Source organism: Paenibacillus montaniterrae, from assembly GCF_018403185.1.
Classification (GTDB): domain Bacteria; phylum Bacillota; class Bacilli; order Paenibacillales; family Paenibacillaceae; genus Pristimantibacillus; species Pristimantibacillus montaniterrae.
Genome location: NZ_BOSE01000001.1, coordinates 1 through 54,993, shown reverse-complemented (window position 1 = coordinate 54,993; position 54,993 = coordinate 1). Strand labels below are relative to the sequence as shown.

69 protein-coding genes (1 of these 69 only partly in view) are annotated in these 54,993 nt (G+C 45.7%); 11 read left to right on the top strand and 58 right to left on the bottom strand.

Going from position 1 to position 54,993, the window contains the following annotated elements; translation table 11 throughout:
- Positions 1 to 29: the start of a shikimate kinase gene (locus KJS52_RS00345; protein WP_213512615.1), read on the bottom strand. The gene continues 508 nt to the left of window position 1, outside the view; the window shows 29 of its 537 coding nt (coding positions 1-29); the start codon lies at positions 27 to 29; its stop codon lies off the left edge, out of view.
- Positions 30 to 114: 85 nt separating this feature from the next.
- On the opposite strand from KJS52_RS00345, the gene KJS52_RS00340 reads away from it, so the two are divergent.
- Complete coding sequence (locus KJS52_RS00340; protein WP_213512613.1) at positions 115 to 414, top strand: hypothetical protein; 300 nt, start codon at positions 115 to 117, stop codon at positions 412 to 414.
- Positions 415 to 419: 5 nt separating this feature from the next.
- Here the strand turns inward: KJS52_RS00340 and gnd are convergent, their stop codons facing one another.
- Complete coding sequence (gene gnd / locus KJS52_RS00335; RefSeq protein ID WP_213512611.1) at positions 420 to 1,838, bottom strand: NADP-dependent phosphogluconate dehydrogenase; 1,419 nt, start codon at positions 1,836 to 1,838, stop codon at positions 420 to 422.
- Between the two features lie 226 nt (positions 1,839 to 2,064).
- On the bottom strand, positions 2,065 to 2,661 hold the full coding sequence (locus KJS52_RS00330) for a YkzI domain-containing protein (protein WP_213512609.1): 597 nt from the start codon (positions 2,659 to 2,661) through the stop codon (positions 2,065 to 2,067).
- A gap of 257 nt (positions 2,662 to 2,918) precedes the next feature.
- On the opposite strand from KJS52_RS00330, the gene KJS52_RS00325 reads away from it, so the two are divergent.
- The gene (locus KJS52_RS00325; RefSeq protein ID WP_213512607.1) at positions 2,919 to 3,569 is read left to right on the top strand and encodes a YktB family protein; all 651 of its coding nucleotides are present in this window, start codon (positions 2,919 to 2,921) and stop codon (positions 3,567 to 3,569) included.
- 110 nt (positions 3,570 to 3,679) lie between these two features.
- On the opposite strand, the gene KJS52_RS00320 is transcribed toward KJS52_RS00325, so the two are convergent.
- The gene (locus KJS52_RS00320) at positions 3,680 to 4,855 is read right to left on the bottom strand and encodes an MFS transporter (RefSeq protein WP_213512606.1); all 1,176 of its coding nucleotides are present in this window, start codon (positions 4,853 to 4,855) and stop codon (positions 3,680 to 3,682) included.
- 187 nt (positions 4,856 to 5,042) lie between these two features.
- On the opposite strand from KJS52_RS00320, the gene KJS52_RS00315 reads away from it, so the two are divergent.
- Positions 5,043 to 6,512 carry an aminotransferase class I/II-fold pyridoxal phosphate-dependent enzyme gene (locus tag KJS52_RS00315; protein ID WP_213512604.1) on the top strand — a complete coding sequence of 490 codons (1,470 nt, stop codon included), beginning with the start codon at positions 5,043 to 5,045 and terminating at the stop codon, positions 6,510 to 6,512.
- A 101-nt stretch (positions 6,513 to 6,613) separates the two neighbouring features.
- A complete protein-coding gene (locus tag KJS52_RS00310; protein ID WP_213512602.1) occupies positions 6,614 to 7,645 on the top strand; it encodes a hypothetical protein in 1,032 nt (343 codons plus the stop codon).
- 104 nt (positions 7,646 to 7,749) lie between these two features.
- Here the strand turns inward: KJS52_RS00310 and KJS52_RS00305 are convergent, their stop codons facing one another.
- Both KJS52_RS00305 and KJS52_RS00300 read right to left on the bottom strand, forming a co-directional pair.
- Positions 7,750 to 8,073: a DUF1292 domain-containing protein gene (locus KJS52_RS00305; RefSeq protein WP_213512601.1), complete on the bottom strand. Its 324-nt coding sequence runs from the start codon at positions 8,071 to 8,073 to the stop codon at positions 7,750 to 7,752.
- Between the two features lie 67 nt (positions 8,074 to 8,140).
- Complete coding sequence (locus KJS52_RS00300) at positions 8,141 to 8,710, bottom strand: stalk domain-containing protein (RefSeq protein WP_213512599.1); 570 nt, start codon at positions 8,708 to 8,710, stop codon at positions 8,141 to 8,143.
- Between the two features lie 252 nt (positions 8,711 to 8,962).
- On the opposite strand from KJS52_RS00300, the gene KJS52_RS00295 reads away from it, so the two are divergent.
- Entirely contained in the window at positions 8,963 to 9,733 is a 771-nt protein-coding gene (locus KJS52_RS00295) for an MBL fold metallo-hydrolase (protein WP_213512596.1), read from the top strand.
- Positions 9,734 to 9,745: 12 nt separating this feature from the next.
- Positions 9,746 to 9,973, top strand: a complete 228-nt coding sequence (locus KJS52_RS00290) for a DUF3892 domain-containing protein (protein WP_213512594.1) — start codon at positions 9,746 to 9,748, stop codon at positions 9,971 to 9,973.
- Positions 9,974 to 10,048: 75 nt separating this feature from the next.
- On the opposite strand, the gene KJS52_RS00285 is transcribed toward KJS52_RS00290, so the two are convergent.
- From KJS52_RS00285 to KJS52_RS00275, 3 genes are all read right to left on the bottom strand, one after another.
- Positions 10,049 to 11,491 (bottom strand): nicotinate phosphoribosyltransferase, encoded by a 1,443-nt coding sequence (locus KJS52_RS00285; RefSeq protein ID WP_213512592.1) that lies wholly within the window; start codon positions 11,489 to 11,491, stop codon positions 10,049 to 10,051.
- Positions 11,492 to 11,640: 149 nt separating this feature from the next.
- Positions 11,641 to 12,564 carry an S-layer homology domain-containing protein gene (locus KJS52_RS00280; RefSeq protein WP_213512590.1) on the bottom strand — a complete coding sequence of 308 codons (924 nt, stop codon included), beginning with the start codon at positions 12,562 to 12,564 and terminating at the stop codon, positions 11,641 to 11,643.
- A gap of 187 nt (positions 12,565 to 12,751) precedes the next feature.
- Positions 12,752 to 13,519, bottom strand: a complete 768-nt coding sequence (locus KJS52_RS00275; protein ID WP_213512588.1) for a polysaccharide deacetylase family protein — start codon at positions 13,517 to 13,519, stop codon at positions 12,752 to 12,754.
- A gap of 116 nt (positions 13,520 to 13,635) precedes the next feature.
- Between KJS52_RS00275 and KJS52_RS00270 the strand changes: the two genes are divergently transcribed.
- A complete protein-coding gene (locus KJS52_RS00270; protein ID WP_213512586.1) occupies positions 13,636 to 13,875 on the top strand; it encodes a translation initiation factor 2 in 240 nt (79 codons plus the stop codon).
- Here KJS52_RS00270 and KJS52_RS00265 read toward each other — a convergent pair.
- A complete protein-coding gene (locus tag KJS52_RS00265; RefSeq protein ID WP_213512584.1) occupies positions 13,867 to 14,382 on the bottom strand; it encodes a DUF3189 family protein in 516 nt (171 codons plus the stop codon). The genes KJS52_RS00270 and KJS52_RS00265 overlap by 9 nt on opposite strands.
- A gap of 228 nt (positions 14,383 to 14,610) precedes the next feature.
- Positions 14,611 to 15,435, bottom strand: a complete 825-nt coding sequence (locus KJS52_RS27600; RefSeq protein ID WP_281425527.1) for a collagen-like domain-containing protein — start codon at positions 15,433 to 15,435, stop codon at positions 14,611 to 14,613.
- An 877-nt stretch (positions 15,436 to 16,312) separates the two neighbouring features.
- On the opposite strand from KJS52_RS27600, the gene KJS52_RS00255 reads away from it, so the two are divergent.
- Positions 16,313 to 17,122, top strand: coding sequence for an Ntn hydrolase family protein (locus KJS52_RS00255; RefSeq protein WP_213512582.1), 810 nt, complete (start codon positions 16,313 to 16,315; stop codon positions 17,120 to 17,122).
- Positions 17,123 to 17,137: 15 nt separating this feature from the next.
- Positions 17,138 to 17,320 carry a hypothetical protein gene (locus KJS52_RS00250; RefSeq protein WP_213512581.1) on the top strand — a complete coding sequence of 61 codons (183 nt, stop codon included), beginning with the start codon at positions 17,138 to 17,140 and terminating at the stop codon, positions 17,318 to 17,320.
- 45 nt (positions 17,321 to 17,365) lie between these two features.
- Here the strand turns inward: KJS52_RS00250 and KJS52_RS00245 are convergent, their stop codons facing one another.
- The 35 genes from KJS52_RS00245 to KJS52_RS27240 form a co-directional block, all read right to left on the bottom strand.
- Positions 17,366 to 18,079, bottom strand: a complete 714-nt coding sequence (locus tag KJS52_RS00245) for a peptidoglycan recognition protein family protein (RefSeq protein ID WP_213512574.1) — start codon at positions 18,077 to 18,079, stop codon at positions 17,366 to 17,368.
- Positions 18,066 to 18,329: a hypothetical protein gene (locus KJS52_RS00240; protein WP_213512572.1), complete on the bottom strand. Its 264-nt coding sequence runs from the start codon at positions 18,327 to 18,329 to the stop codon at positions 18,066 to 18,068. Before KJS52_RS00240 ends, KJS52_RS00245 begins: the two co-directional genes overlap by 14 nt.
- On the bottom strand, positions 18,326 to 18,727 hold the full coding sequence (locus KJS52_RS00235; RefSeq protein ID WP_213512570.1) for a phage holin family protein: 402 nt from the start codon (positions 18,725 to 18,727) through the stop codon (positions 18,326 to 18,328). Before KJS52_RS00235 ends, KJS52_RS00240 begins: the two co-directional genes overlap by 4 nt.
- A gap of 55 nt (positions 18,728 to 18,782) precedes the next feature.
- A complete protein-coding gene (locus tag KJS52_RS00230) occupies positions 18,783 to 21,131 on the bottom strand; it encodes a tail fiber protein (protein WP_246563004.1) in 2,349 nt (782 codons plus the stop codon).
- A gap of 21 nt (positions 21,132 to 21,152) precedes the next feature.
- Positions 21,153 to 22,301, bottom strand: a complete 1,149-nt coding sequence (locus KJS52_RS00225) for a hypothetical protein (protein ID WP_213512568.1) — start codon at positions 22,299 to 22,301, stop codon at positions 21,153 to 21,155.
- Positions 22,282 to 22,485: a hypothetical protein gene (locus tag KJS52_RS00220; RefSeq protein ID WP_213512566.1), complete on the bottom strand. Its 204-nt coding sequence runs from the start codon at positions 22,483 to 22,485 to the stop codon at positions 22,282 to 22,284. Before KJS52_RS00220 ends, KJS52_RS00225 begins: the two co-directional genes overlap by 20 nt.
- A gap of 43 nt (positions 22,486 to 22,528) precedes the next feature.
- Positions 22,529 to 23,092, bottom strand: a complete 564-nt coding sequence (locus KJS52_RS00215) for a stalk domain-containing protein (protein ID WP_213512564.1) — start codon at positions 23,090 to 23,092, stop codon at positions 22,529 to 22,531.
- Positions 23,093 to 23,127: 35 nt separating this feature from the next.
- Positions 23,128 to 25,164 carry a hypothetical protein gene (locus KJS52_RS00210; RefSeq protein ID WP_213512562.1) on the bottom strand — a complete coding sequence of 679 codons (2,037 nt, stop codon included), beginning with the start codon at positions 25,162 to 25,164 and terminating at the stop codon, positions 23,128 to 23,130.
- Positions 25,165 to 25,169: 5 nt separating this feature from the next.
- A complete protein-coding gene (locus KJS52_RS00205) occupies positions 25,170 to 25,523 on the bottom strand; it encodes a DUF6711 family protein (RefSeq protein WP_246563001.1) in 354 nt (117 codons plus the stop codon).
- A 15-nt stretch (positions 25,524 to 25,538) separates the two neighbouring features.
- Positions 25,539 to 28,103, bottom strand: coding sequence for a phage tail protein (locus tag KJS52_RS00200; RefSeq protein WP_213512560.1), 2,565 nt, complete (start codon positions 28,101 to 28,103; stop codon positions 25,539 to 25,541).
- Positions 28,100 to 28,405, bottom strand: coding sequence for a Gp15 family bacteriophage protein (locus tag KJS52_RS00195; RefSeq protein WP_246563158.1), 306 nt, complete (start codon positions 28,403 to 28,405; stop codon positions 28,100 to 28,102). Before KJS52_RS00195 ends, KJS52_RS00200 begins: the two co-directional genes overlap by 4 nt.
- A gap of 40 nt (positions 28,406 to 28,445) precedes the next feature.
- Positions 28,446 to 28,754, bottom strand: a complete 309-nt coding sequence (locus KJS52_RS00190; protein ID WP_213512553.1) for a hypothetical protein — start codon at positions 28,752 to 28,754, stop codon at positions 28,446 to 28,448.
- Positions 28,755 to 28,801: 47 nt separating this feature from the next.
- Complete coding sequence (locus KJS52_RS00185) at positions 28,802 to 29,257, bottom strand: phage tail tube protein (protein WP_213512551.1); 456 nt, start codon at positions 29,255 to 29,257, stop codon at positions 28,802 to 28,804.
- A gap of 9 nt (positions 29,258 to 29,266) precedes the next feature.
- Positions 29,267 to 29,662, bottom strand: coding sequence for a minor capsid protein (locus KJS52_RS00180; protein WP_213512544.1), 396 nt, complete (start codon positions 29,660 to 29,662; stop codon positions 29,267 to 29,269).
- Positions 29,659 to 30,027, bottom strand: coding sequence for a hypothetical protein (locus KJS52_RS00175; protein ID WP_213512542.1), 369 nt, complete (start codon positions 30,025 to 30,027; stop codon positions 29,659 to 29,661). The genes KJS52_RS00180 and KJS52_RS00175 overlap by 4 nt, the downstream gene beginning before the upstream one ends.
- Positions 30,027 to 30,350 carry a hypothetical protein gene (locus KJS52_RS00170; RefSeq protein ID WP_213512536.1) on the bottom strand — a complete coding sequence of 108 codons (324 nt, stop codon included), beginning with the start codon at positions 30,348 to 30,350 and terminating at the stop codon, positions 30,027 to 30,029. Before KJS52_RS00170 ends, KJS52_RS00175 begins: the two co-directional genes overlap by 1 nt.
- Positions 30,350 to 30,721, bottom strand: coding sequence for a head-tail connector protein (locus KJS52_RS00165; protein ID WP_213512534.1), 372 nt, complete (start codon positions 30,719 to 30,721; stop codon positions 30,350 to 30,352). The genes KJS52_RS00170 and KJS52_RS00165 overlap by 1 nt, the downstream gene beginning before the upstream one ends.
- A gap of 6 nt (positions 30,722 to 30,727) precedes the next feature.
- The gene (locus KJS52_RS00160; RefSeq protein ID WP_213512532.1) at positions 30,728 to 30,973 is read right to left on the bottom strand and encodes a hypothetical protein; all 246 of its coding nucleotides are present in this window, start codon (positions 30,971 to 30,973) and stop codon (positions 30,728 to 30,730) included.
- Entirely contained in the window at positions 30,974 to 31,192 is a 219-nt protein-coding gene (locus KJS52_RS00155) for a hypothetical protein (protein ID WP_213512530.1), read from the bottom strand.
- Positions 31,193 to 31,206: 14 nt separating this feature from the next.
- Positions 31,207 to 32,160, bottom strand: coding sequence for a major capsid protein (locus KJS52_RS00150; protein WP_213512528.1), 954 nt, complete (start codon positions 32,158 to 32,160; stop codon positions 31,207 to 31,209).
- Between the two features lie 16 nt (positions 32,161 to 32,176).
- Entirely contained in the window at positions 32,177 to 32,764 is a 588-nt protein-coding gene (locus tag KJS52_RS00145; RefSeq protein WP_213512526.1) for a phage scaffolding protein, read from the bottom strand.
- A gap of 141 nt (positions 32,765 to 32,905) precedes the next feature.
- Positions 32,906 to 33,106, bottom strand: a complete 201-nt coding sequence (locus KJS52_RS00140) for a hypothetical protein (protein ID WP_213512524.1) — start codon at positions 33,104 to 33,106, stop codon at positions 32,906 to 32,908.
- Entirely contained in the window at positions 33,106 to 34,782 is a 1,677-nt protein-coding gene (locus tag KJS52_RS00135) for a phage minor capsid protein (RefSeq protein WP_213512522.1), read from the bottom strand. Before KJS52_RS00135 ends, KJS52_RS00140 begins: the two co-directional genes overlap by 1 nt.
- 1 nt (position 34,783) lies before the next feature.
- Positions 34,784 to 36,250, bottom strand: a complete 1,467-nt coding sequence (locus KJS52_RS00130; protein WP_246562999.1) for a capsid protein — start codon at positions 36,248 to 36,250, stop codon at positions 34,784 to 34,786.
- A gap of 20 nt (positions 36,251 to 36,270) precedes the next feature.
- Positions 36,271 to 37,605: a terminase large subunit domain-containing protein gene (locus KJS52_RS00125; protein WP_213512518.1), complete on the bottom strand. Its 1,335-nt coding sequence runs from the start codon at positions 37,603 to 37,605 to the stop codon at positions 36,271 to 36,273.
- A complete protein-coding gene (locus tag KJS52_RS00120) occupies positions 37,598 to 38,146 on the bottom strand; it encodes a terminase small subunit (RefSeq protein ID WP_213512516.1) in 549 nt (182 codons plus the stop codon). Before KJS52_RS00120 ends, KJS52_RS00125 begins: the two co-directional genes overlap by 8 nt.
- Positions 38,147 to 38,518: 372 nt before the next feature.
- Positions 38,519 to 39,394 (bottom strand): TIR domain-containing protein, encoded by an 876-nt coding sequence (locus KJS52_RS00115; protein WP_213512514.1) that lies wholly within the window; start codon positions 39,392 to 39,394, stop codon positions 38,519 to 38,521.
- A gap of 209 nt (positions 39,395 to 39,603) precedes the next feature.
- Positions 39,604 to 40,212, bottom strand: a complete 609-nt coding sequence (locus KJS52_RS00110) for an ECF-type sigma factor (RefSeq protein ID WP_213512512.1) — start codon at positions 40,210 to 40,212, stop codon at positions 39,604 to 39,606.
- Positions 40,209 to 40,481, bottom strand: coding sequence for a Lar family restriction alleviation protein (locus KJS52_RS00105; RefSeq protein ID WP_213512510.1), 273 nt, complete (start codon positions 40,479 to 40,481; stop codon positions 40,209 to 40,211). The genes KJS52_RS00110 and KJS52_RS00105 overlap by 4 nt, the downstream gene beginning before the upstream one ends.
- The gene (locus KJS52_RS00100; RefSeq protein WP_213512508.1) at positions 40,474 to 40,707 is read right to left on the bottom strand and encodes a hypothetical protein; all 234 of its coding nucleotides are present in this window, start codon (positions 40,705 to 40,707) and stop codon (positions 40,474 to 40,476) included. Before KJS52_RS00100 ends, KJS52_RS00105 begins: the two co-directional genes overlap by 8 nt.
- A 56-nt stretch (positions 40,708 to 40,763) precedes the next feature.
- A complete protein-coding gene (locus KJS52_RS00095; RefSeq protein WP_246562997.1) occupies positions 40,764 to 42,158 on the bottom strand; it encodes an SNF2-related protein in 1,395 nt (464 codons plus the stop codon).
- Complete coding sequence (locus tag KJS52_RS00090) at positions 42,140 to 42,451, bottom strand: PDDEXK family nuclease (protein ID WP_213512501.1); 312 nt, start codon at positions 42,449 to 42,451, stop codon at positions 42,140 to 42,142. The genes KJS52_RS00095 and KJS52_RS00090 overlap by 19 nt, the downstream gene beginning before the upstream one ends.
- A gap of 307 nt (positions 42,452 to 42,758) precedes the next feature.
- Positions 42,759 to 45,191 (bottom strand): virulence-associated E family protein, encoded by a 2,433-nt coding sequence (locus KJS52_RS00085; protein ID WP_213512499.1) that lies wholly within the window; start codon positions 45,189 to 45,191, stop codon positions 42,759 to 42,761.
- 285 nt (positions 45,192 to 45,476) lie between these two features.
- Complete coding sequence (locus tag KJS52_RS00080; RefSeq protein WP_246562995.1) at positions 45,477 to 45,788, bottom strand: DNA-entry nuclease; 312 nt, start codon at positions 45,786 to 45,788, stop codon at positions 45,477 to 45,479.
- A gap of 64 nt (positions 45,789 to 45,852) precedes the next feature.
- Positions 45,853 to 46,773: a DUF3310 domain-containing protein gene (locus KJS52_RS27240; protein ID WP_246562993.1), complete on the bottom strand. Its 921-nt coding sequence runs from the start codon at positions 46,771 to 46,773 to the stop codon at positions 45,853 to 45,855.
- A 195-nt stretch (positions 46,774 to 46,968) separates the two neighbouring features.
- Here KJS52_RS27240 and KJS52_RS00070 point away from each other — a divergent pair, with 195 nt between their 5' ends.
- Positions 46,969 to 47,814: a hypothetical protein gene (locus KJS52_RS00070; RefSeq protein WP_213512497.1), complete on the top strand. Its 846-nt coding sequence runs from the start codon at positions 46,969 to 46,971 to the stop codon at positions 47,812 to 47,814.
- Here the strand turns inward: KJS52_RS00070 and KJS52_RS00065 are convergent.
- From KJS52_RS00065 to KJS52_RS00020, 10 genes are all read right to left on the bottom strand, one after another.
- A complete protein-coding gene (locus KJS52_RS00065) occupies positions 47,786 to 49,747 on the bottom strand; it encodes a DNA polymerase (protein ID WP_213512495.1) in 1,962 nt (653 codons plus the stop codon). The two genes, KJS52_RS00070 and KJS52_RS00065, sit on opposite strands and share 29 nt — an antisense overlap.
- 61 nt (positions 49,748 to 49,808) lie before the next feature.
- On the bottom strand, positions 49,809 to 50,603 hold the full coding sequence (locus KJS52_RS00060) for a DUF2815 family protein (RefSeq protein WP_213512494.1): 795 nt from the start codon (positions 50,601 to 50,603) through the stop codon (positions 49,809 to 49,811).
- 30 nt (positions 50,604 to 50,633) lie between these two features.
- Complete coding sequence (locus KJS52_RS00055; RefSeq protein ID WP_213512492.1) at positions 50,634 to 51,827, bottom strand: DUF2800 domain-containing protein; 1,194 nt, start codon at positions 51,825 to 51,827, stop codon at positions 50,634 to 50,636.
- Positions 51,824 to 52,273: a hypothetical protein gene (locus tag KJS52_RS00050; protein ID WP_213512490.1), complete on the bottom strand. Its 450-nt coding sequence runs from the start codon at positions 52,271 to 52,273 to the stop codon at positions 51,824 to 51,826. Before KJS52_RS00050 ends, KJS52_RS00055 begins: the two co-directional genes overlap by 4 nt.
- A complete protein-coding gene (locus KJS52_RS00045) occupies positions 52,251 to 52,415 on the bottom strand; it encodes a hypothetical protein (protein ID WP_213512488.1) in 165 nt (54 codons plus the stop codon). The genes KJS52_RS00050 and KJS52_RS00045 overlap by 23 nt, the downstream gene beginning before the upstream one ends.
- 5 nt (positions 52,416 to 52,420) lie before the next feature.
- Complete coding sequence (locus tag KJS52_RS00040; protein WP_213512486.1) at positions 52,421 to 52,675, bottom strand: AbrB/MazE/SpoVT family DNA-binding domain-containing protein; 255 nt, start codon at positions 52,673 to 52,675, stop codon at positions 52,421 to 52,423.
- Positions 52,676 to 52,745: 70 nt separating this feature from the next.
- Complete coding sequence (locus KJS52_RS00035) at positions 52,746 to 52,901, bottom strand: hypothetical protein (protein WP_213512477.1); 156 nt, start codon at positions 52,899 to 52,901, stop codon at positions 52,746 to 52,748.
- Between the two features lie 19 nt (positions 52,902 to 52,920).
- A complete protein-coding gene (locus KJS52_RS00030) occupies positions 52,921 to 53,316 on the bottom strand; it encodes a beta-sandwich lipoprotein (protein WP_246562991.1) in 396 nt (131 codons plus the stop codon).
- 26 nt (positions 53,317 to 53,342) lie between these two features.
- A complete protein-coding gene (locus tag KJS52_RS00025; protein ID WP_213512475.1) occupies positions 53,343 to 53,606 on the bottom strand; it encodes a DUF7667 family protein in 264 nt (87 codons plus the stop codon).
- A gap of 13 nt (positions 53,607 to 53,619) precedes the next feature.
- On the bottom strand, positions 53,620 to 53,955 hold the full coding sequence (locus tag KJS52_RS00020) for a helix-turn-helix domain-containing protein (RefSeq protein ID WP_246562988.1): 336 nt from the start codon (positions 53,953 to 53,955) through the stop codon (positions 53,620 to 53,622).
- A 59-nt stretch (positions 53,956 to 54,014) separates the two neighbouring features.
- Between KJS52_RS00020 and KJS52_RS00015 the strand changes: the two genes are divergently transcribed.
- The gene (locus KJS52_RS00015; RefSeq protein ID WP_213512473.1) at positions 54,015 to 54,221 is read left to right on the top strand and encodes a hypothetical protein; all 207 of its coding nucleotides are present in this window, start codon (positions 54,015 to 54,017) and stop codon (positions 54,219 to 54,221) included.
- On the opposite strand, the gene KJS52_RS00010 is transcribed toward KJS52_RS00015, so the two are convergent.
- Both KJS52_RS00010 and KJS52_RS27235 read right to left on the bottom strand, forming a co-directional pair.
- A complete protein-coding gene (locus KJS52_RS00010; protein ID WP_213512471.1) occupies positions 54,218 to 54,619 on the bottom strand; it encodes a helix-turn-helix domain-containing protein in 402 nt (133 codons plus the stop codon). The two genes, KJS52_RS00015 and KJS52_RS00010, sit on opposite strands and share 4 nt — an antisense overlap.
- Positions 54,620 to 54,658: 39 nt before the next feature.
- Positions 54,659 to 54,993: helix-turn-helix transcriptional regulator (locus KJS52_RS27235; protein ID WP_246562986.1), on the bottom strand; the 335-nt coding region annotated here is incomplete at its 5' end.

Genomic DNA, 54,993 nt, shown 5'->3' with positions numbered 1-54,993 from the left:
ATAAGAATTAGCTTTTTGCAAATTTCCATGACATTCATCCTTTATACGAGGTCATCTTCATTATCATAACATTTTAGTTCTGTATAGGGTAGATAAATTTAGGAGGGAACGATTATGAATGAACATCACAGCCGTACATTCCAGGATCAGACCAAGCAAAAGATTGAGCGGATTTTGGACCCCACTTATCCGCTGTCCCGTGACGATGTTGTGTGGATGCTTGGCTATATAACAAAAAAAGTGGCTGATCAAGACCCAGCCGTACTAGGTCTATCGCAGCCACGTTTATTGCAAAATTTCCATGCGTACGCTGAAGCAGCAATGGCTTTAATTAGCCGCCGTTCCAGCAGCGAGCACGAAGCCGAGCGATTGCGCGAATGGTTGCGCGAGGCTTCGCATGGAATTCGCTCCTAGCCTCATTAAGCTTGCAGCCAGTTGAAGTGGAAGGTTCCTTCTTTGTCTACACGCTTGAACGTATGAGCACCGAAGTAATCTCGTTGTGCCTGCAGCAGGTTAGCAGGAAGACGCTCAGAGCGATAGCTGTCGAAGTATGCCAATGCGCTGGAGAATGCCGGCACAGGAACGCCGTATTTAACAGCAGTTGCCACAACTTCACGCCATGCGGATTGATAGGATTCCACAATGTTTTTGAAGTATTCGTCAAGCAACAGGTTGCGAAGGTTAGGATCGCGATCATATGCGTCCTTAATGTTTTGCAGGAAGCGAGCGCGAATGATGCAGCCGCCGCGGAAAATCATCGCGATGTCGCCGTAGCGCAAATCCCAGCCGTATTCTTCAGAAGCAGCGCGCATTTGAGCAAAGCCTTGCGCATAAGAACAAATTTTACTTGCATAAAGCGCCTTGCGAATCGCTTCAATAAATTCAGCCTTGTCGCCAGTGAACTGAGGACGCTCTGGACCGCTTAGCACTTTGCTTGCTGCTACGCGCTCTTCCTTCATTGCAGACAGGAAGCGAGTGAATACAGATTCAGTAATGATCGACAATGGCACACCTAGATCAAGCGAGCTTTGGCTTGTCCATTTACCAGTACCTTTTTGACCAGCTGAGTCAAGGATAACATCAACCATTGGCTTGCCTGTCTCAGGATCATATTTTGAGAAGATATCGCGAGTGATTTCAATAAGGTAGCTGTCAAGCTCGCCTTTATTCCACTCTGTAAAAATCTCATGCAGCTCTTCAGTCGATACGCCAAGAACATTTTTCAACAGATCATATGCTTCGCAGATCAATTGCATATCTCCGTATTCAATACCGTTGTGAACCATTTTTACATAATGGCCCGCTCCGTCCGGTCCGATATATGTGCAGCAAGCATCGTCGCCAACTTTAGCAGAAATCGCTGTAAGAATCGGTTCAACCAGCTCATAAGCAGATTTTTGACCGCCAGGCATAATCGAAGGTCCTTTAAGCGCGCCTTCTTCGCCGCCGGATACACCTGTGCCGATAAAGCGGAAGCCTTGTGCTTCAAGCTCTTTGCTGCGGCGCTGCGTATCAGGGAAGTATGCGTTGCCTCCATCAATAATGATGTCGCCTTCAGAAAGATGAGGAGTTAGCGAATTAATTGTAGCATCTGTACCAGCTCCTGCTTGTACCATAATTAAAATTTTGCGTGGTACTTCAAGAGATTGTACAAATTCCTCAATGCTGTATGTTGGGACAAGGTTTTTGCCTTGGCCTTCAATTTCAGCCATCAACTCGTCTGTTTTCTCTCTGGAACGATTGTATACAGAAACTGTAAATCCACGGCTTTCAATGTTAAGAGCCAGATTGCGACCCATAACAGCCATACCGATAACGCCAATTTGTTGTTTAGACATTTGGTTTATTCCATCCTTCTTCTTTATTTTTTACAATAGCTATATTTTACTCCTTTTAATACAATAAGAAAACAGTTCTCGATGAATTTGTAATGAATTTCTCATCACAATTATCAATTGCAGACCCAAGCTTCATTTATATCTCAATTGCCGCACAAAAAAACGAGCGAAATGCAATTCACTCGTTTTTTATCTATGCACAAGTTGAAAAAGAGTGGCCTCCGGTTTACATTTCAAGCTGCAGCATCTCGATGCGCAGTGTCTGTAACCGTTCTGTAATTTGCGCTATTTTAGTCTCGTCCTGTGCTGCAATTGCCTCATGCAAATTGCTTAACTCGTAGTCAAGCTCCATACGCAGCACGCCAATTCTCTCCTCTGCTCGTTTGGACTGAAAAGCTTGAATCATGTCTTCAAAGGTAACAAAAGGTTTTTTCTGATAAATAATACGATGCTCCATACCAGACACCTCCACCAATCGAATGATTTCGCCAAACATAATGTTTTCAATTACGATTTGGCGATCTTTGATTCTTTTCACCACTGCATGCCCACGAGAGTCATTAATTAGCTTTTCTAGCAGCTCGGATAATCGCTCATCCTTAATAATGTAATCCCCAACTATACGGTACCGCTGATTCACCTTTTCGAAGTGAAGCTTCACGAGCTTACGCCCCGTTCGAATTGACACGAGAAACTTTCCTTCTGTTTCACTCCAGTATAGAGAATACCCTTCCTGAATGAGCTCCCGTATCAAATTTTGGATTTGCCGCCGCTCGAAACGAAGCTCAAGGTTGCAATATTCTACTTCATAGTTTCTATTCACGGCAATCCCCCCTAAATTGAGTGAATTGGGAAATAGCCTAAATGTTCTGACTATTCCCCCTTACCTTTATCTTATACTTCATCTTATGTATTGGCAACTTGGTTTATTGACTATTTTTCTCCTCTTTCTGCAATCCTAATCGTAACCCGTAAAGTTTAAGGTTTTTTAATGGCAAAATGCGGACAGCCTTGCACAGCTATGTTATAATAATTATTAAATGATAAGATTTCTCAATAAATAAGGAAAGGACGTAAGCTATGACAACTAAAACAAAAACGGCTACTGGTTTTACGACAGATGATTTCGCAGTTTTTCAAATAGCTGGACTTAATGAACGAATGAACGGAATCGTGGAGCAAATCCGACCAAAGCTTCAGCGCATCGGCGAGCAGCTTGCAGCGGAAATTAGTCCTTCGGCAGGCAGCGAGATGTACCTTCATATCGCCAAGCATGCACGCCGCACTGTTAATCCGCCTAATGACACGTGGCTTGCCCTATGCGCCAACAAACGCGGCTATAAGGCACATCCTCATTTTCAGCTTGGCTTGTTTGACGATCATCTGTTTGTATGGCTGGCGCTTATTTATGAAGTGCCAGGCAAGCGTAATATTGCAACGGCCTACTTGAACGAGCTTGATGAGCTGATTTCCCTCGTACCAAATAGTTATGTCGTTTCGCTTGACCATATGAAAAAAGATGCGATCGCAGCGAGTGAGCTTGCAGCGGGTGATTGGCGCAACCTGCTGGCCCGCTTCCGCGATGTTGGCAAAGCAGAGCTGCTGATCGGCCGCCATTTGGCGCCAAACGATCCGATCGTCGCTGATGAGCAAGCGCTTATTCGCTTCGCGGCCGAAACCTATGAGCAGCTTATGCCGCTCTACAAAAAAGCGTGCCTCGCCTACGTCTAGGACCTTTGCTAGAATCGCATTTAGCAGAGCTGTGCACACAGTGAAATAGAAAAGCCTTTGGGGCGCCCAGAGCATCAGCTTTCACTGAGTTTCTGGACAGCCGCAAAGGCTTATTTTACAGGATTGACTTTCGGGCCGGCCTCGCGATCAGCCAGCTTGAATTGATACACGAGCAAAAGTGCAAGCAAGCACAGTGCTCCAGCAATGATGTACGGCAATGTAATAGAGAACGAAAACAACAGCGTGCCAATTAACGGGCCAGCAATCCGCCCCAGACTGTCCATTGAATTGCTAAGTCCGGATGCTACGCCGATGCCTACTCTCGTCTTCAATGTAATCAAAGACGTAATGCACGGTCTTGTAATCGCGTTGCCAATGCCGAATACAACAAGGGAAATCGTAGCCCAAGCCATTGAATGCGCATTAAGCAGCATAAAAAATCCAGCTGCAGAAATGATTAGTCCAACTACGATAAATTTGGGCTCTTGACCTGGCTTTACATATCTGCGAACAATACCGCCCTGCACGATGGCCCCCGCCAAGCCGCAGTATAAGAACATCAATCCTACTTGACCAGGCGTAACATCAAAACGCTCAATGCCGAAGAACTGCAATGTCGCTTCAATAAATGCTAGCGTGAAGGTAACGAAGAACGCAAGCACGTACAAATATTTTGAAACGCCCTCAAACGCCTTCCAGCGTGACACTCTAGGCTCGTCCTGCGCAGCGCGAACGCCTGTATCCTTCAAAATCATAAAAGCAAAAACAGCGGTGATCAGCGATAACGCGGCAGCAACATAAAACGGTGTATTTAAGGAAACTACACTTAGCATGCCGCCAATTGCAGGACCAATCATAAAGCCGAAGCCGATCGATATACCGACAAACGCCATTCCCTTCGTGCGCGTTTCTGCAGTTGTAATATCTGCAACATATGCGACAATGACCGAGGTTACAGCGCCTGAGAATAAGCCGCCGAGCGCTCTGGCGACATACATTAATAGCAAATTTCCAGCAACCAGGCCAAACATTAAAAAGCTGATGGAAAATCCGATCAAGCCTACAATAATAATGCTCCGTCTGCCTATCCGGTCAGACCACCCGCCCCATACAGGTGATAAAATAAATGATACAAGAGAATAAATTGCCAATATAGCGCCGTTATGTAGCTCAGCATTGCTTGAAGCCGTCTCCAAAATAATTTCTGGCATGACAGGAATGATAATACCAAAGCCCACAAACGTTGTCATAAGGATCGCCATGACGACTAGCATTCGTTTATCCATTTTTCATTATCCCTCCATTCATTTATCGTATCACATCTGTTCACAATCAACTATGAACTTTTCGTCACAAGTTTAGGTGTCATCACGCTTTTCGCTGCAAGCACTTTGCAAAAATGTATTGCATATCCGCTTGTTTTTGTTATACTCTATATGTTTGTACATCGGATGAAAGGCAGGGATGACAACGATGGATCATCATCGTACACCACTATTTACAGCGCTTAAGCATCATGCTTCGCAAAGCCCAATACAATTTCATATCCCGGGACATAAGAAAGGAATGGGCAGCGATCCCGAATTCCGTTCCTTTATCGGCGAAAATGCCCTGTCCATTGACCTTATCAACATTGCGCCGCTTGATGATCTGCATCAGCCTACAGGGGTAATTGAAGAGGCTCAAAAGCTTGCTGCGGATGCGTTTGGCGCTGACTATACGTTTTTCTCTGTGCAAGGCACGAGCGGAGCGATTATTGCTATGATTTTATCGGTTTGCGCTCCGGGGGATAAAATTATTATTCCTCGCAATATTCATAAATCGGTGCTGTCGGCGATTATTTTTGCCGGGGCTCGTCCTGTATTTATATCACCGGCACAGGATAAAAACCTTGGTATTGATCACGGCATTACGACGCGTTCCGTGCGACGTGCCCTGGAACGTCATCCAGATGCGAAGGCCGTGCTTGTCATTAATCCTACCTACTTTGGCATTAGCGCCAACTTGAAGGAAATCGTTGATCTCGTACACAGCTATCATATTCCTGTGCTTGTTGACGAAGCGCATGGCGTGCTTATTCATTTTAATAAGAAGCTGCCGATGTCAGCGATGGAGGCTGGCGCAGATATGGCTGCTACTAGCGTGCATAAGCTTGGCGGCTCCATGACGCAGAGCTCTGTACTGAATGTAAAAAAAGGACTTGTCAACCCGCAGCGCGTGCAGACGATTCTGAGCATGCTGACGACTACCTCGACCTCGTATCTGCTGCTAGCTTCGCTGGACACAGCTCGGCGCCAGCTTGCGCTGTACGGAGAGCAAATCGCCGATCAAGCGATTCAATTGGCGAATGAAGCACGGGAAGCGATTAATCAAATTCCTGGCTTATACTGCTTTGGCGAGGAAATCCTTGGTGACGAGGCGACCTATGACTATGATCCAACAAAGCTGACGATACATGTGCGTCACCTTGGCATTACTGGCTATGATACGGAAAATTGGCTGCGCGAGCATTTCAACCTCGAAATTGAAATGAGCGATATGTACAATATCCTTTGTCTGGTCACTTCAGGTGATAATGCAGAGTCGATACAAAAGCTTATTATTGCCCTAAAAACATTATCTGAAACGTATTTTGAAGGGGCGGAAGCGCGTGAGCTGATTGTAAAAATTCCTGAAATTCCTCAGCTTTCCTTAACGCCGCGCGATGCTTTTTATGCAGAAACCGAGGTTATTCCATTCAAGGAGTCGGCAGGACGGATTATGGCAGAATTCATTTATGTTTATCCGCCCGGCATTCCGATTTTGCTGCCTGGCGAGGTCATCTCGCAAAAAAATATCGACTATATTGTGGAGCATGTGGAGGTTGGCCTGCCGGTCAAAGGCCCGGAGGATCGCAACATTGAATTCGTCAAGGTTATCGTCGAGGAAAAAGCGATTTTTTAGCCTGAATATTACCATAACATGACATCATCGGCATTCAAGCTCAAAAGTTTGGATGCCGTTTTTTTTAGCAAGCTTGCAAATTTGAAAGGAGTGTGTTTGATATGACAGGAGTGAAGAAACGCCCTGCAGCTCTTTTTATTGCGTTAATTGGTATTATCATATTGTTTGATCTTACGCTTGCCAGGTCACAGCTGTTTGTGGAGGATATGGAGCTGCTATCCATTGCGATCGCATTGGACTTTGTCATCGTCATCCCGTTACTGCTTTACTTTATACATGTGCGCCGCCAGCGTAAAAATATGATCGCTGTCGCTCCATTCGCACTGCTCGGCTTTCTCGCTCTGCTGCTTATTCTTCCAAGTCCGGCCCATCATTTGCTGCAGCTTGTTGCATTGGTCATTATTCCGTTCGAGCTCGCATATGTCGTCTACATAGGCTATAAAGCTTCACGAATTTTCCGCAGCTATAAGGCAAACCTGATGCAGCTTCATTATCCTGTTGCTGCCTTGCGAAAAAGCATGACTGACGAAATCGGCAGCAATAGATGGACAGCCCTGCTTATTCATGAACTTACCATGCTTTATTACGCCTTTTTCTCTTGGCGCAAAAAACAAGCGGTTGCGCCACACACTGCGGCATTCAGCTATCATAAGGAATCGAATTGGCTTATTATCGTACTATTCGCCTGCAAGCTGCTCGTTCTCGAAGGCGTTTTGTTTCATATAGTACTGGCGCAATGGTCTCATCTCGTCGCATGGCTGTTTACGATAGGAAACGTCTATCTCATACTGCTGTTAATCGCTGATTTTCGCGCAATGGTTTTAAATCCGATTGCGGTAAGCAAGCACACGATTAAGCTGCAATACGGATTGCAAATGTCATGTGAGCCTAAATTGGAAAACATCGAATCTATATCGACGATCAAATTTGAGAAGCTGACAAATGAGCAGCTGAAAACATCTCTAGCGCCTCTGGCTACTGAAGCAAATGTGCTCCTTACATTGAAGGAGCCGATTGTCGCTACGGCGCTGTTCGGCAGCCAAAAATCTGTCCGCCATATTTATCTATTTCTTGATCAGCCGCAGCATTTCGTGACAGAGTGCCAGCAGCACATGCAGGTCGATCAACGATAACAAGAAAGGACAGCCGTTCATTTACTTCGTCTGCTTGCTTGCGCAAGGGCTACGAAGCTGCTGAACAGCTGTCCTTTTTATCGCGAGTCGAATAAGCCTGCTGCCTATTCACCGTTTTCTGCACGTGCGATTTCTTCATAAATCGCCTGCACACGATCCCACTCAGCATCATCATCGATGCCAACCAGGAAGGTTTCTTCTTCCTCTTCCTCAATGCGGAAAATAACGCCATCACGCTCAGGATCTTGACGATCAAGCAATACTGCATACATATTGTCTTCCGACTCAAATGTATACACCATCACCATTTCACGCTCTTCGCCTTCATCGTCCGCTATTATAAATACATGCTCCTCATGTTCATGATCGTGGTCTTGGTCATGTCCGCATCCGCAGTCGGGGCCGTGTTGATGTTCACTCACAGTCATTACCTCATTTCAATTGATTTATGTAAGTCATTACCATCCTAACAGAATGTGATCGGTCGGTCAAATTCTAAGTTGAGGTAATGATTTTCTCTGAAGTAAGCACCCAATCATCGCTAAATTCGGTTTGCATATAGCAGCGTATTGTGTATTTGCCTGTTGCGCTGAACCGATAGTTGGTCTCATCCGTAACAAACCAGTAGTTGTCGCGATTTTTATCAACCGGAATGCGTTGAATTACGGTCTCTTTCCCGCTTGGATCGGAAATCGTAAAGCGAACGGATTTCAGCTTGAACTGAACATCATCGACTTGCGCAAACACTTTAATTTTACCGCTAAAGCCCTTGGAAACCTCGCCAAAGGTCGTTTCCGAGCCGTTGCTGCTATTATAGACAAACATATGTACATTCGGTTGATAGATGTGCGCAGATTTGCTATTGGCGTCCCACTCGACAATCGCATTCAACGATTCGCCTAACTTGCGCAATGGCAAATAGGTTGTGTTGTCGATCATCGCCCCGATCTCTCCTAAATTCGCACCATTAACGAGCACCTTAATTTTCTGACTAGATGCATTAGCAAACGCAATAGTTGAGCACCATATCAAAACGACACAAAAAAACAGCATTGCTTTTTTCATTCCAAGTCTAACCTCCACTGTAAGCATTGTTACGTAATTAGACTTAAGTGCCATTAAAAAGTTGCGAATATAATGAAAAAAAATTAATGATTTTGCCCTTCTCTGCTGCCCAGTGTATAAATTTGTAAATTGAGAGTCCCGGCTTATTGAATCTCGTTCGAGCATTCGATACAATGCTAACAATGGCTATTTTGCCGAGCAGCAAATAAGCTCTGTTTTTGTGAGCCATATTACTGAAATGAAGCTGTAGTTATGATACATTTGATTTTGTCTATTGTGGGAGGAGGCTTCTATTTGAAAATTACGATGATTGGTACAGGAAATGCCTTTGCTAAAGCCTACTATAATAACAATGCACTTGTCGAAACCGAGCATATGAAGCTGCTGATCGATTGCGGCATTACGCTGCCCTATGCTCTGTATCAATCGGGAAAAACGTTTGATGAGCTGGATGGCATATTGATTAGCCATATTCATGCCGATCATATTGGCGGCTTGGAGGAGTTGGCTTTTCAAATGATGTATACCTACCATAGAAAGCCTGTATTATATATAGCCGAATCGCTAATTGAACCATTATGGAGCCAGTCGCTGCAGGGCGGTCTTGCTCAAGGAGAATTGAACTCGATCGATTGCTTTTTCCATGTTGTGGCATTGCAGCCGGATGTCGATGTTCAATTAGCTGAAGATTTGAAGGTACGGCTGCTCAAAACGGACCATATTCCCGGCAAAGACAGCTTTTCTTTCCTTATTAACGATCATTTCTTTTATTCAGCGGACATGGTTTTCAATCCCAGGCTGCTGTTGGAGCTGCAGGAAGCTGGTGTACATACCTTCTACCATGATTGCCAGCTGGAAAGCCCGGGGGTTGTGCATACTTCACTTGAGCAGCTGTTAACTCTGCCCCTAGAGCTGCAGCGAAAAATCAAGCTTATGCATTATGGCGACACAATTGGGAATTATATCGGTAAGACGGGAGAAATGACGATTGTTGAGCAAGGCAAACCGTCCATTATCGAATAAGGAGCTGATGATATGTCGCAGCATGAGGTTGTCGCTGTACGCCGCAATGCAGAAGGAAGCATCGTAGAATTTAAGCTTTCCTCAGGTGAGGTGGTCGATTACATTCGCGCACAGGAAATGGTTAGCAACGGCGAGATTAAGCATTTGCAGCTATTTAAAGGGCGTGACCATGAGCAGCATATTCGCTCTGTGCCGGATGGTATCGAAGAAAACAATTTAGACCAATTGCCAACCTTTTAGAACCTCTTCTTTTAATGTTATATGCATCGTTAAGGGCAGTCCGACGATCCAAAACGATCGGGCTGCCCTTCTCATTTATTTGGAATGCTGATTAATTAACTCCTTGCGCAAATTCCATAGCTTATCGCTTAGCACTACATGGTATTTTTCAGGATTAAGCTTGCGCAGCGTTTCCGGCCAAAACAGCTCAAGCTGCTGCTTGTGATAGGCTGCGATTTCCTTTACTGTCGGCAGCTCATATACAAGCTGGCCTTGCTTGTATATAGGCCGCAGCAAAGGCACTACCCGGTAATTTTCCACCTTGCGGCGGATAAATGGATGTGTCGGATCATAAAGCATTAGCGGCTCTGCGCTGTTCTCCAGCTGCTCATCATGCATCACGATATAATCAGCTTCCGCTTTGCCTGTAAGCAAGTTAATGATCCGGTACACATTCTTTTTGCCTGGTGTCGTTATTTTTTCCGGGTTGCCGGAAATTTTAATAACAGGCTCGTAGTGTCCGTCCGTTTCCTTGGCAACAAGCTTGTAAACCCCGCCCAAGGCAGGGTTGTCCGCAGCGGTAATTAATTTAGTACCGATGCCCCAGCTATCAATACGCGCGCCCTGCGCCTTCAGCTCTACAATAATGTTTTCATCCAAATCATTCGAGGCAACAATTTTCACATCAGGCAAGCCGGCATCATCCAACAGCTTGCGTGCGCGCTTCGACAAATACGCAAGATCACCGCTATCGAGTCTGATCGCCTTTAAGCGCTTGCCCTTGGCAGCCAGCTTTTTAGCTGTTTCTATCGCATGCGGCACGCCATCTCGCAGCGTGTCATACGTATCCACCAGCAATGTGACATCATCCGGCAGCGCCTCTGCATAGCGGTCAAACGCCTCCTGCTCACTTGGGTGAATTTGCACCCAGGCATGTGCGTGTGTCCCCTTCGCCTCCAAATCAAACAGCATGGCGGCACGCAAATTGCTAGTTCCGTGAAAGCCTACGATGCAGGCTGCACGAGCCCCCCAAATGGCCGCATCCGCTTCCTGAGCACGACGGGTACCAAACTCCAGCAATATATCATGCGGAGCCACCTGCTTGATTCTAGCCGCCTTCGTTGCAACCAATGATTGATAATTGACGAAATTAAGGATTGCCGTTTCAATAATTTGCGCTTCAAATATCGATGCCTCGATGCGCAATATCGGTTCATTCGGAAATATTAGCGAGCCTTCAACCGCCGCATAAATGTCCCCGTGAAATCGAAACTGCCGCAGCTCCTCAAGAAAAGCCAAATCATAATTTTCTTCCTGCTTGGCCAAAAATGCAATATCTTCATCGCTGAATCGCAAGTTTTCAATGTAGCGAACGACGCGCTCCAAGCCAGCTGCAACGGCAAAGCCATTGCCAAAGGGCAGCTTGCGAAAATATACATCAAACACTGCCTTTTGCACATGCGTACCATGCTTCCAGTGTGCGTACATCATATTAAGTTGATATTTGTCTGTGTGCAGCATTAAGTGCTGTTCTGTCATGCCTACTTCTGCTCTCCTTCTCGTAAACCCACATAAATGGTATTGCTCTTATTATGAATTGTTTTCATCAGAAGTCAATAAAAACAGAAAAGGATGGAGAGATTTCCCTCCATCCTTTCGTTGTAAGCATTGGACAATGCTTACGATCATTATGGTGTTGCCAGCTCTACCTTATAATCAGAAGAAACATAAGCATCTACAGAAACAGTGGAAATAACCTGCGGATACATTTTGTCCGGATCTGGATCAACCTGCTTGACATGAACGTAAGCAATATCACCTTCAAATTGAATCGAGCTGATTGCAATTCCGTAGCCCGGATGCGGCACAGTAGCGCTAACTGTTACTTTGTTAACATCCTCGTTAACCTTTTCGGTCACAAGCTTAACATCCTGCAACGCAGACTGCTGCTGTTGATTTTCCTGCTCCTCCAGACGCTCTTCTACAAATGTTACCGCTTTGTCCAGCCAGATCGCGGCTTCTTCACGCGTAATTGGCTTGGCAGGGTTAAAGTTTCCTTTGTCGTCAAGCTCAGCAAATTTCAGCAGCAACAGCTTTTGAATTTCACCCTTATACTCCTCTTTGCCTTCCTCTAAATCATTGTAGCCGACAAACATTTTAATAAGCGCGTAATCAACTTTATTGTCGACTTGCTTCATTAACAATGCTGCAAACTCCTCGCGGCTAATTGGCGCATTCGGATTAACATCCTTCGCGAATACAACACCGTTATGATAACCATCGATGAATGCTTGAGAATACCATTGGTTGTCCTTTACCTTCTCGTAATAATCACTTGCATTAGGCGCTTTAACGAATTGAATATGTGCCAGGCTCAGCTCAAACGCTTCATCCAGCAGCACCGCTGCCTGCGCATAGCTTAATTTATCATGCGGACGAAAAGCACCCTGTCCTTTTGCATCGCCTTTAATAATTCCGCGTTCCTTCAGGTGATTAATATGCTGTTCACCCTTCATCCCCTTAATGTCGCTGAATGCTGAAGCAACTGGCGTTAGCGCTAATACTGTAAGCAATGACAACGCTACAATTGCTGCACGTTTACTCTTCTTCACATTCATTCCTCCCTTATGATGTATTCATTTGCTTAAACGTACTTGTCTTCAAGATTGTTGCACAGCTTTGGCAAAAATGGGCTAAATTAATTCAAATGTCCTATGTCCGTAACAACATGCTTCTGATGCAGCAAAAAGCATTGAGCCTTGGGGAAGCTCAATGCTTTTCATGCTTGGCGTACAATTTTCACTTCATTTCATTCATCATTTCTTCGATATGCTTCGCTTCTAATAATTGAGAGATCGTAACAAATTGATACCCTTGCGCTGCTAGCTCGGGCAATATTATTTTTAACGCTTCTATCGTTTGATTTGAATTATGCACAAAATCATGCATGAGCACGATATCTCCATTACGAGCATTGTTTATAACTTTTTGGGCAATTTTTTTGACACCGGGGCGCTTCCAATCTTCTGTATCCTGATGCCATGACCACATCACCACTTTATACCCTTGCTCCTTGGCGGCGGCAACAACTCGATCATTATAGTAGCCTCCAGGCGGGCGAAACCATCCACCACTAACATGAGCTGCTTCTTGCAATTTTCGAGCAGTCATTTCAATCTCGCTGCTAATTTTTTGTTTTGACACATTACGATTAAACATAGCATGACTAAAGGTATGATTTCCTATTTCGTGTCCTTCATTAATTTCACGCAAAATAATGTCAGTATTTTTATCAATGCGATTTCCTACAACAAAAAATGTTGCCTTGGCTTCATATTGGTTTAACAAATCTAAAATTTGCGGTGTAATTTTGGGATGAGGGCCGTCGTCGAACGTTAATGCAATCATTTTCTTATGAATCGGTACTTCCCATAATATATCGCCGCGCTGCTCGTAATATTTTCTGTCATGAACCTCATTATACGACTCCAACACTTCACCCGGGTTTGAAAGTGTGAAGCTTATAAACAACAACAAGCATTTGCCTAGATGCTTTAACACGGTCATCTGCTCCTGTCCCTTATTTATCTTTTCGTTCTAATTAATATTTCTAACTTCAGGTGCTTTTAGTCAAATTGCTGCGCATATAATATGGGTAAAGCTAATGTAGAAAGGAATAAATCATGAACAAAAACAATAAGCGAAATTCCAGAGAAATTCAAATTGCAAAAATCGCATTGATTGGAGCAACGATTGCTACAATTGGAGACGGAATTGCTGCCTATGCAGCCGCTTTAACTTTGGATTTATTAGAGAACCCTGAAACAGAAACAAGAAACGCTCAAAGCAGTGAGCTTAAAACCGCCCAAGCCCAAATTGATTATTATATTAATGAGCTAATACAGGTTAGAAATTCACTTTAACTTGCTTTTATTATCCAACACGATAACCTGTCCCTCATTCGAGTTTTTTGCAATATGCTTCGTATGTTCAACTAATCGAAAAATATCATCACAGCATTGCTTTGCGCCTATAACTAATAATGGAACACCAATAAAATCTAATTTCAGTCCTCTGGAAAAAAATCCTCCAAAGGTCATGGGCAGCGGTACAGTTGGTGAGGTATTGGAGAAAATAATCGTTTCCTTGATTTCGTATCTGTTTTGCAACAACAAGCTTAGTTCTTTTAATGCCGGGACAACAAGCTTTGATGATTTTCTCCCTAAAGTGTATACAGGGTCCCCATTGTCATCAATTCCATGAAAAATAAGTTTTCCAGAATCCTTTTTCGTTAGTTTATTGAAAAATCTCACATTTAAAATTTCTTCTTTCGTCAGCTTCCTTTCTGACTGTGCGAGTTCCTTTAAATGATAGGCTGCCGCTAAAGATGTTGTATGCGTACCGCCGTAATCATTATAAATATAAATCATCCAACCACCCTTTATAATTTGTCCTGTCTAGTTTTAGCAGTTGATTCGTTTTTGATTCAAGTTCGTTTAAACGAGGCACATCACAAAAAGAATCCGCAGAAAAATCACGGATTCTTGAGTTACCTTTTAATACGATAACCAGGAGAAAGCATGTTGTTCGCATTGGGACCCGTCTCCAACAGGTCCCGGAGTAAAATAAAAGATTGGAGTTCAACCTGTTTGAACCATTCAGGATGAAAGGGGGGTTAATATTAAGCGAATTTCAGTGAATAATGCGCCATTAAGATATTGAGGACGTAGTCCAGGAGTCACCGTCAAACTTAACGTTAAATCTGCACTTTGAGTTAGGGTATCTACAATATTAAAAATTAACTCATTAGTTACTAGGGCATTATCAAAAGGATAAACTACATTGTATCCATTTGAGTTATCTACACCAGAAATTTGAAAATAAGGTACCCAAGTAGTGGTATTATTAGGCCACACTTTTATAGAGGTAAATAACTCTACTTTATATTTTTGTCCGTCAATGAGATCACTGCCAAAAGACTTCGAAAAAACTGTTTGCGCTGTGTTCTGAGTCAAATCTAGATTAAAATCAGGAAACGTATAGCTTATACCGAAACCGGCCATTCCGGTCGGACCTTGTGGACCTTGCGGACCTGTCGGACCTGCATTACCCTGTGGCCCTGTATCACCTTGTGGCCCTGTATCACCTTGTGGACCCGTATCGCCTTGCGGGCCTGTATCCCCTTGCGGGCCTGTATCCCCTTGTGGACCCGTATCGCCTTGCGGGCCGCTTGAACCGGTCTCTCCCGCTGGGCCTGTTGGACCGGTTCCTGACGGACCGGTGTCTCCTGTCGGACCTTTTGGTCCTGCTGGGCCTGTTGGGCCAATTCCGGTTGGGCCGGTTTCTCCTATCGGACCTGTTGGACCAGTATCACCTTTAAAGCCACTCTGTCCATTTAAGCCTCTTTGTCCTGTTGGACCTGTCGGGCCCGTTGGACCCGTCGGGCCAGCATCTGCTTGAAAACGCTCATTCTCATTTGACATGTAAACCATGCTCCTCTTTATAACAGCTCTCAACATTTGTCGAGGCAAGTGTAGCAATCTATGGAATAGAGTGTACATGTTATTAATATGAATGGTAATCGTTTTATGCTTGGGGGATTAGCTATCCATAAAATAAATGTGCGATTCTTCCTCAAATAATGGCCTTGAACGAAATAAGAAAAAACCTTGTAGTATATACAAGGGCTTTGAACATTCGCTATATGGTAGGACGGGCGGGGATCGAACCCGCGACTTCTACCCTGTCAAGATGGCTTTTTCCAATACCTGACATGGCATGCAATGCAGAAATGTTGATTTATCAAGGCTTCTAGCGTTCGTATGTTGTTCGCATTTGGACTGTAGTATATACAAAATACTGCAGTCCGTCCCCAATTTGTCCCCCAAATTTATAAGGAGAAATTGAATCCAAACATTAAAAATTCTATTCCTTCTTTTAAAAAAGAACCTTTCACAAATTCTTCTCTTCACCCATTTTTATAGCCCTCACATTCAAACTGCACATCCAACCCAACCCATTCGTAACGGTGAGATTGAAATAAGACTGTGTATACCTTGCGAACGGAATCGTCGCGTATGTCTCTCATGACTTTACACCTCTGTTACTTTTGATGCCATTATACAAGAACGTTCGTTCTGTTTCAAAGGATTAAGACTCATTGACGAACTTTCGTTCACATGTTACGATATAAAAAAGAACATACGTTCCTATTTCTTTTACTCAGTTATATTTAAATTAAAATCATCATAGCTATTAAATAGTTGTTAAATTATGTGAAATAGAACATGTGTTTGGAAGGTATTAGGTGTTTTTTGTCGAATTCCTCCTTATTAATTAATAAGGAGTTGAATTAACTATATGACTATAGCGCTAACCATAAAATGTAACGATGGTATGGTTATAGCTGCAGATAGCGCTACTACAATGACGCAAATGACACCAAATGGACCTGAAGTGCTTAATATATATGACAATGCGGCTAAAGTTTTTCACTTACATAAAGCAATACCTGTAGGTGCTGTCACTTGGGGATTGGGCAACATTGGCTTTTCATCGGTATCTACATTAGTTAAGGAGTTCAGAAAAAAGATAACAGACAACGGTGACATAAAAACTGAATCCTACACTGTAGAAGAAATAACTAGATTGTTTTATGAATTTATTTATAAAGAAAAGTATCAAAATTCCGGTTCACAAGGGAGTATGGGTTTTGTTATCGGTGGATACTCGTCAGATTCGGATTTGCCAGAAAAATGGCGAATTATCATTGATGAGCACGGAAATTGTGACGGTCCAGAGTTATTGGCTGATACAAACTCTTCCGGAGCATACTGGGCTGGGCAACCAGAAGCGTTAAATAGAATATTAAGTGGTTTTTCTTTTGGATTACCAGAAGTATTAAGACTCGCTGGTCTTCAGAATAATAAAATCCAAGAAATAATTGATCTATGTAGCAATCATTTAACTGCCCCAATGGTCACTCCTTCAATGCCTATTCAAGATGCAATAGATTTAGCCGAATACTTAATTGATACAACAATTAAGTTTGTAAAATACACTCCAGGTCACCAAACTGTTGGGGGCCCGATAGAAATTTCAGTAATTACAAGGTATGAGGGTTTTAAATGGATAAAACGAAAACATTTTTACGATACTAAAATTAATTGAGGGAGGCTGATCATTATGGGGTTTGTTCAATTCAATCAGAACGCAACATTGTTTTTCGCTGATACTCCGAAAAAAGAAGACATTGAAAAATCAAATGCTAAAGGAGCATCTTCGTTTTTCACTCCAAAAAAAGCTTCTAATTATGTAAAGTTAATTCAAGAAGGTAATTCAGACAAATTAGACAAAAAAGATAAGTGAATCATTAGGCCCCTCACCTTCACACGGTAAGGGGCTTTGTCATGTCTACTTAAGCAACCGCATAATGATCACGTTATTAAGCCAGTTTAGTTCACTGTTGGTTAAGGTACGCTGCTGCACTTTTTCAAGCCAGCTCGCGTCTGTAATTATTTTTCTTTCACGCAGCTGCTTGACATTGCTTTGTAGCACTTTCCATTGATAGTCCGTAAGATTCAATGATTCCGACTCTCCTTTCAGTTGTCCCAATCTCAAATTAACTCTATCTTTAAACTGATGCCAACCTGTCCACTTATTATCTATATTCATGAGACGTGGGCAGTTTTTGCCGTTCCAATCATAGTGCCGGCGCAGCCGATCCACTCCCCAGCCGCGCTCATGCAGCATCTTGGCGACTAGATCCACTGCGTTTGTAAGAGTCTGAGCATACCCTCCTAGATCGACATCTCGCTCGCATATTTCAATACCGATGCTCGTCCTATTTCCACTCTTAGCGCCGCTGCCGTCGCCTGCATGCCAAGCCACCTCATTGAGTGGCAATACCTCAATCGCCTCCTTTGCATCTACAACGATGTGATAGCTTGCGGTACGATCATTAACAGGATTGGTCAGCCAGCCGCGCTCTCCTGCAGCAGTGCTTGTCGGATTGCCAGTGTTGTGTATCGTGATAGTCGCTGCAGATAGAGCTAAGCCAGGACGACGATTGCACGCCGTCCCCCGTGGAATGTGGGCTTTACGATAGGTGTACTTAGCGTTGCTCATTGCTCTCATCCTTCACCGCTTCATACGTTAATTCAAATATATCGGGCTTACATGGGTAAAACTCACCTTTTACACCTTTGATGATATAGTCTCCTGGGGATGCATACACAATGCCTTCAAGGGTAACGATACCGACTTTCCCTGATACTGGTTGTGTCATCTTATCTCCTAGACGATCATAAACCTCTCCTACATCTCCAGTGTATAAGAATGCTTCAACTTCAACCGGCTTTTTACGATATCTACTCATTTACTCTCATCCCCCGACTTACCACGCAGCACCTGCACGGCCTTCGTAATCACTGGCGGGATCGGCACGCCAAGACGTCCGGTATTTTCAATCAAACTCAGTAGCTCACCGGCCAGATAAAAAAAGATCGCCGCATCTCTGATCAGATGGGCGTCCCCGATAATCGTATCCAATAAATGAGCAACTGCCACAATGGCCAGCGTGCCGATCTTGCGAGTAACGCCGAACCATAGCTCCCTACTTGATGCTTTGCCATTTTTAGCAGCTAAGGCAACGCCGCTCACAAAATCAATCACGATAAACACTACCAATACAGTCATGAGCTGCGTCCACCCTCCAAAGAAAAATGATGCGGCTGCGCCGCCAATTGCAACGAAAAACTTTATCAAACTCTCCATGTTGTCACGCTCCTATTTGATTTTTGACAATAAAAAAAGACCTTTCGGTCTTGAATCAAACTTTCCATCTCGAAACTGCAATTCTGCTTATTCCAGTAGTAGAACTATACTGTATTGATAAGAACATTCCCGGCTTAGAAACAATTCCCTTACCGTTCATAATCCATGTACCGCTCTGCAAGTTAACTGCTGTAGAGTTTCTAAATTCGTCTATTGAAGCCTCTCGCTGGTTACTTGAGCTACAGTACACGTATACGCCATCAGTAAAAGCAACGTCTATTGGGGAAGGATTGACAGGAGATATTGTAGTCCAAGTAGTGCCGTTAGAGCTAATGTAAATGGCTGTGCCTCCTAGCGCCATAAAATATCCGTTAACGAATTGTATCGAACTGCAACTCTGTCCTAGAAGATTTCCGTGAGAAGTCCACGTTGTCGCATCAGTAGAAGTGAGAACTTCTCTCCCCTTCACAATTACAAAAATATTATTCCCGTAACTAATTATAGGAATAGTACTTCCCGTAAGAGTAGTTGCGAAATATTGTGAATAAGTGTAAGGTACATTACCCGGAGATACATATATGGAAATTTGAGTTGACTCATATCCCGCGCGAGACGTAACAAATACATATTTACTTGGGTTTCCTCCATAAACCATCTGGTTATTAACGGGACTATAGTGAGAACCAGATGGTAATCCTACTATGCCCCAATTTATCCCGTCACTTGAGTATCGCATCCAGTTTGATGTATCTGACGTTTGCCCCACACTAACGCAGAAAAAACTATCTCCTAGATACTCAAACATTCGTATCTGCCTAGAATCCGTAGACGATACGTTAATATTAGTTGATTGGGAAGTCCAAGTTTCTCCATTCTCGGATTTGTATAAATTCTTTCCTCCCCCTGTTAGGATATAAAAATATTTTCCGTCAGAAGTGAATCCATAATATCTTAGATCAGCATTTCCATTCAAGAATCCAGTAGGAGCGTTGTAGTAATCCCAACTGTATCCTACGCGCGTACCAAGGTAATTGTTGATCTTTCCTGCTAGCGATGCCCATGTCTCGCTGGAAGAAGCGGACACCCCACTCTTGCCAGAGAGGGCGCTAGCAATCGTACTTTTCCCCTCACTGGCTGATTGAAAAGCCGCTTCTGCTCGGTCGTACGCTGCCTTTACTGCAGATGCAGTAGCAGCTAGCGTTGTGCTGGTACTGTTTGTGGCTGTACTTAGCTGCACCGTACCGCGCGCCGACGTTGTAGCTGCAGGAATATCTGTGCCCGTAAGAGTAACGGCTCCTGTCTTGCCGGCAACGCTTTGCACAGGTGCTGCAGGAGCTAGCTTAGTGATAGCCTGAGCGACTCTTAGCGGAGTCATATCCGTTGTATTATCCGTGCCCGCCTCTGCTTGTGCTTGAGTCGCGATCTCCCTATTGACCTGTAACGCAGCAGGCGACCAGCCCCCGTAGTCCGCTCGGTAAATACGAGTCCACACACGCTGCTTTGCAGTTGTTTCGACGGTCTCGAATAACGTTTGTGTCACGTTATTCGCAGTTGTTGCCAGCGTAAAGACTTGACCATTCCCATACGTAAACGGCCATCCTCCACCCGTACCTGTTGTCTCCATGACCGACAGGCCTATTGGATAATCAGTGCCCGGCGTAGACATCCGGTATTGATTAAGAGATAGGACTTGTACACGGCCATTTACCTTTTGCAGCATATCAAGCATACCAGGAGACATTAAGCCGGATACCGTTAATGTCGCGTTCGGGATCGGGTCGGCTCCATCGGATAAGTGGGCTACCCCATGTTTGCCGGGAATAGCATCGCCGGTCGCTGTCACGATGATCTGTTTCGAGGCAGCGTTTTTAGTGATGTCTATACCAATACCGCCTTCAATCGTAAAGGAGTCTTGTTGTGCACTCGCTGCTATGCCGTTGATTGAGGCATACGCGTTTTGATTGGGTTGCGCTCCATTACTTACGCTGGCCAGCTTTGTGCGCTCGGCTGCTGTCATGATCTTGCCGCTGGAGGTCTCTGCAATGTCAGCAGCAGTTAATGTAACCGCTCCTGTTTTTCCTGCCACGCTTTTTACAGGAGCTGCCGATGGAGACAATGCTGTAATGGCCTGTGCAGTCCGTTGCGGAGTCATAAAGGCGTTTGTGGTCGTTCCAGCTTCCGCTTGGGCTTGTGTGGCAGTAGCATAGTTATCTACATTGCCTAGCCCAACCTGTGCCTTAGTTACGGCATGGGGATTAGATTTATTGGCTGCATGATTTGCAGCTGCTGTTGCAGAAGTTTGAAGCCCTGCAATATCCGATTGAACTTTGTCGAAAGCAGCAGGAATGCGTTGGTAGGTGGCATCAATGTTTTCATCTGGGCCTAGTTCAAGATATCGTGCCATCATTACACTCCCTTTCCACGTTTAGTATTTGCTAATTAACAGGCTCACACTGCTATACGTATCATTCAGCGTGCCTGACATATTGTTGCTCAGTGTGACCGCTCCATTAAGCTGAACACGATCACCGTTTGCTTTTGTGCCAATTACAGCCTGTACAAATGTATTACTTTTGTTGTACCCTGCTGGGAAACTAGCCGTAAAATTACCGCCCGATATCGTAGCATTAACTCGATGAGCGACAGACACATGATTACCATTAACCTTAAACTCCCCGTCGTCCTTGAGACAAAATATATCTCTCCATGACTCTATGGTGTGCGGGGTATTCTTCGCACGTTTTGACCACACAAATTCTGTGTTTTCCATTGATGCGCGGTTAGAGTACGGGTTAAAGCTGCCGCCCTCGCCATCATAAAAATTTATTGGGCAACGCATACCAAACAAAAAACTGTCGCTGGCCTTATCGTCAGAATCGAATAGACCATGATAAGCATTCCACAACATCGCATTATAGGCGTATACGTAATCTTCTCGTGGCAGGCCTGTAGAGCTGCCCCCTTGGAACATACCCAATGATACGCGCTTGAAGGGGAATACGCCGTTTCCATCTATCTCAAAGCCCTGTCCTCCTATGGTCATACCGCCGTAACTATCCGTCATAAAACAGTTATTCCAGCCATACATCGTAGCGTACTCAATCCACTGACCTTCCGCATTCATATAACCAATGTCCTCCCCTATTTGGTCGCGCATTGGATCGCCTTCGGCAAACGCCTTTCTGCCCAAGGCACGCCAAAGGTTAACGCCTTGGTTAATAAAGTCACCAAATGCGCCTTCTCCCGGGTAAGTTCCCCCGCCCTGGAACTGCCAGCCGAACGAAAAGTTGTCGATGTCCTTACGTTTGAAGCGTTTGGTTGATCGGTCATACCAAGCATTAACCAAAATCCAGAACTCGGTAAATGGAATATCTTCACGAATCCCCTCTATGACGGCTAAGTTATACGGTGAATTTTTCCCTTCAAATGCCGGAGGGAAGAATGCAAAATCGCCATGCATCCCTTTTGCGGCATCTTCGACATCCGCTTTAACCTTATCGAAAGCGGCAGGAATGCGTTGATAGGAGTCTTTAATTTTTTCGTTAGCGCCTAATTCAAGATAGCGATCCGTCAACTTCACCTTCTCCTTTCGGCTCAATAATGGATAGCCGCTCAGCAATAGCGGCTTGAAGCCCTTTTAGTAACTCTGTCTCTTTGCCTGGATGATAGGCCGATACGGCTGCAATCACTGCACATAATTCCTGTACGGGCTCAGCAGGATTCAGTTCACAACGCATAAGGTTTTCGATTCGTGGCATGTCACACCTCCTAGAGTAAGGAATGCAAAATAAAAGAGCCTACCTATTTGGTAGACTCTAATTCTTCAAGTTCCTTTTCGTATTGTGCAAGCTCTTCCTGCAATTTTGCGAGCTCTTTTTTGAACTCAGCTATACTCTGGTCGAAGAGGGTTGTGCTGAAGCCTTTTTCTATTTGCTTCTCAGCATGTTCTATCGAACCAGTAAGACTCTCAATTCTATACTTAGTTCCTTCGATAGCTGCGGTTAATCTTATATGATTATCCTGATACTCTTTAACCTTTGCATTGTATTCCGCAAGTTCTTCCTCAGTCGTGAAATTAAATCCAGTAGTATTTGTTGCTGTATCGCTAGTGATCATAACACCTTGACTTCCTTTCCATTCGACCTTAGCCCCAAGTGCTTCCGCGACATCACGCCCCGGTACGTAAGACTTGCCCTTGATGATGACCGCATCACTAACCTTGTTGCCGTCTACAAATACGCTCGCCTCTGAATCTACCTTTTTGCCGATTTGTGAAACCGTGTCAGCCAGCGCTTGGCCGCTAACCATTGCTGCCGCTCCAACTACAAACGCCAAAATCATATGCTTTAATGTGAACTTTTTCATAGGATCACCTCTATTTTTTACCACATTATAACATATTAGATTTGGGCATGCGAGTGGGCAGGAGCAGCATGGTAAGTTACAGGGGATCCATCAAACCTCATAAGCACCGTCCCATCAGGTATGCCGTGATTATGACTGCCACTAAAACCTGTACTTATGCCTGATGTGGCTTTCCCGTTAATCATGGACACTAACGCCCCTACTGTAATATTGAGATTGTCTAACTCTTGCCTTAAAGTTGTTCCCGTTCTCAAGTCTGTAACCTGAGAAAAGTCATTAAAATAGGACAAAAAGTGGTATACCCCTCTGCTGGACATAAGATAAAAATCATTTTGAGCCTGCATACCAAATATGCCGCCGGGTCCTATACCGCCGAAATCCATATAATCGTTCCCACGAACAAAGCGCAGCGCGGGAACCGCAGCACCTCCAGTTGGCGTGTAATTCGCTCTGAACTCAGCATAGTTTGTATTACTCTGCTTCACTCGGAACATATTATCAGAACTTGACATTTCGGCTAGTGGGAAGCTGCCTTCTGATGTGGCAATATTCGTCCCATAGATATTAGAGCCTCGTATCACACCGCCCCATATCGAGCTGCCCGTTATCTCACCGCCAATTATCGTACTACCAATAACCTCTCCAGCTTCAAGTCTGCCGCTGAATATACCATCTGCCCCTTCTAACGTGCCGCTAAATTTGAGCTTCTTATTGATGGTGTCCAGCCAAAATACTTTCTGACCAATTACATTAAACTCGAATTTATCACTGTTCCAGGTGCTGCTGGATATGCCGTCAGATCGTTGCACGGTAAAGCCGTTTTCAGGAGAGATCGTAACGCCAAAGTAAGGAATACCCTTACGTACAGCATTTTCGTTAAGTAGCTCAATCTGCTGGGTTAGTGCCCCTTTTACGACAAACTCAGACTGCTGATCAGATTTGGACTTTGATTCCAATTGCATCTTGATGCCGCCAGCATAGGTAAAGACCACATGCATAAGGATTGTTTCATAGTGCGTAATGCCGCCCCACGGGATTTTAGCGGATTTCCAACTAAAATTTGCGTTGCCCCATGCTGTGTTGCTTTTCTGATCGAAGCTAATACGGTCGCCCTGCTCATACTGAGGATAACCCCTTGCAGGAATAGTTACAGGTTGATAAGCAAAGCCATTTAATCGCTGCAGCAGATCATTTGTCGTTGCCTGTGTAGCAAAGGGGCAATCCACATATAGCGTTTCGTTTTCACTTCCTGTACCGGCTTCGTAAGTTAAGTTATCCAGCAAGTTGTACTTAACTACGACTCGACGGTATTGTTTAACAGGATTGGTTTGCTTTATATGCACATAATCAGACAACGACATATGCGCGCTTACAGCTTCACCCGCTTTAAACTGCCGCCACTTCAGCTCCCCGTTTTTCCCCATGTAGATGCATGCAGCATGAGCTGCTGCGATATAGCCCATCACTTGACGGCAACTATATCCAGCAGGACCAACAGGCACTCTATAAGCGGGATTGATCTGCACGCTACTGCCGTAATGAAAGTCTAACCGTGTACATATTTCATCCCAAACCGCTTGCATTGTCGTAGGATATGTCAGTGAGCTAATATAAGGCACATCTGCCATTACCAACCGATCATAGCATGTAAACACCCATACGTCTTTTTGACGCTCCCTACTGTCAACATAGAACTCGCCCATTGGAATCCAATCCGATGGAGCAAAGCCGCCCCACGTCTGTTCCTCTTGCCCCCAAGCATTACCGGTATTTCCCCAAGAGTCCCCTAGCGTAGGCGCGGGATTCGAACTATTGCCGGAAAACTCTACGGTAACATAGGGGACAATTCGAGTATTTGGCGGGATGACTTCATTTGTCCGCAACTTGATAATCAGTTTGCTGGGAATGGCGGTTCCAAGCTGCAGCTCATCCCCCAAGCTAAGACTGTTTTCCACCGTCCAATCCACAATACGGTCTTTGTTATAGACGCTAGATCCAACCGTGGCGTAGGTATTCACAATGCGCTCAGGCTGCTTTAGGTAGTGCTGCAATAGCGGTGATATTGGGTACAAGCTTATCACCTCTCCGTCAATATGATTTTAAGCCCCGACCAGTACAACACACCTTTGTCCATAACAGCAAAAGTAGCCGGGCGATTCCCCACATACATCCGCTTTGTTACGGTGCCGTCCATGGGGTCGGGGTATGTCACGTCAAAAAATACATCTTTCATGGACCGCAGCAACTCAGCCATCTTATCTTGAGCAATAGGTCCAAATTCAAGCTCAATCTGCCGTTTTACTGTAATACGATCTCGGTTCAGTGTACCGTCTGCTGTTCGTACGCTGCTATCCGCATCGTCAAAATCAAGGATAGTAGGCTTGAACACTGAAGGAGATACCGCAATATCTACGCCGTTAATTTTTATCATCAGGCATCCCCTTTCCTATAAGGTTAGTGGCGACTGACCTGTTCGCCGCGTAATATCATTTATGCCTTGTGCGGCCAAACGTCCAAGCTCAGTTCCGTTTACTTGCAGCACAGTGTCGCGTCCTTGGCTACGGCTCAACACTTCTAAAATTTGTAGCAATACCTCAACGACGGCGTGATTACTGCCTGATAGCATGTCTTGCAGCTTAGACAGCGGACTGATCACTTCTGGATCGACATTTGCGTTTCGGTTATCACCGACCATTGCCAATGTAGGAGCTGAGACTAAACCACCTTTGGCTAGCCTCGGGATTGTTGGAATATTAAAGCCAAATTTGCCGCCCTTTACTCCTGCAAGTTCTGCTACCCAATCCGGTACATCAATTGAGAATTTATTTATGCCCCTGATCATGCCGTTGATAAGATCAATGATGATATTAATAACGCCTTTTACAATACCAACAAGACCATCCCAAATTCCCTTAAAAAACGTCTTGATTCCTTCCCAAGCACGTTCCCAGTCGCCCGTAAATACGCCCGCAATAAAATCAATCACGCCGCCTAAAGCTTTAAGGATGCCTTTAGCCACATCTACGATAATGCCCAGCGCGGTGCCGATCACATCGCCAATCGTTTTAAATACATTCCCGAATGTCGGGCCTAGTTTCTGTACTAACCAGTTGACGATCGGCAAAATAAACTCATTGAAGATGTCAGATGCTGCAGTTATCAACTTACCGATAAACGTGCCGATCTCTTTAACAAGCCCTTTAAGATGCTCATCCCACAGCCGTTTTAGCACACCTAACATATCTGTAATGAACGGTTTCAAGAAATTGTCCCAGATGTTCTCCCACAATTTCTTAATGTTATCAAGATTATCTTTGAGGCTATCAATAATTTTAACGCCCCATTCGTCCCACCAATCGAATATAATGTCCAGCGCGTCTTGGATAATGCCAGACACTAACTGCATAGCTGGATCGATGGCATCTCGCCAGATATCATCAAAGATTTGTTTGGCTACGTCGAAAAGACCTCGGAATATCTCCGTGGCTCCCGACAGGAATTCGGTCAGCCGCGGCAAGCCCTCCGTCACGAACTTGTCGATGATCGGAAATACTGCATCCCAAAGACTCGACACGACATTCAGCGCGCTATCCCCGATTCCAGCAAGTATGCCGCCAGCAGTCTCAATGCCTTGTTGCCATAGTGGGACAAGGTCGTTTAGTACCCAGTTAGCCAGCGGCGCACCGAGTGTCTTGATATCAGCAAACATAGAGCCAAACTGCTCCTTCCAGCCCGCGAGAACGGGCATGATCTCGTTGAGCGCGGTTTGGATGGATGGCCCAAACGTTTCTTTTAAGGTGAGCCATACGTTGTTGGCAGTGTCTTTTATTCCAGCCAGCGATTGCTCAAACGTATCGAGTTGGCTGGTATCTATCCCAAGATCAAGCTTACCTGTGGTCAATGAACCAAGATCGACAGCCCCCACGGCTCCAGCTCCAGCCAGAGAATTAGAAGCATCGCTCATAGCCTTTGCAGTCGATTTGCTCAGTGTGTTGAGCTGGTCGAAGCCTGCTAGACTACCTTTGACATCTTTGCCGGCTTTCTTAGCGGCTTTCCCAGCTTTACCTGTAGCGGCTCCCATGTCGTCCAAAGCTCCAGCAGCACCCTCGGCAGTATCTGCCACATCCGTTAATGGTGCAGTCATACCCGCACCACCAGCATTGACAGCATCACCAAATATAAGCTCGGTAAAGGCCTTAAAGTAGGCTGCTGCCACTTGTAGTTTTGCTATGAGCCAATTAAGCCCTCTAACAATTGGAGTCAGGATATTGATAAAGCCAGCCCCCATGGTACCCTTAAAGATATTCCACTGCTCGCCCATAATCCGGATCTGGTTCGCCCAGGATTGACCATTGCGGGCAAAGTCGCCTTGCGCGTCTGCAGTTACTTTCAGCAAATACCCATACCGCAGCATGGTTTGCTCCGCTTGCGTCATACTCAGCCAAGACTTGGTTATCCCTTGAGACATGGCGTATGCTTCCATGTTCACGACGGACATGTTGACACCTAGCTGTTTAAGCGGCTCAGTCTCACCAACCATCCCGGAAAAAACTTTATAAAAAGCTTCATCGGTGCTCAGGTTATAAAATGAAGCCATGTCAGCAGCTAACTCAGTCAGGCTGACAGACATGTTTTTCATCACTTCGCCGCTTACGCCGGATGACTTGAGCATAGCCCCCATGGTGGATGCATACCGCTTGCCCGCCAGCTCTGACAACCCAAAGGAGTCAATAAGATTGGAGGACCAGTTGTTAATCTCATTGGTCATACTGCCAAATGTAACGTTAACGACGTTCTGGACCTCAGCAAGATCAGATGCGAGATTAATAGCTTCACGCCCAAAATTAACTAATGTCCCCACAGCAAAGGCTCCTGCGATGACACCGCCCAAGCGTTTAAATGCACCGCCTACCATGTTTGTAGCGTTGCCGGCAATGCCTGAGAGCTGTCGCTGGAATCCGTTGTAATTGATGCCTAAATCTAAATTAACTTGTCCAACACTACTACTCATCCATTGCCACCTCCAAACATGCTCGCAAACATTTTGCTTAGTTGGGCCACATCCTGTTTAAGCTGCTCAGGATTAGCAAGCTTTTGCGCAGCCTGTCGCTTTTGCCAATCTCGATAGATTTTGCGTTGATCAGGCGTGAATGACTTAATTACCTTTTGATCTTTCTCAGCTCGGATCGTTACTACACTACCTAGCGGCGTATCGGGCATCAAACCAGCTACCAACGTACAAAATTCATCCCAAGGCATATCACGATGCTGCCTGATCCGAATACCGTATTGCTTGGCTAGGCTCGCCTCAATAAGCGCCCAGTCCTCTTTGAGGTCGTACCAAGTGTCACGGTTAGGAGGACTGTTGAAATCGCGCAGCAGCTTCCTCGTACGTTAGGTTCTGCGTGGCTGCTAGAATGGCTATGGTTAGCACCTTTAGATTTTGTAACTGAAACTTAGTCACACCAATTTCTTTGTATGCCTCTTTTCCAAGTGCACCCTCAATTGCTGCTAGTAGCTCTTTTGTGCCTCCACCATTAGCCAGCTCCTCAAAACGCATAGCAGCTTCAATGGAATTGTCTACGGCGTATTGCGTGTCTCCAATCTGAATCGTTGGTTGATCATCTGAAAACAGTTCTGTAATGTTGATATTTTTAGCCATGCATAATCATCCTCTCCATAAAAATAGACGATCTCTAAAAGATCGCCTTAACTTCCCCCGCTAGCCGGTGTGTATGTTGGCACACCATCACTCATAATTTCAACCTCAAGCCCTGATACATTTGTGCTGTCTCCACCGTTAGGCGTTGATACACTAATGATGCAGTCAAACGCTAGCTTGCTGTTATCCGGAAATATAATTTCAAATTTACTTGAGCAGTCAAGACCAGACTTCCATGCTGTACTAGCTACATAATCATTACCAGGATCGCCAACATGCCGCTTACCATTAAGCGTGATGGAAAATCCTTTGCCTGTCGCAAGTCTGCGGATCCAGCCTTTTGTCTCCATCGGCGTCCACTCTTCGACGTTGGTATCGATTGCGATCTGAAATGTTTCCATTTCTTTAATAATCACCATCTGCGCTGCAGCGCTTGCGCGGCCAGATGTGCCAACCTTAAAAACAATATCGAAAACGGGAAAAACTCCGCTAGTTACTGCCATACGTTCTCACTACCTTTCATGATAAATGTGTACCTCAATCACGTACTCGTAGATACCCTCGTCATCTGTGCCGACGCTGATCGGCTCAGGCTGCGGCAATCTAAACATGATCACTCGCTTACCGCTGATGGTGACATTAGAAACACCAAAAAGCGCATCATAAACCTCCTGCGCCTTCTGTTCAGCAGTATTAGAGTTGCGCCCCCAATGGACGAGAATAGATACCGCTTTGACACTATAACCTGTTGCAGCCTTACCACCTACAGCAAGGCGCTGTGGCGCTCCTGTCGTGCCATAGATGCCGATACACTGTTCTTTCTTTCCGTCAATCTTGCCAGCATACCATTGCGGGCTGTCGATCTGCGTTTTCAGCCAATCCCTAAATGCTCCAAGAGTCAATGTCATCGGATCAGCCCCCCGCCTAGCTGCCTTACAAACTTCTTATAAGCATCCTGCACCCACTTTTGCTTATCGCCACTGTGGTAAGCTTCCATCCATTTTCCTTGGGCATTAGCATTCTTATCTGTCCGAAAATCATATTCAGGATGCCAGTACAACCGCCGGGCATATGGCGTGTCAAATATGATACGAGCTACATCCTTTTCAACCTCTACAAAGCTGCTGCGCTCCAATTCACCTGTCTGCTTTGGTACAACAGCCGATGTCACAATATCCGTTTTAACGGCTTCTGCTGTCATTTCTAAAGCCTGGTGCTGAATCTGAGATAGTTGAGATAGAGCGCTGCGCTTCATAATTACATTAACTTTCATCAGCTCAGCTCCAATTCTGTCGAAAATACAGAACCATCTGGATTGCGAGGACGCTTTACACGATAGATGTTTTTGCGCTCCCCGCTCACTATGACATAGCCCTCAAATGAGGAGCGATCAGGCGCAATGTCTCCCTCAATGACGATCAACCCGCTAAGCAGCACCAATTGCCGCTCGGCGGTCATAATCTGCCTGCTGCGCTCATCGTAAAAGCATTTGTCATCGTGCAACAGCTCCTCAACTGGCTCGCCATCCTCTGAAAGCTCCGTTAGATAAACCTTTACAGGCGTGACTTGATTCCATTTTGGAAAAGGGAAGCGCATTAGCATAGCCTCCGATCCATGAGGCCTGTTGCTTTAAGCAAATTAAGAACGGCGCTAGAGGATTGTACTTCCCCCGCGCCGCTGCCTTGATCTTTACCGAAACTCATTGATATGCTGCCAGCTCCATAACCGCTGAAGGGTACATCCAGAAATGCGCCATACTGAAATCGAAAATCCGCATGCTGGCAGACAGCCTTAATAACCCGATCACGTTGAAACTGTGTCAGGTTGCCAAATCCTCTGCCAATAATACGGCTATAGGTTAAGATGTCAATTTCATCTGATGCCTGGTCAAGCGCCTGTGGAAGCTTATCAGGTGGAATGGAACCATTACCGTATCGGGCGTAATCATCCGCTGTAGCGTAAGCCATAGCGCATCACTTGCCTTTCTTAGCCGGCTTGTCAGGTTCGGTAGTTGGTTCTGGCTTAGAGTCAGCATCCGCAACCGCTTTAAGCGTTGCTAGTATTTCTTCATCTGTTGGATCCGATCGCTCAATTGTATAGCCTTTTTCCTCAAACCATTGCAGCAAGTGTGCGTCATTAGTCTCTCCAACTCCGTTAACAAACATGACGCTTGCAGACAGCCCTGTATATTGACTATTTGGTGCGATTACCTTAGCCATCTATTCTTCACCGCCTTCCTCTGGATCAGAGCCGTCATCAGGCACAGGGTAGCCTGGTTGAGCAGCATCTTGCATTACCGTGCCTTGTCTCACTGTGTCCCGTTGTACCTCGTAGCCGTCGCCCTGTGGCTCCAGCTCATCTTGTGTAGGGCTGCCTTGCCGAATGCCGACATAGTAGCCGTTCACATAACCGTTAGCTAGATCGTCTTTGTACTTCATATAGCCACCCTCCTTTATACTACTTTGATTTTACGCATAACGCCTGCGGCTTTTGTACGCTTAAGAGCAACTGCTGCAACCATCTCAGCCTCACCCTTTTTAACCGCGCCTACTGTCGTGAAATCAGGCAGCCACGCCTTTACTGGTGGATGACCTGCCATAGAAACACCGTGGAATCCATCCAATCCCAAACGAGCAACGTACAATGACGTTTCGCCAGACGCATTTGTTCCTACAACAGGTTCGTTTGTACCTGCTTTCTCACCCAGATCAACAAGCGGAATATTGTCATAATGTTCAACATTTTCGCCGAACTCGTTTTTTGTGGTCGTATATCTTCCTGCACGACGAGCTACTGCGCGAATTTTGGCAATCAACTTGAGATTGCCCATAATTGCTGAAGGTTTACCGTCTAAGCCCATCAAGAATTCATCCAGAATATCTAAAAATGAATTGTAATTGGCATCAAGTGCAGCAGAATTGGACAGGTCAATGGCTGTTGTCGGGATAAGCTCAGTAGCAGATCCAGTCAACGCTTTGTCCAAACCGTCGAAATACTCCGCATCAACAGCGCTATCACCGTTAATAACGGTATCATTAAACAGGGCCTGCGCTGCCTTAATCTTTTGGCTCATTTGCAACTGCACCTCGTCGGCGATACCGCCCATTCCTGCGATAATACGGTCAAGCTCAAATGCTCCACCAAACACCTTAAGGTCTACAGTGTAGCGCTGTTTCTTAACTTCCTGTGACGAGTATTCACTGTTTACGGCGCGAAATTGAGCAGTTGGCTGCGTGATTAGACGGGTATAGCCATATGTCAATGTGGCACCGCCACCTGTTGGGCTTACCGCGTCATCAAATGTCATGTTATCCAACAAAAAGTTATTCTTACGAAACTCATCAATTACACCCTGTGTTAGTGCGTCTTGTACATTTTTCTTTGCTTCTGACAATGTTACTGCCATTTAAATCACCTCATCATTATTTTTGTGCTTGGAAATGAGCCGCAATCGCATCTTTTAGCGATGCCCCTGCAGCTGCTGGTGTCGGGTTGCCGCCACCGCCCCCTACATGGAAGCCTGGCTTCTGTTGCTGTTGTTGTGTATCGTCCTTGAATAAGAATCCCTTAGTCTCTTGAAGGGCTTTAATTTGCTCGTCCAGGCCGACGATCTTTTCACCATCAATGACCAGCTTCGTCTTATCAACCAAGCCTGCAGCTAATCCTTCATCATGGACCTTGCCTGTTAAAGCTGCTTTGATCGCATTGGATAGCTGCAACTCCTTCAGTTCAGCAGCATGTTTCTCAGCAGCAGCCTTATTCTCAGCTGTCAGCGTTTCAATCTGTTTTTTCAGATCCTCCGACAAGCCTGCTGTCTTACCTAGCTCCTCGATCTGCTTGTCGCGCTCAGCAACATCCTTCTCAGCTTTCTTTCGCGCTTCTGCCTCTTCGTTGTACTTGTCCTTCGGCATAAAGTGCTTCGGCAACTCCTTGCTTGCTTCGCCGGCAATCTTCTCGATCTGCTCATCCGTCAATCCTTGCGCTTTGAGTAGTGCTTTCAACCATTCCATCTATTCATCATCCTCCATACTTTTTTATACTGGTCAGTGCCAGTTAGAGTAGGCCGCTATGCTCCGGCCAACGAGCAATAGGCCCCGGCAGTCTCAACCGGAGCCCATGAAAAAAGCACCCTCGCTAAATGCGTGAGTGCTTCAAACTTCCAATATCTCGCAACTGACTATATCCGGGATTGGAATGCCGATGTAATGATCCTCGCCGATCTGAACACCAATGGAATCATAATCTAAGTCTTCCATAATCCCCACCTCATAGGAGATAATCGAACCAATAAAAATATCACCGTCTTTATCCACTATCTTGACACGCTCGCCGATCAAATCATGATAATCCATCAAGTATTCCCCCTCCCTTTCTTCAAACTTGGATAACCGGGTACGATGTGAACCCCATCCTTAGCATAGTGGATGATAAACACACTCGTATCCGCCTCGGTGCCAGTTAAGTTATTTACTGCCTTGCCAATAATACGATCATTGACCAGAATCGTCTCCTTACGATCCCACTCACCCTTTTTGTTGAGTTTGACGCTGCCCGTTCCAGCATATTGCTTAACTAATTCCGTAACTTCCTCTTGACTAATGGTTAGCCGTGAAGGACCATACTGCCCTTTGATTTTAAGCTTCTCCACATACTGGTTATATTCATGCGTACCTGGTATGTGCTTATTTTGCTGACCACGTAGGATGCCTTTCGGTTGCTCGGTAGATCGGATAAGTTTCTGTATTTCCTTTATCTTCTCACGATCAGCAGCGGTTTTCAACAGCTTATTTCGTTCAGCTGATCCTAATTGAGCGTCAACCTTTTCTCTTTTCCTATCCCTGCGCAAATAATCGTTGTCGGCAAGATGGGCTCTGATACGTTCTTGCCATTCCTTTACCTTTGCTGCGTATTTGGCTTGATTAGCATCGTCCATGCTGCCTGCTTCTAATCGTTTATACTTCCTGATCTGGCGCTCCATGTATCGCTGCTGTTGCTCTGCATCATATCTAGTAAGCGCCACTTCATCCTCCACAGGCACATCAGGCAGCCTGCTGACACCGGGGAAGAACGTAGCTAAAGTATGTCGGCAGTTCGGATGAAAGGCACCCCTAGACATGGCATAGGACAAACGCATGTAGCCTGTTTGATTAGAGAGCTGTGCTGCCTTTGTCTTGTCAATTGATGTGTACACATCATCGATAAATACTCTTCCCTGAAACGGCAAACACATCGGGCTACAATTCCCGTGCGCGCTCATGACTACCGTGTATACGCCCCATTCATCACGTTTGCTACCCTCGCCCAAAAACGTTGCTCGCTGGCTTACTGTGCGTAGCGCCATTTCAGCATATGCAGCTATGTTTACCTTACGGCCATCCCTATACGTTATGCAGTCAATACCGCGACTTAAAAACTCTTTTGTTGCCATATCCATAGCTTGATTGATCGTCACAGCTCCAGCAGTTACATAATGGCTTGTACGATAGACAACCTGCCGATACACATCATCCATCTTGCGGTAGATCGCGCCCTCAGTAGCTTGCAAGTCCCGCATAATACCTTCTTGCAGCGCATCAAGCTTTCGAGTGTTCAGCGCGAAAAAGCTATCTTCTTGCGTAGGCGGCGGCATATCCAAATAGTTTCGTATGACAGCTGGTAATAAGGGCTTAATATTCTCAGGAATAGAGAGCAAGCCTGTAAACGTCTCTCGACGCAAACCGAATGGCTTTAGGAAGAAATTGATTATTCGATTCCATCGGGATTCCTCTTGGCGGCTGCCTTGATCGTAGCTCTGCTTTACAATCGCGCCCGTTAACTCCTCTGCCTCGTTGACAGCAGCACGGATAAGGCGGCGATTGGTCTTTTGGTAGTTTGCTAGAGCGCGCAGCTTGCCTGCCTGCCATTGCTCCCATCGGAAGCCCTCGCCTATCTCATCTGTTTGATGCCGTTTCAAGTTACGCTTTAGGCTGCCGATCAAGTCCAGCGTCATGCGCTCAAATACCTCTCGCACGTCATATGGATCTGGCATGTTACTCACCGCCTGGTGGATCTATTTCAGGTGGATCGTCTCGCCTTCGCACTTCTGGCTCCTCCACGAGCAAGCCTTGTTCCTCTTTCAAACGCTTCACTTCGGCAGCCTTTTCGTCATCGGTCCAACTGTCGCCGTAAAGTTGATTCACGCTCTCCTCAATTGACATGATGTTATATGCTCGGGCTTTACCGACCGACTCAATCACTTCATCAAATGATGGACTAGCATACTCTCCGAACTTTGCAGTAGCCTCGTATACTCCTGCAGCACGGCTTTGCATCGCGTCGTATACCTTTAGCGTTACATCTACGAGCTGCGGAAGTACACTGTTGAGCGCTTCTATCAACTTGCTACGAGTATAGAGCGTAGCTTTCTCCTTTTCGCGCTGTGCCTCGGCGTTATCACGCTTTTTAAGATCGATGCCTAATGTGCTCGGTGACACAATACCCTGCAAACACATATCCAATGCCGATGCATAGCTCTCAACAAACGCTTGATAGTGTATTTCAGGCTGCACAACCTCGATTTTATTTTCTGCGTCCTCTTTGAAATTATTTCCTTTACGTAAAAAACCATTGTCGAACGGATTAGGCTGCTGAAACTCTCCAGTATGCGGATTTTTCGGAATCAAGTCCTCAGGGATATACTTCTGCACCCTGCCACTACGAATAGCGTCCACCCACTGGCTAATAATCTCATCCAATGCGTCAAATTCGTCATTTTTAGAATCAAATATCGACTTACCTCTACTCGGCCATTTTGGAGACTTGAAGAACTGCATCGGTACGGCCATGATCCAATCCCCATCATAGATAACTTCTGGCTGCAGCTTCTCTGTTTCAGGAATGCTATTCAGCGGCACTTCCTTACCGTACTTGTTGAGCAGCCTAGATCGTACATAGCCGCGACCAAACGACTCCTCTAGGCGATAGTCGTTGTCGTTGTGGTAATAGTCCGTATAGAACATTACTTCCTGCAGTCGCCCACGCTTACGTACGTAATCAACTTGTTCCCCACTGTAAAACTCTAATATCGGATAATCGCTCACATCAGGATCATAGCTGACCTTAAATGCTCCATCGCCTGCAACTAAGGTCTCTGTAATGGATTCAGCTAAGAGCTTATCGAAGTTGTTATCCTTTGCGATATCTTCCCAATCAGCAGCTGTTGTTTCGATGCCGTCAAAGTCCGTTATGACAATATCGGCTAACGTTCCAGCGATCATAGCCGGCAGCCCACTGTGAATCTTACGAATGCGCAGCCCTTCACTAGCAGTAGCTGCCCAGAAGCGCGCTTTGCTAACGGGATCCATCGCAGCTTGTATTGCAAATTGCTCCAGCTCGCTCGGATCACCGCGATACCATAAGCGGTTACGCAACACATTTGTCTGATAGCTCAGTGGCTCTCGTATGACGATCTGCTTGACTTCTTGAGCGGGTTGTATGCGTAATAGCTTCATAATCATATTTTTAAACCACCCCATTTCTATACCTCCAATCTGCCTTTGAACGGCTGTACTGCGTACTCGCTGCTGTCCAAGCAGTCTACTGGATAGCTGTCGTCATCTGTTCGCACCCACTCGCCCTTTTGCCGCTCCTCTTCATCCCATGTGGCATTCTCCAGCGCTTCAATCCATTGCTTAAGATGCTGAGCAACTTTATATCGCCCTTGGTTGATTAGGATGTTAGTCAGGCGTATGCGGTCGATGATACCCTCTTTCTTGTATGCAGGAGCTACCTGTATGTGAATGCCCCTACGCTTTAGCTCATTAGCCAGCGCCTGACGGAATAGCTTGTCTGCTGACTCTGCGAAAATATAAGCGGACGCAAAAAAAGCAGGGAACATCTTTCCCCACTCTACTATTTTGGCACCGATCTCCTGCGCATATCGATCATGTGTATAGCCCGTTTCCTTGCCCTGCTTGTGGTAATAGCCATCAATCAAGATGACCTCTTTGTATTGCGGCGTCATGCCTGTCAGCGTAGCAACCGTGGCTGCTGTGCCGCCTATATCGATACCGATCGAAAAAGCAATGAAGCGCTTGTCCTTGATGTAATCACGATTAACCAATACCTCTGCTGCCTTATAGCCTGTATAGATGCGCCCTGTCGCTGCGGTACGCTTGCCTAATATGTCAGCTTGATACCATAAGCTTGTCTTGTCATACGTCTTGAGCAGTTCCTTCAAACGCTTGTCCGGTATGCTGAGATTGCCCATGACTGTGAAATGCCCGTAATTGTAACCCGGATTCTCTCCGCGCTTCAGCAACTCGTCCTGATAGTCCAATATGTCCCGATAAAACCAATGTGCCGGCGCTTTCGGGTTCAAGTCAAAGAATAGCTGCCGCTTCGAACTGGCTAGCGTTCGGTCGAATACCTCTTGCACAAATGTCTGGTGACACTCATTTGCCTCTGTGCCGTATACCGTACCATAGGAGTTACCCTTGATTCTGGCCGCATCATTTTTCTTGCCGCCACCGGCCATGATGATGATCTTCTCGCCGACTTTTGTTTGAATATAAAGGGCATTCAGATTCTTGTATTCTCCCTCTCGGCATCTACCAGCAAATATATGCTGCAAACCGAAGCCGTTGCTGTCAATGACGTTCATCTTTGCAGCTGCAAGCGTCACGCCGAATACCAAATGCAGCCTGTCGGGATGAGTTTCTAGCACCATCGCATAGGCAATTAGGTTGATGATATTCTTCCCAGCTCGCTTGCCGCCTTCTGCTACGTTAAGCCATGCGTCTTTGGTGCGACGTATATATTCAGTTTGCTTAATCGTTAATGGTGCATATGGAATGAGTCCTGACTCAGTCATCACTCAACACCCTTTCAGGAGCCGGGTTATTGATCAGATCAGCCAGTGCAGTAATTTGTGCTTGCGGATCCGGCTTATCTTTATTGGCTGAATCATCAAACAGACCAAGATGGCGACCTAGCATTTCCAGTGCCTTTAACTTATCGTGCATCTTGACTTCAATTCCATGCTTTCCCTCTTTGATTGCAGCAATGGCTATCTTAGTATCTGCGGGCAGCTGATCCGTTTCAATGATTTCGACAGTTTGATATACGTGCCCGTTGTTTGTCTCTCGACTAACTACCCGTACCACGTCAACAGCTTGCGCAAAACCTACTGCTGCCAATTCCCGAAGTACTCGATCGGCTGTAATTTCTGTACGCTGCTCACGCTTGCTCATAGCTGCCTGAATAGCAGCTTGGATACTAACATTTGCTAACAGCCTGGCCCCTTGCTCATTGGCTGTCTTTGAGCTATAACCTGCTCTAATCGCTGCTTGTGTCGCGTTTAGATCAATCAGATATTCTTTGACGAATAGTTTCTGCTTCGCTGTCAGTTTCACTGCATGATCACCACCTCCGAGACGTGTTTGTATGTAAAAGAAAAAAGCACCCGTTAAGGTGCTAATCAAACATTTGCATTATTGCTTCTCTCTCAGTCTCACATTGTTTGCATTTGAGAGTTACCTTTGCCTCTGTTAAACTGATGTATTTATGCTTGATAGGGTTAAGAGAATACGTTCCGCAATTAACGCAAACATATTCCTTTGCTTCCTTTCTTACAAAGCTATAGAACCCTTCCTCGAACTCCTGTTCCATTACACTTCCCTCCTCAAGTCATACTCCGACTATGGGATGCGTTTTCCTGTACTTAAAACCATAATAGTTAATGCTTAACCTAGCAAAAAAGCCACTCAATTGATTGACTTGGAGAGTTATAATTTATTCATATCCACTTCGTAACCGGCAGCTCTTAATTCCTTAGCAACTTTATATTCCCACGCACCGTTTTCGTCTATTCGCTCCCACAAAACCCCTTGTAGATCAGAGGGTATTTCAATATCGCCTTTCAACAAAGCCGAAACTTTGTTTCGTCCTAATTTGGCAATAAAATATCCCCATTCAAAAACAACATTCTGTCTAGCACGACTAGTTGCACTTTCCGGTGTTGAGTTTTTTGAATACCCAAAATCATCAGGTGTTAGCAGAACAATAGCATAACCTACGTCCGATAGCCTTTCAAGCTTTTCAATGATCGTATTACCTCGACTTTCTTGCTCGTGAAAAATAACGGCTGTCAAACCTAATTTTTCAATAAATCTAGCCGCAGAAACTTTGGCTTCATTGTCGTGTCCGTGAATTATAAACACTTTATTGAAATCAGTCGTACGAGCAATATTTGTAATATTTGGTATTTTAGATTGATTGATTTCAGGTATTAATTCAAGTTTATTATCAAGGTTTCTCAAGTAATTAAGACAACCATCCATTTCATCATAGAAGTCATTAATATCATCCAATAAACTCGACTCTCCTGGTGAATACATAACATGAAAGCCAACCATAGCAAATTCTTCAGAGTACTGATCATCATCAAACAACCGTAATAGGAGTTCTTTGGTATAGGATTCCCAACTGTTTTTTTCATTCTCCGCTTGCTTCAGTTCATTTCTATTGCTTTTTGGTAAGTCTCTTATTACTAGTCCACTTTCAATTTGACTTTCAATTTTCTGTTTGGCTGATTCTCTTGGTACTACAAGCGAAACTCTTTTTCTTTGTGGTACTTTTGTTTGATCTTTTCCTCTAGCCATTTTCCGTTTTCCCTCTTTCTGTAGAATGTTAATTTTACAAGAGAGAATTCGACAAAAAGGAAGGTGTTTCCTTCTTTGACAATAAAAATACCGCCTCCGAAGAAGCGGCAATATGAAAAGGTTATGAATTATTACATTTACTTCGACACTATCATAATATCATGGCTTGACATGGCTGTGTCGGCATACTTGCGGCATGAAAGCGGCATTTATACGGCAAGTCTAATATATTCGCTGATTGCCTTGGTTCTCCATGACCTAAGAGTACGTTCTGCTATCCTCATTTTTGATGCTGTTTCTTGCGCGGTTAGCCCTTCAATGTACCTGATCCGCAACAATCTTTCATAGTCTGGCTTATACTTTTTGATCGCAGTAAGTACGTCATCTATCTGCTTAAGCTCAGCTTGTATATCTTGATACTCCGCCACTCGCTCCAAAACTGCATCCAGATCAGCTCTCTCATCATAGCCTCTGGCCGCCATAACTTTAGCTAATTTCTGCCTCAGCTCCTGCAGCAGTTTCGTATCTTCCTCATCATATCCGACAACCTTGACAGCTCGCTGCTGGCTTTGGATGCCGGAAGGGTACTTTCCTTGCAAATACGTATGCGCTACTGTTTCCAGCTTCTGCTCCCGCTTAGACAAATACATATAGCTTGGCAGCCTGCGCAGCTTGCGGTGCAGTTCCTGCAGCTGGTCATCCTCATTAAGCCGACTTACCGTAATGCCAGCACCAACGGAATAGTTGGATAACAGGTGCATGCGCGCTTGCAGCCGCTTGTAGTTCGTTAATTGCTCAATGGCTTCCTGTTCTGTCATTCGGTTTCACCTACATGCCTTGTATTCCACGCTTCAATAGCTTCTTCGCGGCTGCCGTACAAGTAAACGCCCATTGAAGCATCGTCACATTCATAGTTTGCGATTGGGCAGCCTTTGTTTTGTTCGTGCACGTGGCTAATTTTGAACGACAACCCCGAATACGGATCGTTCTCATAGTCAGCCATTCGACTATTCCCTTCTCGGTCGCTGACCGTTAATTTCGCTCCGCCGCCGCAAAATGGGCAAGGCTTAAGTGTTTGTTCACTCATCTAGTTCATCCTCCTTAGGCTTAAACATCTCGCCTAATGTTTTGTCAGTAGTCACTGTGGCCATACCGTCCCATAGCTCGCGGATCTCAATCACCTTAACCTCGACTGCCTCTCGCTGCTTGGGTGTTAGGCAAATAAACATAGCTTCTTGATAATGCCGTTCAGCTGCAGCGTAAGCTCTCGTATGCAGCACGTTCATTGCTTCCTGGAAACTTTTCAAGCTCATAGACTTAACGCGCTGGAAGAAGCGCCGTAGCTCTCGTTCGTATTCAAAATCTTTGCTCATGCTCCCTTCACCCTTTCTATGCGGGCCTTTAAGGCCTCTAGCAATTTATCTTGTGTGGCTGCTTTACCTTCAAGCGCAGCCATAACATCCTCGTCAGCTCCACCCTGTACGACCAAATGGTGCAAGATGACCTTTTGCGTCTGCCCTTGTCGATGCAGGCGCCCGTTAGCTTGCTGGTACAGCTCCAAGCTCCAGTTCAATCCAAACCAAACCACGTGATTACCTCCGTCTTGTAAATTAAGCCCGTAGGCCGTGCTGGCTGGGTGCGCTAACCCCACATCTATTAGCCCAGCATTCCAATCCGCGAAATCTTGCGGCGTCTTTAGTTCTCGCACCCTCAGGCTGGTCTTGCTCAGGGCCTTCATAATCCGCGTCTTATCATGCTGGTAGCTGTAAAACACCAAAGCCGGCTTGCCGTTCAACTGCTCAATCAGCTCCGTAAATGCCTCGATCTTGTTGTCATGAATCTCATGGACGTTGCGGTCCTCGTCGTACAAAGCGCCATTGCAAAGCTGAAGCAGCTTGCCTGTAAGAACTGCTGCACTCGTTGCCGTAATCTCCGTACCTTCAAGCTGAAGCAGCATTTCTTTCTCGAATTTCTCATACTGTTTCTTTGCTTGTGGATCCAAAACGACAGGTATCACGTTCGTAATGGCATCCGGTAGCTCCAAGTAGTCCTCTGCCTTCATGCTGATGCAAATATCCGCTATTCGCTGCTGAATTAATTCATCGGCTCCAGGCTTCGCTGTATAGCCAAAGCCGTTGTAGTTCTTGTCAAAGTATCGACTCCGGTATTGCGTAATGTTCTTCTCGAGTCGCTCTCCTTGGTCAAGCAAATAAATCTGCGCCCATAAGTCTAGTAAACCGTTTGGGGCAGGTGTGCCGGTTAGACCAACGATGCGCTTGATATGCGGTCTGATCCAGCTAAGTGCTTTTGTGCGCTTCGCTGCGTGATTCTTAAAACTGCTTAACTCATCAATCACGACTAGATCAAACGGCCATGCGTTCCGGTAGTATTCTGTCAGCCATACCACGTTATCCCGGTTGATCACGTAAATGTCGGCTGGCGTGTTCAGCGCTCGTATCCGCTTATTCTTATCCCCAAGTACTGGCTGAATCCGCAAATGATGCAGATGCTGCCATTTGCTCTGTTCATTCGACCAAGTCGCCTCTGCAACCTTCTTCGGCGCAATCACCAAAGCCTTACGGATGGCAAAGCGGTTATATTTCAAGTCATTGATTGCCGTTAAGGTGATAACGGTTTTCCCAAGACCCAAGTCCAGAAGCAGGCCAAGGGCCTCATCCGCCAGAAGCCGGTTAATGCAATACCGTTGATAGTCATGCGGTATAAACTTGGCTTTTGGCTTATCGACTATTGCTGCAGCTCCCACGGTGGCAAACCTCCTTGAGCCTGCATGCGGCTTATAATCTGGTCAACTGCTTCTTTGCTGTCGATGATCTGTACGGGTAGTCCCATACTGGCAATCATCCGTTGTTGGTTAAGCTGCAAAGCTGTTGGCTTACCGCCGGGTGCTTTCAGCTCAATAAAAGCAACCCTGCCACCTGGAAGCATCACGATACGGTCAGGTACACCTGCATTGCCCGGACTGGTCCACTTATATGCCTTACCGCCTGCAGCTTTTGTTTGCTTTACGAGATACTGCTCGATGTCCCGTTCTCTCATGTTCCAACCCTCTCAATCTATCGTGTACACTTTCTCGCACGCGTACGCGTATATATGCGTTTTTTAGGCGTGTTAGGCGTTACGCGCGCATTACATTTTCTCTATTCTTTCTATTTTTTCTTTCTATAGTAATCAAGGTTGACATAGTTTACATTTAACTGTTACCGTTGATATTACTGCGTTTTCGCGTCAACTTTGTGTGTCAACCTTCTCGTTTTTCAAAGTTGACAAGGTTGACGTATCCAAATTTTACAAGGTTGACAAATCAGCCGTTTTTCAATCAAAGTTGACACACAAGGTTGACACTTTAATTGCGGATATACCCGCCTTTGATCTTACCGTGAACGCCAAAACGGTAAACGTTGTTGTATTTTTGCCAGCCCTCCAACTTATCCAAGATAGCGTTTATCCTTATCGCTTCCGAACGCCGCAATGCCTTCGACTCGCCGCCAAGGGCTTCCAGCCATATCTCCTGTGCGCATATGCGGTCCCGATCCACAAGCTCTCCTTCGTACTTGCCGAACTCACCGCTCCAGAACAGCTTGCGATCCGATAACGATCGTTGCAACCAGTCAGGCGGCACTTTGCGTTCAACGAACTCAGATACAATGCCTTCCCAAGGATCCGTTTCAGCATGGAGCTCCTGCTGCTGCTTCGCCACTTGCTCAAGCTCATTTGACAAAATCAGTGGTTCACCCATCTTCCAGCGCATAACGGCTTCTGCCCATAATTGATCAATCTCGGCATCCAGATCCTGAAAAACACTTTTAGTACGCTCCTGGACTCCGCAGTCTATCGGCCAGAAGCGCCGCCCGCCTGTAGGGTCCTTCAAATAATGGTCATCGTTTGAGGTACCGAAGAACACACAGCGCCGCGGATGCTTCTCTGTCTTACGAGCATATGCCGCTCGATATTGATCCTCAGTACGAGACAAGAAGCCCTTTATCATTTTGACATCAGACCGGCTATACGCGCCCATCTCGCCAATTTCGACGACCCAGGCATTCTGCAGCAGCTCCGCAGCCTCTTTGCCCTCGAATGTTTCAATGCTGTTATTAAACCAGTGTAGCCCCATTTTCTGCAGCAAGGTCGTTTTGCCTAGCCCCTGGGCGCCAGTCAGTACCGGCATCGTGTCATATTTGAGCCCTGGCTGCATGGCCCTGGCCACAGCTGCCGTGAATGACTTACGCGTAACAGCACGCACATAAGGTGTATCCGCTGCACCAAGGTAATCGATAAACAACCGGTCAAGCCGTGGCTGGCCATCCCATGTGAGCTTGCTGAGGTAGTCAGTCACTGGATTAACCTGATTACTCCGTGCGCAAAGCACCAAAGCGTCTTGTATAATCCCCTCCGTGCGGAAACCTAGCACGCCTTGAATGTAATCCCGTAATCCACTATCGTCATCATCGCGCCATTGAAACGGGCCCTGCTCCACATTTCGAGGAGCCCAGGGCAGCGGTGCAATCCCCATGAGCTGATCGGCAAACGTGTCCATAAGGATACGCCCCTTTAACGCCGGGTCATGATCGAGCACTACTCTTACATTTTTGCTTGTCTTGGTTGGAGCACCGTTGCTGTTAATATCCAGCTTCTTAATCCAAGACATATCAGCAGTACCTGAATCTACTTCTTTAATAGAAGGAACAGAATCATTGAAGCTTTCTATTGCCTTTTCATAGCGCTCCTGCATCATCAAACCTGCGACAGGCTCTTGCTCCATTGCAAAAGCAACCATCGCCGTAAAGCTCGGTAAACGATTGGTCGGTGTACCAGGCGCTGCCTCGTCGTCCTGATCGCCAAACTTATGCAGGCGTACAAGGTCAAAAGCATTAACCAGCTTGCCGCTGCAAGGATCCGTTGCGTGATGCGAATACAAGAATTGCCCATCGTCATAGACAACCGCACCGCCTGTTGTTGAGCCACCAACATAGGTTAAGCGGCTGCCGTCCTCTGTTGGTGTGTACAAACCGGGTAAAAAGGTGTCGATCGCTTGCTGGATGTCATAGAGTCGGCAGAAGGCACCGACTACACCAGGCTTAGTTGTCGGATCGCCTTGCTTGGCTGCTAAGCGGACATGCTGCTGCGCAGCTCCCGGCACCTGTGGCCACTCCGACCAATCGCGCCAATCGGCATACATGGCCAGCACGCCATCAGCGTCCAAAAACGGCTTATCACCATAGGTAAAGACATACTGACTGTCATTGCTGCAGCTCGGCCAGTACATTAGCCTCGTTGCTTGGAAGGTTGTCGGATCACAAAGCTCAATGCCAATAATTGCAGCGATCTTACGGGCAAGCGGCTCATATTCATCTGCAGTAACGGTACGGTTAAGAGGGAAGAGAGCTCGGAGCCGCGGACGAGCCTCTTCATGCTTACGCGTGCTATAAACCGCATAGCTGCAGCCTAATGCCTCAACGCGGCGCAGCACGTCGTTCGTACCACCCGCCGGGATCGCGTCAAGGTCAAGCGTAATGACATCGCGCCCTGTAACCGCTGACGCCTTGCGGCGACCATGAGCCAAAGCGCCGGCAACGAAGCCGCCGACGTCCTTCAGGTCATCCTGCTGGCTCTTTGGCATCGAGAGGTATTCCGCTAGCGTTTCTGTGCCACGTACCGCCGTGCGCAAGCGCTCCACTAGCTCCGACCACATTAAGGTTTGCGCTGGCCAGTGCGTTGCCTTACGATTACCAGCGGCAGATATAATCAGTTGTCTATCATAATGCAAAACTAGCTGCATGCTGCGGCTCTCCTTTATTTACAAATAAATACAGATAAGGTATAATGAAAAAACGTTAGGCATTACTTCCGAAAGGAGGAAATGCGCTATGAGAAAAAAGATTAGGCTGTCGATTGATTTCCTAAAGAAAGTTTTGACTATCGAATTTTTTATTTAAGGCTAAGTTGAAATCACGACAGTGCGCATAGCGCTGGCTAAGGTTCAGTATTTCTGAATCTTAGTTAAGCGATAATAATAAAATATAAATTTGCGTTAAATTAAACTGTTCTAACATTAAAAAAATATTTATCCCCCTTCTTCGTTGTATCTCCTTCTATACCTGTCTCTATAAAATTCAACTAATCCCTCTTGTTTTAATCTCGAATACTTAACTGCAATAACATGTTCACTTTTTCCTAATGCGTAAGATAAAGAGCGTACGTTATCTGTTTCATAAAACATGCATAAATATTCGAGATCATCAACACTAAAAGGCTTACCGTGATTAGGGTGGAAGTCAGGATGCGCAACCATTCGTCCTTGTTTGTCGTACTGTATACCGTCAATCAGATCCTGCTCAGGAATAGGCTTACGTTCAGGTTGAAATTGAAGCCTCAACACAACATATCACCTCGGTTAATTGCTCAAAATTAAGAGTTAATATATAAAAAGAACAAACATTTTAACTCTTAACAGCAAACTCAATATACTTCCCTGCTTTACGTAAGTCCTCAAGCCCACCCTTGTGCGATGCACGCGATACATATTTCAGAATATTCCCTTTGCAATAGCCAATGAACTCCTCTGGTGTCAGCTTTGCACGGATATAATCAATCGTCTCGATACCACCTTGCGTATAGTGAGCAGGGCTATTTACGTTGTCAGCGGTTTTATTAGTTACCCCAAGACCGCGAAGAGCTTCAAGCTCAGCGATAGCCTGCTTAGCTTCCAGCGCTGTCTGCTTCCAGTTGTTGCGATCCTCTAACATTTCAGCAAACTGTACTTGCACCTCAGCAGCATGCTTACTCAATTGATCACGCTCAGCCATGATTTCTAGTAGCAGCTCCTGAGTTTCATTGTCGTTATCGTTCCACTTCTTCAAACCTTCTTCCAGTTCTAAGCACCGATCGAGTAGAATTTTAGCCCTATTTGCGGAATCCTCGTGCAACTTGGATAGCTCTTCATAGTCCTTTTTCAGACTCGTATGCTCAATCCTTAGCTGCTGCAATTCCTGGTTGAGCGAGTCCCATTCGGCTAGCTTCTGTTCATAGTCTTTCAAACTAGCATTTTGCACTGCCATATCCTCAGGCTGTGCTGCAGAACCAAGTAGCTCCTTTGCTTTAATCTGATCCAAACCGACCAATCCCCATTTCTTTAGGCGATAACGTAGCGTACCTTTTGGTATGCCAACTTGCTCCTCTACCTTGTGATAACTTAAACCTTGGGCAATAAGACCAATAACCTCGTGCTTATCGATCTCTTTAGCTGTTCTTCGTTTATCCTTAGCCTGATCAGCTGCTTTAGGCTCGACGATAGAAGCATGCTTCGAGCCTTCAAGAACCGTTGCCTTAGCAGCGCCAGTCCGTGCAAAGTGATCTTCCATTTCTTCGGGGCTCATCTTGTACGTTTTCACTGGACCGCTGCCAGTGCTCGCCTTCTCGCGTTCTCGATCTGGACGAGGTACAGCTGTACGATATGCTTTAACCATTTAATTAACCTCCTATCAAACAAAAAATATGGGAAACAGAATAATATATTGGTATAATGTTCCTATTCCACTAAAGAAATGAGGGACATTATGAGTAAAGATAAACAAAAATTAAAGGTTGGATTAGTTATGCCAATCGCAGCTATTGATGGATTAGGTGCTGATCACTGGCTTGAAGTAAAAAAGATTCTCATCGATGCTTTAGATGAAAACGAAACTTATGAATTTGAAACCAAAATAGTAAGTGAAGGTGAAAGTGTAGGTTTGATCCATAAGCGAATCGTTCAAGGGCTTTATACTTCAGACATCGTTGTTTGCGATGTAAGTTGTAGAAACCCAAATGTAATGTTTGAATTAGGTATGCGTCTTGCTTTCGATAAGCCGACTGTAATCATCATAGACGACAAAACTAATTTCACATTCGATGCTGGAGTAATAGAACATTTAAGCTATCCTAGAGATTTAAGATTCAACAAAGTCGTTGAGTTCAAGCAAAATTTAGCTCACAAGGTCATTGCCACATACCGAGATTCTCAGAAAGATCCAGATCATTCGCCGTTTTTGAAGAGTTATGGACCATTCACCGCTGTAAAAATCGAATCTACCGAAGTTTCAGAGCAAGGTAAGATTTTAGAGATTCTCAGTGATCTGCAAACTGATATGCGTCGTATTACTTCTAAAGTTACTCGACCTGCCGAGCTAAATGAGACTACTTGGGATGCATTAGATCGCGATATAACCCGACGAACTCAAGAATTAATTAAGCTGAACATAGAATCAATTGATTTTGATGACATCGATAGAGAAACTGATATTTTGACAGCTATTATGCGAGAAGAATTTAAAACTGTTCCTCCTTCATTAATAAGATCAATAGCTAAAAAGCTTTTATTTAATTACAAAAATCCTAATCCTTCTGATAAAAGTTTGTTGTAAAGCCATCACCTTTAAGTGGCAACCCCTGCGCCCAGGGAATCGGCTCACTCATCAGCTGCAGAATGTGGTCAAGCTCATCGTGATTATCACCTTCGATGCCAACCTCATCGTGGACATGCAGCACGATCTCATAGCCTGCTTGATCCATTCGCATGAGTGTAACCGCAAGGCAATCTCTCGCGATCGCTTGCACCACGTTCTCCACTAGCTTGCCGCCATAGGTATTAAGCTCGGTCCACTTTTTGCTCGTTTGGTCCATGCCCCAATAGTGGAGCGCTTGCTTACCGAAGTCGTTTTCCCTTAAAAACGGCTTCGCATAGTACAGCTTGCGCCCACTTGGTAGGGTAATGGTGAAGAAGTCTTGTTGAGTAGCGTAATGGCTTTCACGCTGCATCAGCAGCCCCTTAACGCCAACCGGATGCCCTGTCTCCATAACCTCGATAGCTGCATTCTCCAAGCTGTACCATAGATCAACGATACGCCGATTGGCGTTGCGCCAGCGCGTGACAATCTCAGGCAGCTCATCCTCTGTAAGTCCTTGTTCAAGCGCGCCCATACTGATCAGCGCACCTTTACCACCTTGATAGCCTAGCGCGAGCTCCGCGACTTTACCCTTTTGACGCAAGTCGCTACCCTTCCCGATCTGATCAAGGGGCACTCCAAACATTTGAGAAGCAGAAGCTTCATAGATTTTGCCGTGCGTTGCGAACACTTCAAGCCGCCACTGCTCACCGGCCAGCCAGGCAATTACCCTTGCTTCAATTGCGCTAAAGTCGGCTACATGCAACAGCCGTTTATTTGGCACGGTGAAGGCTGTACGAATAAGCTGACTTAATGTATCCGGCACATTGCCGTACATCAGCTTCAGCATTTCTACCTTTTTGCCAACTACGAGCTGCCTTGCGAACTCTAGCGTTGATAGGTAATTGCGAGGTAGATTCTGAATTTGAACAAGCCTACCTGCCCAGCGGCCAGTACGGTTAGCTCCATAGAATTGCAAGAGTCCTCGCACTCGTCCATCCTCGCAGATAGCCGTTTGCATCGCCTGATACTTCTTAACGCTCGTTTTGCTGAGTTCCTGCCGGATCTCAAGTACACGTTTTGCTTTGCCTTCATCCAGCTTACCAATTAACTTACTGACCGTACCTTTTTGCAGATTTTCAACCTCTTCGCCGATTTCCTCTTCTAGCCACTTACTTAGTTGCTGTACGCTCTTAGGATTATCTAAGCCGGTTAACGCTACAGCTTCAGCTCGAAGCTCGCCGGTTACTTGATCGTCAACCGCAAGCGCCCCCTCAACCATCTGCAGATCGCAATATAACCCGCGAGCATTGATGCGCTGGTCAAGGTGCCACAATTGCCACTCTTGTTCCGGCACTGGAAAAACAGACAACCTATGCTGGATTTCCATTTCAGCTACAACATCACCGACACAATACTCTTTGAAAAGCCGCCATTTCTCAGGCTCATGATGCGGCAGCGTCCTGGTGCGCATGACGTTGGACTTGGTAGGCTTACAAGGCACACAGAACGTGCGGATCAGCGACATGCCTGTACCAAGCTTGCGCTTATCCTGCGGGATGCCTAATGCTTCACCCACCGCGCCTAGACCTGCTGTGTAGCCGCAATACAAGCCGTGTACCTGTGTGCAGCGCCATTGCTCAATTGGTGAATAAAAGAATCGATTCAAGCAGTACCACTCAAAAGCGGCGTTGTATGCATGTTTGATTACATACGGATCTGCGAGTGCTTGAACGACCTCAGTAGGCAAGTACTCACCTTGCGCCAGGTCAACAATTCGCACGGGCTCACCATCGAAGCTATAGGCAAATAAGAGTATTTGGAAATCAGGCGATTGCGCATACTTGTAAGTTCCTGCTTTCTTAATGTCAACGCCGCTATACGTCTCGATGTCAATATTGAGCTGTCTCATACTGTCTCCCTTCAGTGATAGAGAAAGGGGCTCTAATAGAAGAACCCCTTGCTGTTTTGCCTTAGATGCCCCAAACGCCGCCGTTAACCGGCTTGCCTGTGATTGGATCTATTTGCTGTGATGCTTGCTGCATCGGCTGAGCTGGCTGCTGTTGATATGCCGGTTGACCGTATCCGTAGCCCTGTTGCACAGGCGGTTGTTGCCCATACTGTGGAGCTGCTGGCTGCTGGCCATACTGCGGCACTACTGGAGGTTGACCATAAGGCTGTTGAGGAGCATCCCATCCTGTAAATGGCTGCTGATACCCTACACCAGTTGGAGCACCGCCAAATGCTTGCTCTGCGCTAATACGTCCACCTAGAGGCTCACCGTCTCGGATGATTTGTACAGGACCAAGCCCTGCACCTATGCCGCGATTACCGTTAGAATCGAACGGAAAGAAATTAACATTCACCCTTGCGTATACACCGCTATACACTTTCGTTTGCTCAAGAATAGGATTCAGATTTACATCGACAATCGATTGCTGCTGCTTACTACTAGCCGTTATCACCCAATGACCTTTTGCTTCTTCACCAAAAGGCTCGCCGTTTTGACGAACTCCATCCCCATCCCAAACTGGTGTTTTTAGTTGAGGAGGTCTAGCACCTTTCCATGCAGTTTGAACTCCTTTGGTCGTAGCCGCTTGGATAGCTGCTTGAATACGCCCCATTGTCGCCGAATCGGATTTTGGGATTAAGATAGTAGTACTGTATTTCGCTTCTTTGCCAGGTTGATTTGAATAAGGTTGGAACAAATGAACATAACTTAGTCTCACTTCACCTGTTGTCACGTTAGTCGCTTCAAGATTTGACATTTTCGCATTTCTCCTTTTTGACTTTGATATTTATGAATTAGCCGGTTGACTAAAAGCATCTTCCGGCGAAACTCTATTCGTGATCGGCGGCCGCTTGTCACCAACAGGCACAAGCGTAGGCGCTCCCGGTAACTTGATTACATGGCCAGTATCTTCGAGCAGTTCCTTATACTGCTTCTTATTTTCAAAAAGCTTTTCAGTTGCAGCGGCTGTAATAGGCTTGCGTTCATACAACAAAGCCTCATCAACGCCGTTAGCCTTCAAATGGGCAAAGGCTGCATCAAGATCAGCAAACTGTCTTAATCCTCTACCTTCAACCGCTTTCCAGCCTTCGACCTCGCCGCCAGCAAGAGTATGAGCAAGGGCTGCTTCCTTCAAACTGTTGTACCATTTAACAATCCCATCAGCTCTTTGCAACACCTCCCCTACTTCATCCCAGCCGATAAGCGGCGGCTTAAGCGGGGCTATCTCCTCTACGGACAAGAGCTGTTCAACTCTCGCACGGCAAGTATTACGAGCTCTGCAGAATCCGCAGTGCTCACCAATTACATACTCGCCCTCACCTTTATATGCAGCCTGTGCGATCGGCTTAATGGATTCGCCCCAAGCTAACAGATCGTTAACAGGCAAACTCCATTCGCTCGGCTCATCCCACACTTTAGGCTGTACGATTGACAGGTGTACCGTCTCGATCTCATACAGCAAACTGTAATGACGTAGTGCTCCAAGAGCGTATAGCATCATTTGAGGGTTCTGTTCAGCGGGAACGGGTACGCCCTGCCCATTTTTATAGTCGATAACGTGAAGTTGCTTACCACCAATAATGATGCAGTCACTCGTACCGAACGACTCAGGCACATATGTTGTTAGGTCCACCTTGCGCTCTATGGTGATATAAGGTTGTGAGCTGAAGCTGTGAACGATCCGCTGTATATTTTCCAGATACATGTCGGTATGGGTATCCATTTCAGGCTCATACAGCTCGTGCTTCTTAAACTTCCGCATGGCAGCAGCAAACTTCTGAGGACCCATTGGCTCTACAAAATGCTTTCGCAGTTTAAGCTCCGCGATTTCGTGAGCTAATGTACCTTTCTTAGCAGCTTCGCTCGTTGTGTCTGGGAGCGAGGCCTCCAGCCTAGCGCTTGGTGTGCAGTGGAGCCAGCGATGGGCCCCACTTGCAGACAGCAGCGCATGGTCACGATCGGCATGCGCAACTTGACTCATATCTTTGCCCCCAAGCTACGAAGGAACAACGCAAACTCCCCATAGAGCGACTTATCCAGTTGCATAAGAGTTGTCGCACCTCGCTGATTAAGCCATGCCGTAAGCTCAGGTCCTCGACCAGCATCAACAAGCGGGCCTGCTGCCACACCTAACTGATCGATTGTGTAAGTCGGCGCGGATGATACCGGCACTTGCTGCTGTGGCGCTGGCTGTGTTTGCGGCTGTACCGGCACTGATTGGACAGGCTCTTGCTGCTGTGCTACCGGTGGCTGGGTATAGACTGGCTGATCGTAGTATGATGGCTGCTGTGCTGGAACTTGTGTAAATGCTTGAACTGCTGCAGACTGGCCTGCAGATGATGCTTGCCCTAAGCCTGCTGCTAATGCGGATAATTCCAATAATGATTCCTGGGCGTTCTCGCCGTTAATGATGATTTGTACTGACATGTTGCTCTGCCTCCTCGTTAAGTTCATTGATACAAAACTTGCATACCTCTTCGCCATTCCACTCGCGCAGAAAGGCTTTATCTACCTCACAGCCGCATACATAGCAGCTGTGCTCGGCAACTAATTGAAATACTTTGCTCACTGGCCTCACCGTCCTAACATGCGCCCAATCTTGATGCGACACTCTAGGCAGATCCGCTTACCGTTAAAATCTTGTAGCTGATCAAGGCTATCACAAAGCACACAACCAGGCGTATACTTTTTAACAATGACTTGATCGCCATTGACATAAAACTCGACTGGATCCCCTTCTTTAATGCCTAACGTGCGACGAATTTCTTTAGGGATCACAACACGCCCTAAATCGTCCATACGACGAACAATACCAGTAGCTTTAAGCATCTTGCATTTCTCCTCTCGCCAGTGCTATACTGGCATCAAATAGATTTTTGTGTTTAGACCTTTGAAGCTCCTACCCTTCAAGGGTCTTATTAATGTCTGCCACTTCGCATTCAATCCACCACACTGCTGCATGGATGACTTCCGGATCCGCGCTGGTACGGCGATTAAGTAGTTGCCAGCGTTTGCGTAGCAAGTCATACTTACGATCTAGCAAAGCCTGTCGCATTAGCTCTCACCTCCTTCATTTAGTCACTTACTCTCAGATCGATGTCTGGTACAATGGTTTGCGGCTTAAACGTTACACGGTAATGATATGCGCTCACGCTTGCAGGCTCCAGCTGCTCAGCAAAGTACGTTACATTATCAGATAGCCCTAAAAAGTGCTTTTTGTATTGGTCCTCACCTGTTTTGCAAGTCACTGTTAGCTGCACAGATCGATCATCTTGGTTACCTAAAGAGCAACGCCCCTCGATGGTTAACATATAGCTATCAGTGATTCCGTTGTAAAAAACGATACGGCGATCAATCTCAAAGTTGTCCGCGGCTTTTGATAGGTTGCTAGATGCAACGTCAGCATCTGTACAAGCAGCTAGCATTATTACCAAGCTTAGTAAAATGGTTAATAGTGAAATTTTTTTCACGATATACACTCCTTCGATATTTCAATTCAAATCTCCAACTCTTGCTCCAATTCTTCAATTCGCTGGACGATATCTTGCAACCACCCGTAATCTTCCATTACATAGGCTAGAAAAGATAACTGCTTTAATTCGTCGAGTTGGCGAACCAGCTCGTAATTGCGTTTAATTAGCGGAATGATCTGCTGCATAAAAGCTGCGTCGATTACTGTGTTCCCTTTCACATCCGTGTTCATTTCCCATATTCGGGCTAGATCACGTTGCAAAGGATGAATACCTACAACAGTGCTCATGACGCTTCACTCCTTACTTTGTTTTCACATAGTTGGCTGCCCGCTGTTCGGCTCTCCATGCTTCCAATTCATTCAGCCTAAATTTGATGATGGGTCGACGAGAACCCTGCACGCCGTAACGCTCATGCGGTATTTGTTTCTGCTGACAAAGTCGATAGACTAACTTTTCAGAAATGCCAAGATGCAGCGCTGCTTGTGTGACGTCTAGTGTTTCATCCGTTTGACCGGATAGCTTTGCTAGGATACGCTGCTCAACTGCCGCGACTTCTTCGGCAATGGCAGCTCTGATCACAGCTTCAATGGAGAGATTCATTTGTGCTTCACCTCGCTCTCTATTAAAATTTTCCATCCTCTGTTAAAATGGAATTGTCTAGATTCACATATCTCCAAAGGGAGGAGGCGTTTATATTGAAAATGAAAGGCGTTTTATCTGGCTGGATAAAGGCCTTCGGATGGGAAAACGGTGTTCTCGAAGTCTGGTTTTTAGATAACCGCCCAGTAGCGATCCATTATAACGTACCGTACGAAGCATACGAGAATTTGTTTAACGGTTCTGACTTTGGACGCAACTACATGGCACTTTGCAAAATCTACCCGCCGCGAAAAAGCGGCTAGCGTGGCGGCTCGATCGTTTCAAAGTCACTACCATACCTTGCCGTGAAACCCTCCCAGCGGAGCGCTACTGTATTCATTGACACAATAACTTCTCCGATAATCATGTTTTCCTCCAAATAACGGGCCAGTGGTTTTGCAAGCTCGGCAATTTCAAGTTGTTCTATAGTCGGTTCTGCCGCCGCAACCACGGCGGTTTCTTTTTCAAAAAAATTGTCTCTGCCCAACAATTGTTGAATCGGTACCCCAAGAAAATCAGCCACAGCTACGACTTTATCAATAGATGGATAATTTACATTCCAGCGATAAATAGTTTTCCCTAAGCCCAATTCATCCCCTAATTTAGGGATTGATGTCCCATTTTGTTCGCATAGCTTTTTGATTCGATTAACTAAATCCATCTCTTCTCACCTCGCATTCTGATTGTCGCATTTATGCGACTAATTGCCCAAAAAAATTTCGACTGCTTCTTGTTGGGTTAGTTGAATAGCATTAGCAATTTTATGGACTTCTCCAATTGTGAAGGAAATGCCTTCTGATTTTACTTTGCGATAGAATGTACTTCGATCTACCCCAATCAAATCAGCAACGGCTTCCTGAGTAATGCCAGCTTCAACAATTTTACCGCGGAGCTTTTGCATATTTGTTTTCATGTTAAGTCTCATTCCTTTCGCTGTGCTCAAGGCACAAAAATACAATGAAAGTTGCACCATCAACCCTACCGTTTGATGATATAATGTACTCGGATAAGCAGATATACTACAGAGCACGGGGA

What these genes read in the sequence shown, in the direction of transcription:
- KJS52_RS00340 (WP_213512613.1), top strand. Translation starts at nt 115, where the DNA reads ATGAATGAACATCACAGCCGTACATTCCAGGATCAGACCAAGCAAAAG.
- gnd (WP_213512611.1), bottom strand. Translation starts at nt 1,838, where the DNA reads ATGTCTAAACAACAAATTGGCGTTATCGGTATGGCTGTTATGGGTCGC.
- KJS52_RS00325 (WP_213512607.1), top strand. Translation starts at nt 2,919, where the DNA reads ATGACAACTAAAACAAAAACGGCTACTGGTTTTACGACAGATGATTTC.
- KJS52_RS00320 (WP_213512606.1), bottom strand. Translation starts at nt 4,855, where the DNA reads ATGGATAAACGAATGCTAGTCGTCATGGCGATCCTTATGACAACGTTT.
- KJS52_RS00315 (WP_213512604.1), top strand. Translation starts at nt 5,043, where the DNA reads ATGGATCATCATCGTACACCACTATTTACAGCGCTTAAGCATCATGCT.
- KJS52_RS00310 (WP_213512602.1), top strand. Translation starts at nt 6,614, where the DNA reads ATGACAGGAGTGAAGAAACGCCCTGCAGCTCTTTTTATTGCGTTAATT.
- KJS52_RS00305 (WP_213512601.1), bottom strand. Translation starts at nt 8,073, where the DNA reads ATGACTGTGAGTGAACATCAACACGGCCCCGACTGCGGATGCGGACAT.
- KJS52_RS00300 (WP_213512599.1), bottom strand. Translation starts at nt 8,710, where the DNA reads ATGAAAAAAGCAATGCTGTTTTTTTGTGTCGTTTTGATATGGTGCTCA.
- KJS52_RS00295 (WP_213512596.1), top strand. Translation starts at nt 8,963, where the DNA reads ATGATACATTTGATTTTGTCTATTGTGGGAGGAGGCTTCTATTTGAAA.
- KJS52_RS00290 (WP_213512594.1), top strand. Translation starts at nt 9,746, where the DNA reads ATGTCGCAGCATGAGGTTGTCGCTGTACGCCGCAATGCAGAAGGAAGC.
- KJS52_RS00285 (WP_213512592.1), bottom strand. Translation starts at nt 11,491, where the DNA reads ATGACAGAACAGCACTTAATGCTGCACACAGACAAATATCAACTTAAT.
- KJS52_RS00275 (WP_213512588.1), bottom strand. Translation starts at nt 13,519, where the DNA reads ATGACCGTGTTAAAGCATCTAGGCAAATGCTTGTTGTTGTTTATAAGC.
- KJS52_RS00270 (WP_213512586.1), top strand. Translation starts at nt 13,636, where the DNA reads ATGAACAAAAACAATAAGCGAAATTCCAGAGAAATTCAAATTGCAAAA.
- KJS52_RS00265 (WP_213512584.1), bottom strand. Translation starts at nt 14,382, where the DNA reads ATGATTTATATTTATAATGATTACGGCGGTACGCATACAACATCTTTA.
- KJS52_RS27600 (WP_281425527.1), bottom strand. Translation starts at nt 15,435, where the DNA reads ATGTCAAATGAGAATGAGCGTTTTCAAGCAGATGCTGGCCCGACGGGT.
- KJS52_RS00255 (WP_213512582.1), top strand. Translation starts at nt 16,313, where the DNA reads ATGACTATAGCGCTAACCATAAAATGTAACGATGGTATGGTTATAGCT.
- KJS52_RS00250 (WP_213512581.1), top strand. Translation starts at nt 17,138, where the DNA reads ATGGGGTTTGTTCAATTCAATCAGAACGCAACATTGTTTTTCGCTGAT.
- KJS52_RS00245 (WP_213512574.1), bottom strand. Translation starts at nt 18,079, where the DNA reads ATGAGCAACGCTAAGTACACCTATCGTAAAGCCCACATTCCACGGGGG.
- KJS52_RS00240 (WP_213512572.1), bottom strand. Translation starts at nt 18,329, where the DNA reads ATGAGTAGATATCGTAAAAAGCCGGTTGAAGTTGAAGCATTCTTATAC.
- KJS52_RS00235 (WP_213512570.1), bottom strand. Translation starts at nt 18,727, where the DNA reads ATGGAGAGTTTGATAAAGTTTTTCGTTGCAATTGGCGGCGCAGCCGCA.
- KJS52_RS00230 (WP_246563004.1), bottom strand. Translation starts at nt 21,131, where the DNA reads ATGGCACGATATCTTGAACTAGGCCCAGATGAAAACATTGATGCCACC.
- KJS52_RS00220 (WP_213512566.1), bottom strand. Translation starts at nt 22,485, where the DNA reads ATGCCACGAATCGAAAACCTTATGCGTTGTGAACTGAATCCTGCTGAG.
- KJS52_RS00215 (WP_213512564.1), bottom strand. Translation starts at nt 23,092, where the DNA reads ATGAAAAAGTTCACATTAAAGCATATGATTTTGGCGTTTGTAGTTGGA.
- KJS52_RS00205 (WP_246563001.1), bottom strand. Translation starts at nt 25,523, where the DNA reads ATGATAAAAATTAACGGCGTAGATATTGCGGTATCTCCTTCAGTGTTC.
- KJS52_RS00200 (WP_213512560.1), bottom strand. Translation starts at nt 28,103, where the DNA reads ATGAGTAGTAGTGTTGGACAAGTTAATTTAGATTTAGGCATCAATTAC.
- KJS52_RS00190 (WP_213512553.1), bottom strand. Translation starts at nt 28,754, where the DNA reads ATGGCTAAAAATATCAACATTACAGAACTGTTTTCAGATGATCAACCA.
- KJS52_RS00185 (WP_213512551.1), bottom strand. Translation starts at nt 29,257, where the DNA reads ATGGCAGTAACTAGCGGAGTTTTTCCCGTTTTCGATATTGTTTTTAAG.
- KJS52_RS00180 (WP_213512544.1), bottom strand. Translation starts at nt 29,662, where the DNA reads ATGACATTGACTCTTGGAGCATTTAGGGATTGGCTGAAAACGCAGATC.
- KJS52_RS00175 (WP_213512542.1), bottom strand. Translation starts at nt 30,027, where the DNA reads ATGAAAGTTAATGTAATTATGAAGCGCAGCGCTCTATCTCAACTATCT.
- KJS52_RS00170 (WP_213512536.1), bottom strand. Translation starts at nt 30,350, where the DNA reads ATGCGCTTCCCTTTTCCAAAATGGAATCAAGTCACGCCTGTAAAGGTT.
- KJS52_RS00165 (WP_213512534.1), bottom strand. Translation starts at nt 30,721, where the DNA reads ATGGCTTACGCTACAGCGGATGATTACGCCCGATACGGTAATGGTTCC.
- KJS52_RS00160 (WP_213512532.1), bottom strand. Translation starts at nt 30,973, where the DNA reads ATGGCTAAGGTAATCGCACCAAATAGTCAATATACAGGGCTGTCTGCA.
- KJS52_RS00155 (WP_213512530.1), bottom strand. Translation starts at nt 31,192, where the DNA reads ATGAAGTACAAAGACGATCTAGCTAACGGTTATGTGAACGGCTACTAT.
- KJS52_RS00150 (WP_213512528.1), bottom strand. Translation starts at nt 32,160, where the DNA reads ATGGCAGTAACATTGTCAGAAGCAAAGAAAAATGTACAAGACGCACTA.
- KJS52_RS00145 (WP_213512526.1), bottom strand. Translation starts at nt 32,764, where the DNA reads ATGGAATGGTTGAAAGCACTACTCAAAGCGCAAGGATTGACGGATGAG.
- KJS52_RS00140 (WP_213512524.1), bottom strand. Translation starts at nt 33,106, where the DNA reads ATGGATTATCATGATTTGATCGGCGAGCGTGTCAAGATAGTGGATAAA.
- KJS52_RS00135 (WP_213512522.1), bottom strand. Translation starts at nt 34,782, where the DNA reads ATGCCAGATCCATATGACGTGCGAGAGGTATTTGAGCGCATGACGCTG.
- KJS52_RS00130 (WP_246562999.1), bottom strand. Translation starts at nt 36,250, where the DNA reads ATGATTATGAAGCTATTACGCATACAACCCGCTCAAGAAGTCAAGCAG.
- KJS52_RS00125 (WP_213512518.1), bottom strand. Translation starts at nt 37,605, where the DNA reads ATGACTGAGTCAGGACTCATTCCATATGCACCATTAACGATTAAGCAA.
- KJS52_RS00115 (WP_213512514.1), bottom strand. Translation starts at nt 39,394, where the DNA reads ATGGCTAGAGGAAAAGATCAAACAAAAGTACCACAAAGAAAAAGAGTT.
- KJS52_RS00110 (WP_213512512.1), bottom strand. Translation starts at nt 40,212, where the DNA reads ATGACAGAACAGGAAGCCATTGAGCAATTAACGAACTACAAGCGGCTG.
- KJS52_RS00105 (WP_213512510.1), bottom strand. Translation starts at nt 40,481, where the DNA reads ATGAGTGAACAAACACTTAAGCCTTGCCCATTTTGCGGCGGCGGAGCG.
- KJS52_RS00100 (WP_213512508.1), bottom strand. Translation starts at nt 40,707, where the DNA reads ATGAGCTTGAAAAGTTTCCAGGAAGCAATGAACGTGCTGCATACGAGA.
- KJS52_RS00090 (WP_213512501.1), bottom strand. Translation starts at nt 42,451, where the DNA reads ATGAGAGAACGGGACATCGAGCAGTATCTCGTAAAGCAAACAAAAGCT.
- KJS52_RS00085 (WP_213512499.1), bottom strand. Translation starts at nt 45,191, where the DNA reads ATGCAGCTAGTTTTGCATTATGATAGACAACTGATTATATCTGCCGCT.
- KJS52_RS27240 (WP_246562993.1), bottom strand. Translation starts at nt 46,773, where the DNA reads ATGGAAGATCACTTTGCACGGACTGGCGCTGCTAAGGCAACGGTTCTT.
- KJS52_RS00070 (WP_213512497.1), top strand. Translation starts at nt 46,969, where the DNA reads ATGAGTAAAGATAAACAAAAATTAAAGGTTGGATTAGTTATGCCAATC.
- KJS52_RS00065 (WP_213512495.1), bottom strand. Translation starts at nt 49,747, where the DNA reads ATGAGACAGCTCAATATTGACATCGAGACGTATAGCGGCGTTGACATT.
- KJS52_RS00060 (WP_213512494.1), bottom strand. Translation starts at nt 50,603, where the DNA reads ATGTCAAATCTTGAAGCGACTAACGTGACAACAGGTGAAGTGAGACTA.
- KJS52_RS00055 (WP_213512492.1), bottom strand. Translation starts at nt 51,827, where the DNA reads ATGAGTCAAGTTGCGCATGCCGATCGTGACCATGCGCTGCTGTCTGCA.
- KJS52_RS00050 (WP_213512490.1), bottom strand. Translation starts at nt 52,273, where the DNA reads ATGTCAGTACAAATCATCATTAACGGCGAGAACGCCCAGGAATCATTA.
- KJS52_RS00040 (WP_213512486.1), bottom strand. Translation starts at nt 52,675, where the DNA reads ATGCTTAAAGCTACTGGTATTGTTCGTCGTATGGACGATTTAGGGCGT.
- KJS52_RS00035 (WP_213512477.1), bottom strand. Translation starts at nt 52,901, where the DNA reads ATGCGACAGGCTTTGCTAGATCGTAAGTATGACTTGCTACGCAAACGC.
- KJS52_RS00025 (WP_213512475.1), bottom strand. Translation starts at nt 53,606, where the DNA reads ATGAGCACTGTTGTAGGTATTCATCCTTTGCAACGTGATCTAGCCCGA.
- KJS52_RS00020 (WP_246562988.1), bottom strand. Translation starts at nt 53,955, where the DNA reads ATGGAAAATTTTAATAGAGAGCGAGGTGAAGCACAAATGAATCTCTCC.
- KJS52_RS00010 (WP_213512471.1), bottom strand. Translation starts at nt 54,619, where the DNA reads ATGGATTTAGTTAATCGAATCAAAAAGCTATGCGAACAAAATGGGACA.